The 57671-nt window shown below is 63.6% G+C and carries 51 protein-coding genes, 1 tRNA gene and 1 riboswitch (2 of these 53 cut by a window edge); of the genes, 31 read left to right on the top strand and 21 right to left on the bottom strand.

The features are described from left to right. The 3 genes from ABZ728_RS15250 to folK all read right to left on the bottom strand — a co-directional run. On the bottom strand, positions 1-543 hold the 5' portion of the coding sequence (locus tag ABZ728_RS15250) for a bifunctional riboflavin kinase/FAD synthetase (RefSeq protein WP_366657081.1). Its footprint begins 417 nt before the window's first position; the window shows 543 of its 960 coding nt (coding positions 1-543); its start codon is at positions 541-543; the stop codon falls past the left edge of the window. 64 nt (positions 544-607) lie between these two features. Beyond that, the gene (locus tag ABZ728_RS15245) at positions 608-1066 is read right to left on the bottom strand and encodes a MaoC family dehydratase (RefSeq protein WP_366657080.1); all 459 of its coding nucleotides are present in this window, start codon (positions 1064-1066) and stop codon (positions 608-610) included. A gap of 171 nt (positions 1067-1237) precedes the next feature. Beyond that, on the bottom strand, positions 1238-1747 hold the full coding sequence (folK, locus tag ABZ728_RS15240) for a 2-amino-4-hydroxy-6-hydroxymethyldihydropteridine diphosphokinase (RefSeq protein ID WP_366657079.1): 510 nt from the start codon (positions 1745-1747) through the stop codon (positions 1238-1240). 375 nt (positions 1748-2122) lie between these two features. On the opposite strand from folK, the gene ABZ728_RS15235 reads away from it, so the two are divergent. Beyond that, positions 2123-3001, top strand: coding sequence for a bifunctional 5,10-methylenetetrahydrofolate dehydrogenase/5,10-methenyltetrahydrofolate cyclohydrolase (locus tag ABZ728_RS15235; RefSeq protein ID WP_366657077.1), 879 nt, complete (start codon positions 2123-2125; stop codon positions 2999-3001). 35 nt (positions 3002-3036) lie between these two features. Continuing rightward, positions 3037-3720, top strand: coding sequence for a cyclodeaminase/cyclohydrolase family protein (locus ABZ728_RS15230; RefSeq protein WP_366657076.1), 684 nt, complete (start codon positions 3037-3039; stop codon positions 3718-3720). 18 nt (positions 3721-3738) lie between these two features. On the opposite strand, the gene ABZ728_RS15225 is transcribed toward ABZ728_RS15230, so the two are convergent. Both ABZ728_RS15225 and ABZ728_RS15220 read right to left on the bottom strand, forming a co-directional pair. Further along, positions 3739-6126 (bottom strand): DNA translocase FtsK, encoded by a 2388-nt coding sequence (locus tag ABZ728_RS15225; RefSeq protein ID WP_366657075.1) that lies wholly within the window; start codon positions 6124-6126, stop codon positions 3739-3741. Between the two features lie 51 nt (positions 6127-6177). Beyond that, a complete protein-coding gene (locus ABZ728_RS15220; RefSeq protein WP_366657073.1) occupies positions 6178-6654 on the bottom strand; it encodes a hypothetical protein in 477 nt (158 codons plus the stop codon). A 192-nt stretch (positions 6655-6846) separates the two neighbouring features. On the opposite strand from ABZ728_RS15220, the gene ABZ728_RS15215 reads away from it, so the two are divergent. Continuing rightward, positions 6847-8010, top strand: coding sequence for a cation diffusion facilitator family transporter (locus tag ABZ728_RS15215; RefSeq protein ID WP_366657072.1), 1164 nt, complete (start codon positions 6847-6849; stop codon positions 8008-8010). A 117-nt stretch (positions 8011-8127) separates the two neighbouring features. Then, complete coding sequence (locus ABZ728_RS15210) at positions 8128-10494, top strand: pyridoxal-dependent decarboxylase (RefSeq protein WP_366657071.1); 2367 nt, start codon at positions 8128-8130, stop codon at positions 10492-10494. A 16-nt stretch (positions 10495-10510) separates the two neighbouring features. Here ABZ728_RS15210 and ABZ728_RS15205 read toward each other — a convergent pair whose 3' ends face one another. From ABZ728_RS15205 to ABZ728_RS15180, 6 genes are all read right to left on the bottom strand, one after another. Beyond that, a complete protein-coding gene (locus tag ABZ728_RS15205; protein WP_366657070.1) occupies positions 10511-10735 on the bottom strand; it encodes a hypothetical protein in 225 nt (74 codons plus the stop codon). Positions 10736-10840: 105 nt separating this feature from the next. Beyond that, a complete protein-coding gene (locus ABZ728_RS15200; protein ID WP_366657069.1) occupies positions 10841-12532 on the bottom strand; it encodes a hypothetical protein in 1692 nt (563 codons plus the stop codon). 56 nt (positions 12533-12588) lie between these two features. After that, positions 12589-12948: a hypothetical protein gene (locus ABZ728_RS15195; protein ID WP_366657068.1), complete on the bottom strand. Its 360-nt coding sequence runs from the start codon at positions 12946-12948 to the stop codon at positions 12589-12591. Between the two features lie 198 nt (positions 12949-13146). After that, positions 13147-13467: a GIY-YIG nuclease family protein gene (locus ABZ728_RS15190; protein ID WP_366657067.1), complete on the bottom strand. Its 321-nt coding sequence runs from the start codon at positions 13465-13467 to the stop codon at positions 13147-13149. Between the two features lie 907 nt (positions 13468-14374). Beyond that, positions 14375-14866, bottom strand: a complete 492-nt coding sequence (locus ABZ728_RS15185) for a hypothetical protein (RefSeq protein ID WP_366657066.1) — start codon at positions 14864-14866, stop codon at positions 14375-14377. A gap of 108 nt (positions 14867-14974) precedes the next feature. Continuing rightward, positions 14975-16444, bottom strand: a complete 1470-nt coding sequence (locus ABZ728_RS15180) for a flagellin (protein ID WP_366657065.1) — start codon at positions 16442-16444, stop codon at positions 14975-14977. Positions 16445-16797: 353 nt separating this feature from the next. Here ABZ728_RS15180 and ABZ728_RS15175 point away from each other — a divergent pair, with 353 nt between their 5' ends. The 9 genes from ABZ728_RS15175 (at position 16798) to ABZ728_RS15135 (ending at position 27531) form a co-directional block, all read left to right on the top strand. After that, positions 16798-17145, top strand: coding sequence for a DUF1153 domain-containing protein (locus ABZ728_RS15175; RefSeq protein ID WP_366657064.1), 348 nt, complete (start codon positions 16798-16800; stop codon positions 17143-17145). A 177-nt stretch (positions 17146-17322) separates the two neighbouring features. Further along, entirely contained in the window at positions 17323-19011 is a 1689-nt protein-coding gene (gene fliF / locus ABZ728_RS15170; RefSeq protein ID WP_366657063.1) for a flagellar basal-body MS-ring/collar protein FliF, read from the top strand. Positions 19012-19071: 60 nt separating this feature from the next. Further along, positions 19072-20097: a flagellar motor switch protein FliG gene (gene fliG, locus ABZ728_RS15165; protein WP_366657061.1), complete on the top strand. Its 1026-nt coding sequence runs from the start codon at positions 19072-19074 to the stop codon at positions 20095-20097. Between the two features lie 46 nt (positions 20098-20143). Further along, complete coding sequence (locus tag ABZ728_RS15160; protein ID WP_366657060.1) at positions 20144-20935, top strand: FliH/SctL family protein; 792 nt, start codon at positions 20144-20146, stop codon at positions 20933-20935. Positions 20936-21014: 79 nt separating this feature from the next. Further along, positions 21015-21347: a flagellar motor switch protein FliN gene (gene fliN, locus ABZ728_RS15155; protein ID WP_366657059.1), complete on the top strand. Its 333-nt coding sequence runs from the start codon at positions 21015-21017 to the stop codon at positions 21345-21347. A gap of 41 nt (positions 21348-21388) precedes the next feature. Continuing rightward, a complete protein-coding gene (locus tag ABZ728_RS15150; RefSeq protein ID WP_366657058.1) occupies positions 21389-22858 on the top strand; it encodes a sigma-54 dependent transcriptional regulator in 1470 nt (489 codons plus the stop codon). A 59-nt stretch (positions 22859-22917) separates the two neighbouring features. Next, positions 22918-25041 (top strand): flagellar biosynthesis protein FlhA, encoded by a 2124-nt coding sequence (gene flhA, locus ABZ728_RS15145; protein ID WP_366657057.1) that lies wholly within the window; start codon positions 22918-22920, stop codon positions 25039-25041. Positions 25042-25066: 25 nt separating this feature from the next. Then, entirely contained in the window at positions 25067-25954 is an 888-nt protein-coding gene (locus ABZ728_RS15140) for a MinD/ParA family protein (RefSeq protein ID WP_366657056.1), read from the top strand. Beyond that, on the top strand, positions 25951-27531 hold the full coding sequence (locus ABZ728_RS15135; RefSeq protein WP_366657055.1) for a hypothetical protein: 1581 nt from the start codon (positions 25951-25953) through the stop codon (positions 27529-27531). The genes ABZ728_RS15140 and ABZ728_RS15135 overlap by 4 nt, the downstream gene beginning before the upstream one ends. On the opposite strand, the gene ABZ728_RS15130 is transcribed toward ABZ728_RS15135, so the two are convergent. The 3 genes from ABZ728_RS15130 to ABZ728_RS15120 all read right to left on the bottom strand — a co-directional run bounded on the left by ABZ728_RS15130 (position 27511) and on the right by ABZ728_RS15120 (position 30476). Beyond that, entirely contained in the window at positions 27511-28344 is an 834-nt protein-coding gene (locus ABZ728_RS15130) for an alpha/beta fold hydrolase (protein ID WP_366657054.1), read from the bottom strand. The genes ABZ728_RS15135 and ABZ728_RS15130 overlap by 21 nt on opposite strands. Positions 28345-28419: 75 nt before the next feature. Then, positions 28420-29889, bottom strand: a complete 1470-nt coding sequence (locus tag ABZ728_RS15125) for a 1-acyl-sn-glycerol-3-phosphate acyltransferase (protein WP_366657053.1) — start codon at positions 29887-29889, stop codon at positions 28420-28422. A gap of 137 nt (positions 29890-30026) precedes the next feature. Beyond that, positions 30027-30476, bottom strand: a complete 450-nt coding sequence (locus ABZ728_RS15120) for a hypothetical protein (RefSeq protein WP_366657052.1) — start codon at positions 30474-30476, stop codon at positions 30027-30029. A 129-nt stretch (positions 30477-30605) separates the two neighbouring features. Here ABZ728_RS15120 and ABZ728_RS15115 point away from each other — a divergent pair, with 129 nt between their 5' ends. The 7 genes from ABZ728_RS15115 to ABZ728_RS15085 all read left to right on the top strand — a co-directional run bounded on the left by ABZ728_RS15115 (position 30606) and on the right by ABZ728_RS15085 (position 35562). Further along, complete coding sequence (locus ABZ728_RS15115) at positions 30606-31544, top strand: folate-binding protein (RefSeq protein WP_366657051.1); 939 nt, start codon at positions 30606-30608, stop codon at positions 31542-31544. A gap of 109 nt (positions 31545-31653) precedes the next feature. Continuing rightward, positions 31654-32205 carry a hypothetical protein gene (locus tag ABZ728_RS15110; protein ID WP_366657050.1) on the top strand — a complete coding sequence of 184 codons (552 nt, stop codon included), beginning with the start codon at positions 31654-31656 and terminating at the stop codon, positions 32203-32205. 104 nt (positions 32206-32309) lie between these two features. After that, positions 32310-32651, top strand: coding sequence for a hypothetical protein (locus tag ABZ728_RS15105; protein ID WP_366657049.1), 342 nt, complete (start codon positions 32310-32312; stop codon positions 32649-32651). 28 nt (positions 32652-32679) lie between these two features. Further along, a riboswitch (TPP riboswitch) is annotated at positions 32680-32787 on the top strand. 167 nt (positions 32788-32954) lie between these two features. After that, positions 32955-33968, top strand: coding sequence for a glycine oxidase ThiO (thiO, locus tag ABZ728_RS15100; RefSeq protein WP_366657048.1), 1014 nt, complete (start codon positions 32955-32957; stop codon positions 33966-33968). Then, entirely contained in the window at positions 33965-34162 is a 198-nt protein-coding gene (thiS, locus tag ABZ728_RS15095) for a sulfur carrier protein ThiS (protein WP_366657047.1), read from the top strand. The genes thiO and thiS overlap by 4 nt, the downstream gene beginning before the upstream one ends. A 3-nt stretch (positions 34163-34165) precedes the next feature. After that, entirely contained in the window at positions 34166-34933 is a 768-nt protein-coding gene (locus tag ABZ728_RS15090) for a thiazole synthase (protein WP_366657046.1), read from the top strand. Then, positions 34930-35562, top strand: coding sequence for a thiamine phosphate synthase (locus ABZ728_RS15085; RefSeq protein ID WP_366657045.1), 633 nt, complete (start codon positions 34930-34932; stop codon positions 35560-35562). The genes ABZ728_RS15090 and ABZ728_RS15085 overlap by 4 nt, the downstream gene beginning before the upstream one ends. Positions 35563-35587: 25 nt before the next feature. Here the strand turns inward: ABZ728_RS15085 and ABZ728_RS15080 are convergent, their stop codons facing one another. After that, positions 35588-36724: a lytic murein transglycosylase gene (locus ABZ728_RS15080; RefSeq protein ID WP_366657043.1), complete on the bottom strand. Its 1137-nt coding sequence runs from the start codon at positions 36722-36724 to the stop codon at positions 35588-35590. 288 nt (positions 36725-37012) lie between these two features. After that, positions 37013-37089 (bottom strand) — tRNA-Pro (locus tag ABZ728_RS15075). Positions 37090-37288: 199 nt separating this feature from the next. On the opposite strand from ABZ728_RS15075, the gene ABZ728_RS15070 reads away from it, so the two are divergent. Continuing rightward, the gene (locus tag ABZ728_RS15070; protein ID WP_366657042.1) at positions 37289-37669 is read left to right on the top strand and encodes a TIGR04076 family protein; all 381 of its coding nucleotides are present in this window, start codon (positions 37289-37291) and stop codon (positions 37667-37669) included. Between the two features lie 30 nt (positions 37670-37699). Here the strand turns inward: ABZ728_RS15070 and ABZ728_RS15065 are convergent, their stop codons facing one another. The 4 genes from ABZ728_RS15065 to ABZ728_RS15050 all read right to left on the bottom strand — a co-directional run bounded on the left by ABZ728_RS15065 (position 37700) and on the right by ABZ728_RS15050 (position 42095). Further along, on the bottom strand, positions 37700-37933 hold the full coding sequence (locus tag ABZ728_RS15065; RefSeq protein WP_366657041.1) for a DUF1127 domain-containing protein: 234 nt from the start codon (positions 37931-37933) through the stop codon (positions 37700-37702). Between the two features lie 58 nt (positions 37934-37991). Then, positions 37992-38219 carry a hypothetical protein gene (locus ABZ728_RS15060; protein WP_366657040.1) on the bottom strand — a complete coding sequence of 76 codons (228 nt, stop codon included), beginning with the start codon at positions 38217-38219 and terminating at the stop codon, positions 37992-37994. Positions 38220-38451: 232 nt separating this feature from the next. Next, positions 38452-40014, bottom strand: coding sequence for a hydantoinase B/oxoprolinase family protein (locus tag ABZ728_RS15055; RefSeq protein ID WP_366657039.1), 1563 nt, complete (start codon positions 40012-40014; stop codon positions 38452-38454). After that, positions 40011-42095, bottom strand: coding sequence for a hydantoinase/oxoprolinase family protein (locus ABZ728_RS15050; protein WP_366657038.1), 2085 nt, complete (start codon positions 42093-42095; stop codon positions 40011-40013). The genes ABZ728_RS15055 and ABZ728_RS15050 overlap by 4 nt, the downstream gene beginning before the upstream one ends. A 133-nt stretch (positions 42096-42228) precedes the next feature. Between ABZ728_RS15050 and ABZ728_RS15045 the strand changes: the two genes are divergently transcribed. From ABZ728_RS15045 to ABZ728_RS15035, 3 genes are read left to right on the top strand one after another with little or no spacing between them, the layout of a single operon-like run. Beyond that, a complete protein-coding gene (locus ABZ728_RS15045; protein WP_366657037.1) occupies positions 42229-42711 on the top strand; it encodes a (2Fe-2S)-binding protein in 483 nt (160 codons plus the stop codon). Beyond that, complete coding sequence (locus ABZ728_RS15040; protein WP_366657036.1) at positions 42708-43691, top strand: xanthine dehydrogenase family protein subunit M; 984 nt, start codon at positions 42708-42710, stop codon at positions 43689-43691. The genes ABZ728_RS15045 and ABZ728_RS15040 overlap by 4 nt, the downstream gene beginning before the upstream one ends. Further along, positions 43688-45832, top strand: a complete 2145-nt coding sequence (locus ABZ728_RS15035; RefSeq protein WP_366657035.1) for a xanthine dehydrogenase family protein molybdopterin-binding subunit — start codon at positions 43688-43690, stop codon at positions 45830-45832. Before ABZ728_RS15040 ends, ABZ728_RS15035 begins: the two co-directional genes overlap by 4 nt. An 18-nt stretch (positions 45833-45850) precedes the next feature. Here the strand turns inward: ABZ728_RS15035 and ABZ728_RS15030 are convergent, their stop codons facing one another. Further along, positions 45851-46825: a sugar-binding transcriptional regulator gene (locus ABZ728_RS15030; protein ID WP_366657033.1), complete on the bottom strand. Its 975-nt coding sequence runs from the start codon at positions 46823-46825 to the stop codon at positions 45851-45853. Between the two features lie 556 nt (positions 46826-47381). On the opposite strand from ABZ728_RS15030, the gene ABZ728_RS15025 reads away from it, so the two are divergent. The 7 genes from ABZ728_RS15025 to ABZ728_RS14995 form a co-directional block, all read left to right on the top strand. Then, complete coding sequence (locus ABZ728_RS15025; protein ID WP_366657032.1) at positions 47382-48851, top strand: flagellin; 1470 nt, start codon at positions 47382-47384, stop codon at positions 48849-48851. A 182-nt stretch (positions 48852-49033) separates the two neighbouring features. Beyond that, on the top strand, positions 49034-51181 hold the full coding sequence (locus ABZ728_RS15020; RefSeq protein ID WP_366657031.1) for a tetratricopeptide repeat protein: 2148 nt from the start codon (positions 49034-49036) through the stop codon (positions 51179-51181). Beyond that, on the top strand, positions 51178-52113 hold the full coding sequence (locus ABZ728_RS15015; protein WP_366657030.1) for a UDP-glucuronic acid decarboxylase family protein: 936 nt from the start codon (positions 51178-51180) through the stop codon (positions 52111-52113). Before ABZ728_RS15020 ends, ABZ728_RS15015 begins: the two co-directional genes overlap by 4 nt. Before the next feature lie 34 nt (positions 52114-52147). Continuing rightward, positions 52148-52882, top strand: a complete 735-nt coding sequence (locus ABZ728_RS15010) for an FkbM family methyltransferase (protein WP_366657029.1) — start codon at positions 52148-52150, stop codon at positions 52880-52882. Positions 52883-52947: 65 nt separating this feature from the next. Then, positions 52948-54258 (top strand): adenylosuccinate lyase, encoded by a 1311-nt coding sequence (purB, locus tag ABZ728_RS15005; protein WP_366657028.1) that lies wholly within the window; start codon positions 52948-52950, stop codon positions 54256-54258. A 209-nt stretch (positions 54259-54467) separates the two neighbouring features. Then, positions 54468-55607, top strand: coding sequence for a Fic family protein (locus ABZ728_RS15000; RefSeq protein WP_366657027.1), 1140 nt, complete (start codon positions 54468-54470; stop codon positions 55605-55607). An 89-nt stretch (positions 55608-55696) separates the two neighbouring features. Beyond that, positions 55697-57671 carry the 5' portion of an SIR2 family protein gene (locus ABZ728_RS14995; protein WP_366657026.1) on the top strand. Its footprint extends 1670 nt past the window's final position, so only the first 1975 of its 3645 coding nucleotides appear in the window; it begins with the start codon at positions 55697-55699; the stop codon falls past the right edge of the window.

Here is a 57671-nt window from a genome sequence, read left to right as displayed (position 1 = left end):
AGCCTCTCCGGGCGAACCGTCGCGCAGGAACTGGCGCACCCGGCTGGAGGAATAGGCGCCGCCGCTTTCGTCCGATGCCTGGGTCACGATTGTGACGCCAAAACCGTATCGGCGGCCGAATTCCACCAGCGTTTCCGCGTTACCCTGACGCCGGTGGCCGAAACAGAAATCATAGCCGATGGCGACATGGCTCGCCCCCAGACCGGCAGAGAGGACTTCGGAAACGAACCATTCGGCCGAGTGTTCACTGAAGGCGCGGTCGAAGGTCAGGACGACGTGCAGATCGACACCCAGCGCGGCGATTTCGCGCGCCCGAACCGCGAACGGCGTCAGCCGGAACGGCGGATCGTCGGGACGGAAGAGCGACCGGGGATGCGGCTCGAAGGACAGGACCGCCAAAGGCGCGTTCGAGGCGCGGGCCACGGCGCGGGCCTCGTCGATGACGATGCGGTGACCGCGATGAACACCGTCGAAATTTCCCACGACGACGACGGCGCCGCGCAGCCGATCGGGAATATCAGTGTAGGTGCAGGAAAGATGCATACCAGAACGCGCTTTTTGCCTTTCGAGCCGGCGGGGATCCCGCGGCGGGAATGAAGGGAATGAGTCAGACAGCGACGGTATCGCGGCTCGGCACGAGCAGCACGGCTTCGCCCGTGATGACATTGGTACCCCGGACCCGGCACACGGTGTCCATGGTCACGCGCATCCGCCCGATGTCGATTGCCTTGACGGTGCAGACGGCCTCGACGGTATCGCCGGGCCGGACCGGCGCGCGAAATTTGAGGTTCTGAGACACATAGATCGAGCCCGGCCCCGGCAGTCGGGTGCCCAGCACCGCCGATATGAAGCCGGCGTTCAGCATGCCATGGGTTATGCGCCCCTTGAACCGGGTTCTGGCGGCATATTCCTCGTCCAGATGGACCGGATTGGTATCGCCCGAAACTCCGGAAAAGAGAACGATGTCGGCTTCGGTCACCGTCTTGCCGAAGCGATCCGACATACCGACGGACAGGTCCTCGATGTAGTACCCGGTCGGCGGCTGAAAGGTGGCGACGTCGTCCAATTGACCCTCCTGGTCGGTTACAGAGCGGGCGTCCGCAAGCGGCACGGCAATCCTTTGGCAGCTGACGCCGCCCAGAAGTATTCTACTGCACCGCACACAAACAAGACCAGTGCCCAGATTCTGCGACCGGCGGCCGAATCAAGGGGCGGCCAACACAAGGACTATCACATCTCAGACCGGGACGGTCAGCAGCGACGCCGCATCGCCGACGCACACGACATCGGGGCTCTCGCCCAGATCGGCCGCCAGACCCCGTATCGTGCGGCCGGCAACCGGGTGGATCCAATCGGCCGCAACATCGACGGCGGGCACGAGGACGAAGGCGCGCTCCAGCACGCGCGGGTGCGGGATCTGGAGATCGTCCTCCGCAATCTCGGCGTCGCCGTACATGATGATATCGATATCGATCTGGCGCGGCCCGAAACGGCGTGAAGGCATGCGCCCCAGCGCGCGCTCCAGCGCCTTGACCGCATGCAGCAGTTCACGCGGCGCAAGATCGGTTTCGACAACGGCGCAGATATTGATGAAGGACTCCTGGTCCGTCACATACATGGGGGCGGTTTCGTAGAGCGCCGAAACGGCGGAAATACGGGCAAATGGTGCAAGGCCGTCCAGTGCGGCCCGAATCGTCTGACGGCGGTCGCCGATATTCGCACCAAGTCCCAGGAGAACGGGTGTCATTCGGAAAAGCTCCTTCCGCCGCAGGGCGCTGGGCCATACCATGCGCCATCAGGTTCGCGGCCCCAACTGTTTTGGGCCCATCTTGTCTGGGCCCCTGTCGTGGCGGCTCATCAGCCCGTCGTTGTCCGGCCGGAATGGCGAGCCCGATGCCAACCATGCGGCAGCAGAGCCGGGGCCGCTGTACAATTTGCGCCAGGACATGTCGTTACCAGCAAATCGGGCCGTGTTATGGACTTGTAAGCAAAGAATGTCGAGGCTCTACGATCGGGAATCGGGCACGCTGGACGCCGAGCGACCCCCGGAGGCCCCCGGGAGCGTGAAACTGGCGGATGGCCCGCGCCCACTTTTCAACGAGAACAGGAGAACATGCCGGCCATGACCGACGAACCACAGCGCAAAGACGGCGCCACGGAGTTGAGGGGATCGCCGGTAGCTGCCGGCATCCGCACCGAACTGGCGGCGCGGGTCGCCAGACTGGTCGAGAACGGCACGACGCCGCATCTCGCGGTGGTCGTCGGCAGCGACGATCCGGCCGTGGCCAAATATGCCGGCGCCAAGGGGCGAATGGCCGAAAAACTGGGCATCGGCCTGTCGGTGACAACGATTGAGCCAACACGCGGCCAGCAGGCGCTCAACCAGGCAATCGACGCTCTGTGCGCCGACAGGAATGTTCATGGCGTGATCCTGGAACTGCCGCTCGGCCCCGGGCTGGACGCCGAGGAAGCGATCGCCCGGATCACGCCGGCAAAGGACGTCGACGGCCTGACCACGACCAATCTGGGCCTCGTCGCCGCCGGCTGGGAAGCCAATGCCATCGCGCCCGCGACGCCGGCCGCGTGCATCCGGCTGGCGGAACTGGTCGGCCCCCTTGCCGGAAAACGCGCCGCCGTCGTCGGGCGCGGCCGTTCGGTCGGCCGGGCGCTGGCGCCGATGCTCGTCAACCGCGACGTCACGGTGACGATCTGCCACACGAAGACGCCCGATCTGGCAGCGGCTCTGGCGCCGTGCGATCTGATCTTCGTCGCCGCGGGCCGGGCGGGCCTGATCGGGGCCAATCATGTGCGCCCGGGCCAGGTGGTGGTCGATGCCGGTATCAATGTCGTCGACGGCGTCCTCTGCGGCGATGTCGATCACGCTGCGGTGTCGCCGATCGTCGCCGCGCTGTCGCCCGTTCCCGGCGGGGTCGGGCCACTGACCTCGACACTGATCTTCAGCAATCTGATGCAGGCGATCGCCCTGCAGCAACAATCGTAGCCACCGGAACCGAACGCAAGCAGGAACAGGTCGATATGACAGGCGACAACAAGACGACAACGAACGCTCCCGACACCGGGAACAGGGCCGACAGCGTCTGGACCTGGGGACTGGCCGAATTCCGCGACCGGACAGCCGAGCCGAATCCGGCTCCCGGCGGCGGATCGGCCGCCATGGCATCGGCTGCCATCGGCGTTGCCCTGATCGTGATGGCACTGCGCGTCACACGGGACAAGGCGCGATCCGATGCGGAAATCGCCGATCTCGAAACTCTCATCAGCTCGGCTGAGGACCTGATGGCCCGGGTTTCGGAGTTCGCGGACACCGATATCGAAGCCTTCGAGGGCTTCATGGAGGCGCTGCGCCTGCCGAAGGCAACCGATGACGAAAAAGCGGCCCGCAAAGAGGCGATCGCCGGCGCCACCGTGGTCGCAACCGAAGTGCCGTTGAATGCCGCCGCCGCCTGCCTGGAGGGGCTCGATCTGGCCATCAGGGCGGAGGGCATGGTCGGCGACATGATCGTCTCGGATGTCGGGGCCGGCGCCAACCTGCTGCACGGCGCGCTTCATGCCGTACTGCTCAATGTCGATATCAACACGCGCGGTCTCAAGGACCCCGGCGCCAAGGCCGATTACGAGCGGTCGAGGGCGCATCTGGCGGCCACCGGCACGGCGCGCCAGGCGACGGTCACCGACCGCATGTCGGCACGACTCGCATAGATCCGCCGGCCGCCGCCGCTAGTGATCGGCGCGGTTCAGCAGGATCTCGCGCTTGCCCACATGGTTCGCCGGGCCGATCAGGCCGTCGGCCTCCATCTTCTCGACCAGCGTCGCCGCCCGATTGTAACCGATCTGGAGGTGGCGCTGGATGAAGCTGACCGAGACCTTGTTCTCCCGGCGGACCACCGCCACGGCGCGGTCGAAAAGATCGTCGCCGCTGGAGCCGTCGCCACCGTCGCCCATATCCATACCGGCGGCGGTGGATTCCCACACGTCTTCACCGTCTTCCTCGGTGATCGTGTGCATATAGTCGGGCTCGCCCTGCGCGCGCAGATAGTCGGCGATCCGCTCGACCTCGGCATCGGCCACGAACGCGCCGTGCACGCGGGTGATCCGGCCGCCCGGTGCCAGCGACAGCATATCGCCCTGCCCCAGCAACTGTTCGGCCCCGGCCTCGCCCAAAATTGTCCGGCTGTCGATTTTGGACGTCACCTGGAAACTGATCCGGGTCGGGAAATTCGCCTTGATCGTACCGGTGATCACATCGACGGACGGCCGCTGCGTCGCCATGATCAGATGGATGCCGGCCGCCCGCGCCATCTGCGCCAGCCGCTGGATGACGGCCTCGATATCCTTGCCGGCCATCAGCATCAAATCGGCCATTTCGTCGACGACGATGACGATAAAGGGCAGTTCGACGGGGTCGACCTCGTGATCCTCCATGATCGGCTGGCGACTTTCCTTGTCGAAACCGACCTGGACCTGACGGTGGATCATTTCGCCGCGTGCCTTGAGATCGGCGACCTTGCGGTTATAGGTGTCGATGTTGCGCACGCCCAGGGCCGACATCATCTTGTATCGGCTTTCCATCTCGCGCACGGCCCAGCGCAGCGCGACCACCGCCTTTTTCGGATCGGTGACCACCGGCGTCAGCAGATGCGGAATGCCATCATAGATCGACAGTTCCAGCATCTTGGGGTCGATCATGATCAACCGGCACTGGTCGGGCGTGTGCCGGAACAGCAGTGACAGGATCATGGTGTTGATGCCGACGGATTTGCCGGAACCGGTCGTGCCGGCAATCAGCAGGTGCGGCATCGTCGCCAGATCCATCACGACCGGCTGACCGCCGATATCCTTGCCCAGCGCCAGCGGCAGCCGTGCCTTTGAATGGCGATATGAATCGGATCCGACAATCTCGGCCAGATATACCGTTTCGCGCACCGGGTTGGGAAGTTCCACCCCGATAACGCTGCGCCCCGGAACCACGGCGATGCGTGCTGTGACCGCGCTCATCGAGCGGGCGATATCGTCGGCGAGATTGATGATGGTGCTGGATTTCGTGCCCGGCCGGGGTTCGAATTCATACAGCGTGATCACCGGGCCGGGCCGCACGTCCATGATCTCTCCGCGGACCCGGAAATTGCTCAGCACCGTTTCCAGACTGCGCGCATTGCGGGCCAGCGTGGGTTCATCGACCGCCGGCAGGTCGGACCCGCCGGGCGCCTGCAACAGCGCCGCATCGGGGCGGGCATAGCCCTGTGCCGCACCCGCCTCTACGGCGCGCCATTCGTCGGCCCCACCGTCGGGCGACGGGGCCGGAGTCGGAGACGGAATCGGAGTCGGGGCCGGACGATGAATAACGACGCCATGGCCGCTATCGGCGTCGAATTCGCCGTCGTCATCGACCCCTTCGTCCCGACCGCGTTCATCATCCAACGGATCACCGTCGGCGATTTCATCGTCATCTTCGATCTCGTCGTCCGGCGGCAAACTGCCGCCCCACTCTGACACAATATCGTATGACACTGCTTCGTCTTCGTCGGCATCTGCCGAGAGGGGGGCGCCGGGGTTCGGAACTTCCAGCGGTTCGGGGCTATCCGTATCAGGGGCCGGCTCCGGGGCCGTATTGGTGTCGAGATCGGGCGAAGCGGCGCCAAGTTCCGCGTCGCGATCGCCGGTTTCATCGTCCTGCTCTTCGTCCCGGTGCTGGTCCGGGTGTTCATCTCGGCTTTCGGGCGGCCCATCCCGGAACCCGGCACCGACCCCGGCCTCTGACCCGGACTCAGCTTCGGCTTCGCCCTCGGCGGGATTCTCGTCGGCGGTGGCGCTCTCGTCCAGGAACGCCCACTCGCCACCGGTCCATTCAACACCGGTCCATTCGACACCGGCAATGAACGCCTGGGCCAGCATGATCGCGTCGCTCTCGTCGGTTTGGCCCGTGCCATAGGCGGTCGCCGCCTCCGCGCCGGGCGCGCCGAGAACCTCAACATCCCATTCACGGCCACCGTCGGGCCACTCGTTCAGCGACAGACGGAAGGGCAGGTCGTTCAACGCGCACCAGAAGTTGAATTCCGCGCTGCTGGCCATATCGCCACGGCCTGGCTGTTCGTCTTTCATGGTCATGCTCGAATTCTTCCCGCTTTGCCGCAGAGCCTCAACCGATACGCTGATTTGTCACCGATCCAGCGGATACATCGCCGCGAGAATTTTCACGACCGTCCCGGCATCGTCGAACAGGGGCAGCATCAGCCCTTCCCACGCGCCAGGACCGTTTTGGCCAGCACCACCCTGACCCGTACCATTCTGAAACGTGTCGGTGACGATGCGGGCGATCGGCAGACGGGTGCGGACGACCTGGCGATAATCCTCGGCCAGAAGATCGGTCCGGCCATCGTCCATCGGCGCGATCGTCCGGCCGGTCATATCGACGCCGAAAGCCTCGATCAGACCGTCACCATAAAAACTGTATCGCATATCGGCGCCGTCGGCGTCACCGATATCGATCAGGACGGTGTGATCCAGCCATGGTCTCAGATCCCCCGGCTCGAACGATGCCGCCGTGGGAAGTGTCTCGCCTTCGCATTTTTCGATCCAAACGCCGTACACCGCCTTGAGGTTGCGATGCCGGACCACGAGAACAAGACTGGACATGGGAAGACCCCGATTGCAAAAGAACGCCGCCAACGGTGTTGGTCGCTCCGGACGATGGCCGCTGTCAACCTTCCTTGCGACCGATGGCGGGCGACCGTTATCGATGCGGCGACGCCCAACCGAAAACAGTTGAACAGCTGTTCAATCTTTGGCACTAAATTTCCTGACCAGTCTCAAGGGTTTTGCACGACGATGAGCGGACAGGAACCATTCGCCGAAAAGCGGCGCGTCACACTGGTCGGCATCGCTGTCAACCTGCCGCTCGCCGTGGGCAAGGTCGCTCTGGGGTTTCTGGGCAACTCGCAGGCGCTGGTCGCCGACGGCATTCATTCCCTCAGCGATCTGATCGGCGACGGTGCGATCCTGCTGGCCGTCAGGGCCGGCAGCCAGGACGCGGACGAAAACCATCCCTATGGCCATGCCCGTTTCGAAACACTGGCGACGGTCGGGGTCGGGCTGCTGCTGATCGCGGTCGCCGCCGGCATGGCCTATGGGGCGGCCATACGCATTGCTTCCGACAGCGCCGCCGTCACGCCCAGTGCCCTTACCCTTGCCGCCGCCGCGGTATCGATCGTCGTCAAGGAATGGCTTTATCGATATACCATCGCCGCCGGGCGCCGGCTGCGCTCGGAGTTGCTCAAGGCCAACGCCTGGCATCACCGCAGCGACGCCTTGTCATCCGGCGTGGCGCTGATCGGCATCGCCGGTGCGATGGCGGGGCTGCCACTGCTCGATGCGCTGGCGGCCATTCTGATCGCCAGTATGCTGATCAAGATCGGCTGGGACTGCATATGGCCCAGCATTCAGGAACTGGTCGATACCGGTCTGTCGCGCGCCCGCACCCAGACGATCCGCGACGTCGTGCTGTCGGTGCCCGAGGTCCGTGAAATCGGAATGCTGAGGACGCGCCGGATGGGGGCCGACGCCTATGCCGATCTCGAAGTGCTGGTCGACCCGATGCTCAGCGTTTCCGAAGCGCACCGAATCAGCGAGGCCGTGCGCGAACGGGTAACGCGCGAGGTCCACGAACTGGCCGATGTCTCCATCCACGTTGAACCGGACGAATCGACGCCGCAGGGACGTCTCGACGCGCTGCCGCCCCGGTCGGTCGCCTTGCCGGCACTGCAGCGTGCCTGGGCCGATCTGCCCGGCGCGACGGAGATCGAGTCCATCACCCTGCATTACATAGATGGCCATATCGATACCGACATACTGCTGCCGATCCGGGCGCGCCCTGCGGATCCGCAATCCGCGGAAGCCCTGGCCAACCGGTACCGAAGCCGGGCAGAAGCCAAGGTGCCGCTCGGCACCCTGCGCCTGCACTGGTCTGAAGGCCGGATCCCCCGCTCCGCGTAAGCGCTGACGCAGCCATTATCGCGACAGTTATCGAAAAACACATCCTATACGTGCATTTTGATACGTATACAGTGTAGGCATGGCCGTGAACGGCACCACCGCTCATAGGAATGCCAGATGAACCATCGCGACCGCATCGCCAAAGCGTTCGAATATTCCGATATCGGACTGAACAAGGACGGGGCCCTCACCGTCGGTGGCTTCACTGACGTGCCGGACATAACGCACCAGGACGCACCCAACGGCGTCGTCGGAACGGCGGAAGCCTGGTTCCTGGGGCCCAAGGGCGAGAACGAGGGGATCCTGCGCGAACTGGTCACCACCATCGTCGACGGCATCGTCGGGGCCCGGCGTGGGGCCTATGCCGACGATCCGGTGGCCATCACCGACGAAATGCGCGGCCGGGACGATTTCCGGCAGACGGTCGATACGATGCGCGCCGCCGTCGACGAGCTGATGAAATTCCTGACCGCCTACGAGACGCCCTTTTCCAGCCCGCGCTATAACGGCCATATGCTGTCCGACACCACGCTGCCGGGACTGGCCGGATACATGGCGGGAATGCTGCAGAACGGCAACACCGCCACCATGCAGGCGTCGACGGCGGCCACGCCGCTGGCGATGCTGGTCGGCTGGGATATCTGCAACATGATCGGCTATCGCGGCGATATGGGAATCCTGCCGTGGTCGCATCTGACGTCAAACGGCACCATCGCCAATCTGGAGTCGCTGTGGGCCCACCGCGAGGCACGGTTCCTGCCGTTCTCGGCCCGTCTGGCGCTGTTGCGGGCCGACCGCGACGGCGCGCCGCTGGCAAAGGCGCGTGACCTGACCGTTACCACCTGCGACGGCCAGCCGGTACGCCTGCTGGGCGCGACCGCCTGGGATCTGGCCAATGTCACACTGGACGAGGCGCTGACCCTTCCCCAGCGGATGGCGCAGACCGCCGGACTCGCCTCGCGCTACGACGCCTGGAACGCCATGCTGCCGTTCTGCCTGAACAGCATCGGCTGGCCGGCCTCGATCGCGCGGGTTCAGGAATGCCGGGGCGGCGACGAACTGGGCGGACCACCGGTGATCATGGTGCCGTCGAGCAAGCACTATTCCTGGCCGAAAGCGGCCGCCGCCATGGGCATCGGCGGCGACCGACTGATCGACGTCTTCGTCGACGCCGACGGCCGCATGGATATCGGCCGACTGCGGGAAAAGCTGGACAGGTGCCTGCTGCGCCGGATTCCGGTACAGACTGTCGTCGCGGTCATCGGCAGCACACAGGAAGGCGCGGTCGACCCGCTTTCCGATCTGCTGGCCGTGCGCGAGGAATACCGTCTGAAGGGTCTGGACTTCGCCGTTCATGCCGACGCCGCCTGGGGCGGCTACATGCTGACCCGGGTGCGCCGGGATTTTACCTTTGCCAGCGCCCCGGATCGGGCCGACAAGGACCCCGAGACCCAGCTTCACAAGAATGTCGAGCCGTTCGTCACCGACACCGAAACCGTACCCATCAGCGATTCGGTCATCGAATCCATGACGCGGCTGCGCGATGTCGACAGCATCACCATCGACCCGCACAAATGGGGCTATATCCAGTATCCTGCCGGGTCGATCAGCTATCGCAATGGGGAAATCCGGCGTCTGACCACCTTTACCGGCGCCTATATCGGCGGCGCAGCCTCGGTAAAGCCGGGCGAGCCGACGGTCGGGATATTCGGGCTGGAGGGATCGCGGCCCGGCGCGGCCGCGGCATCGGTGTTTCTGAGCCACCGGTGCATCCGCCCCAGCGTTTCGGGCCATGGCCAGCTAATCGAGCGATCGATGCTGAACGCTCGCGACTTCACCGCCCGCCTGTGGTCGATGAACGGGCGGGGCCTGCCGTTCATTGCGGTGCCGCTGTCCCGGTTGCCGTCAGAGCGCGGGCGGGAGGCCGAGGGTGCCTGCCCGGCTAATGAAGATGAGATCGAGATCCTGCGCCGCCGCGTGATCGGGCAGCCGATTGCGGCCATCCGCCGCGATCCCGAGGCAATGGCCCTGCTCAAGGCCATGGGCCCCGACCAGAACGTGGTCGATTTCGCCTTCAACCTGATCGATGAAGACGGCCGGCCGCAATCGTCGCTCGACCTGTTCAGCCGCTTCAACGGTCGAATCTACGACGCCTTTCATGTCGGTGTCGCGCCGATGGAGCCGGTCGGCAGTCACCGTTTCATGATGACCAAGACCATCTTCCAGCGCGCGACCTATGGCGATGTGTTCATCGACACCTTTGCCCGCCGGCTGGGTTTGATCGGCCCCGACACCACCCCGCCCGACGCGATATTCTGCCTGCGCTGCTCGATCATGAATCCGTTCCTGGGCAGCAGTAGCCCGGAAAACGACAGCGGTGAACCCGACAGCGGCGAGTCGATTCTCGAGTCGGCATTCGTCGAAATGGAATCGACCATCGCCGAGATCGCCGGCATCTATCGCGACCGGGTCGGGACGGGTTAAACTTGGATCGGCGGTGCTATTCCGCGGCCGGCGTGCTCTCGCGCCAGACGATCTCCGCCGTCTCGGGGTCGACAAAGGCCGAGCCGCCGGCGTCTTCCGGCATTTCGGCGGGCGGCCAGGCCGGAATGGCGACACCCTTGGCCCTGGCGTCGGCCGTCAGCGTGTCGGGGCGCAGATTGACGCCGGTCACGGGGGCGTAGCCGTCATCGGCGACCTCGCCGAAGAACAGAATGGCTGTCATGGTCATAACCTCGGAAAATTGAAATAGGTGTGAAGATCGTCGGCGCGCCGGTATCCAGACGCGCCGCCCCAGCCCTTCGATCAGGCCGTCGATCAGGCTGTCAGATCAGGCCCATTCGAACTGCGTCGTGGTCACGACCTTGCGCAGCTTGAGGGGGCGAAGCGCCGGATGCGCACCGGCCCGGCCGCCGCACTGGTCGATCGCCCGCACGGCATCCGGGTGCACTGCCGGTCCGCATGGAACGCAACTGCAGGACCGGCCCGACCCATCGCCATCGGACTGGTCGTCGCCCGACTGGTCGTCACCCGACTGATCATCGCCGGACTGGTCGTCGCCAGACTGGTCGTCGCCAGACTGGTCATCTCCCGACTGGTCATCGCCCGACTGGTCGTCGCCGGACTGGTCGTCACCGGACTGATCACCGCCGGACTGGTCGTCGCCCGACTGATCGTCACCCGACTGGTCGTCACCCGACTGGTCATCGCCGGATTGGTCGTCGCCGGACTGATCATCGCCAGACTGATCGTCCCCCGACTGGTCATCGCCGGACTGGTCGTCGCCGGACTGGTCGTCACCCGACTGGTCGTCACCCGACTGGTCGCCGCCGGACTGGTCATCGCCCGACTGGTCGCCGCCGGACTGATCGTCGCCGGACTGGTCATCGCCCGACTGATCATCGCCGGGTTGGTCGTCGCCTGACTGATCACCGCCTGACTGATCACCGCCTGACTGATCACCGCCTGACTGATCATCGCCGGAAGAATCGCCATCCAATGGATCGCCGGTAACCGTGCCATAGGGCGTGATAACCCCCAGCGCCACGCCGATATCCAGCGTCAGCGGCGGCGAAACCAGGTCCTGTGCTGCTGGCTGGAAGGCGAAGTTCGGTCCAGGGACGGCGATACCGGAACCATTGGATGCACTGTTACCGCGGATCGGCGGGCCGGACCAAATCAATCCGCCGCCAGCATTGAGTTTGAAGACGGTATTGTATTCGTCATCCCAATAGCCGGTGACCCAGATCATACCCGTACTATCGACCGCCACACCTTGCAGGTAACCGGTCGTCACGACCGAGGACCATTGTAGCATCCCGTCGACAGACAGACGGAAGATGTTCGGCCGGCCCGACCTGGGGGGATCCCCGACGGCGACGACTTCGCCGTCCGGCATTGCCGCCAGTCCACGCACTTCATCGCTGACGTCGGCCAGCCAGATCTGCAGCCCGTCATCGCGATAGCGGCGAACCGTCATACCGGCCGTCCGGTCGCCGCCGACAACCCAACCACCATCGGCCGTGGACGCGATTGCGCGGACGTGCCCACCGTGGTCGGCGGACCAGATGCGGTCGCCCGCCGGGCTGTAAAGCTGCAATCTCGGGACCTGGCTGCCCGCACCACCGACGACGATCCGGCCGTCGGTGGTAACGGCAACGGCGAGGACCCTCAGCCCCGTATTGGCGGTCCATACCAAATCGCCATTGGCGCTGAAGCGCCATAGGCTGCCCGATGAGTCGGAATCCGTTCCGACTACGACGCCACCATCGGCGACCAACGCGAGCGCGTTGGCATTGGACCCGGTATTTCGGGCCCAAAGAACGGTACCATCTGACGCGAGCCGCAGGACGGTCGCACCCTGATTTCGGTCTTCATTGACCTGAAAGGCCGATCCATCAGGTGCCAACGCGACTGCGGTGACATGCCGATATTCATCCTGATACCAAATTTCGCTACCATCAGCGCGCAGAGCCTTGGAGCCACCATACCGACCAGCCACGCCGGCCAAATATTCAATCATTCTCGTCATCTCCCATTCATCAGCGGTGAAGGGTTTTCGAAACTTTCATGTCGGCCTCAATGGCACGCATGAACCAGGGCGGTCAGGGCGCTGATGCGGTACTCGCCAGCCTCGGTATAGCTGCGCTCGGGAACCGGCGCGGCGCCCAGGAAGACGCCGTCCGCGGACCAAAGGCCGATATGGGCGACGGTCGCATTCGCGGGCACGGCAAAGATCAGCGTGCCGGCCGCTGCCTCGGTCGCGCCGACCGACCCCGCCAAGGGGTCCGACCACGAAACCGGCAGGCGTTGATAGTCGCCGCCTTCGATTTCGGCCGCGCCCTCGGCGCCGGGGGTGTCGCCGTGCAGGGACACCTCGGCAATGGCGGCGGCAATGGCTGCGGCGGCGATGTTGTAACCTTCGGTGGTCAAAGCCATGGTTTGGCTCTCCCTTTGATGTGTGAGCAAAAGCCAGGACGATATGCCTGCACCGCTGGCACCACCGGAGTTCACCGGCGGCGCCCAGACGCTGAACGCAAAAAAGCGCGCGAACCGGATGGTTCGCGCGCTGTGATCGGATACAGCTATCGCCCTGCTGCGGTTATTCTACTTAAAGTTGCCGCTTCGGGTCAAGGATTATATTCCTGATGATGGGATTGTTTTCTGTGGAGGGCCGGGGAGTTCGGCCGACAGGTCGCACCATTGCGGATTGAACGACTCGATAAGCCGGATCTTCCATGGCCGCTGCCATCGCTTGATCAGTGCTTCGCGACGGCGGGCTTCCAGCAACAGTTCGTAGTATTCCAGATAGACGAGGAGCCGGATCCCGTACCGCTTCGTGAAGCTCGCGACCTCGGCATGCCGATGCTCCCACACCCGGCGGACTATGTCGCTGGTCGATCCGACATAAAGGGTACCGCAGCGACGATTGGTCATGATGTAGACGCAGGGCTGCACGGTAAATTCTCGCGTTAGTAGTGGATCCCGGATGGTGCTGCGCACCTCCGGGGAAGTGATAGAGGGGCTACGCCGCAAAAATTCCCCTGCCCCGGACGCGATGCGGCACAAAGTGACGCTTCGCAGAGCCGGGGCCCACACTGTCAACGTTCTCGCGAAACGTGTGGACCCCGGATGGTGCTGCGCACCTCCGGGGATGAGATAGGGGGCGGAAGCTGAGGCAATAAACACAGTTGCCGGACGGTGCTTCGCACCTCCGGGGATGAGATAGGGGGCGGAAGCTGAGGCAATAAACACAGTTGCCGGACGGTGCTTCGCCCCTCCGGGGACGGGATACAGGGGCGACGCCGCAAAAATTCCCTGCCCCGGACGCGATGCGGCACAAAGTGACGCTTCGCAGAGCCGGGACCCACACTATCAACATTCTCGCGGAACGTGTGGACCCCGGACAGCACTTCGTGCTTCCGGGGATGAGATAGGGGGCGGAAGCTGAGGCAATAAACACAGTTGCCGGACGGTGCTTCGCACCTCCGGGGATGTGATCGAGCGGTGACGCCGCAAAAATTCCCCTGCCCCGGACGCGATGCGGCACAAAGTGACGCTTCGCAGAGCCGGGACCCACACTATCAACATTCTCGCGGAACGTGTAGACCCCGGACAGCACTTCGTGCTTCCGGGGTTGAAATAGAGGGCGGAAGCTGAGGCAATAAACACAGTTGCCGGATGGCGCTTCGCACCTCCGGGGAGGTGATAGAGCGGCGACGCCGCAAAAATTCCCCTGCCCCGGACGCAATGCAGCATGAAATGCTGCTTTGCAGAGCCGGGGCCCACACTATCAACGCTCTCGTGGAACGTGTGAAGCCCGATGGGTGCCAGGCACCGCTAAGATCGGAAAAGGCAGAAATCCCTACTCCTCGTCGAACCAGGCCATGGCACAGAGCACAACCTCTTCATACCCATCGACATCCGTGCTTTCGACGCACCAGACCTGTGATGTCGACAGTTCACCGGTTACCGCATGAGGCACCAGATCGTGCCAGACGATGACCTCGCCGGCGGCAATGGCCTCGCGGATTTCAACGGAAACCGGCGTGTCGCCATCAAGCGAAAAGGTCGACAGATCGTCGCCCGGCGATGTCTGCTCCGACGCATCCAGAACCACGATCGCATCGCCATCCATGGCCCAGACGTGAAGGCCGGAACCACGATCGAAAAAAGGCGGCTCTTCCAGTGTTGGCATGGACGCCGCCACGCCATCCCGCTCGATCAGGTCGATGGCGGCATCGGCCGTTTCGCGCAATGTATCGCGGCCGACATCGGCAAAGGCCGAACCGGCGATCCCGAATACAAGAACAACCCCCAACACTGGCAGATACCGCCCGCCTGAATTCTCGATCATGGTTCCCCTTTCCCGATATCCCTGGTTACAAAAAAGGGGCGCCCCGCTTTCGAGGCGCCCCGGAACCGGCCGGCAATGCCGTGCCGGGTATCGATGAGACCGCGCCGCTTAACCGAAGAGGGACAGAATGCTCTGCGGCTGGCTGTTGGCAATCGACAGCGCCTGAGACGACAACTGCTGCTGAACCTGCAGCGCCTGCAGTCGGGCGGATTCTTCCGCCATATCGGCATCGACCAGCGATCCGATACCTTCATTAAGGGCGTCGGTCAGGTTGCTGACGAAGTCCTCCTGCAGGTCGAGGCGCTGCTGGACGGAGCCGAACTCGGCCGCCGCATTCGTCGAAACCTGGAGAGCCGATTCGACCTTGCCGAGCAGAGTCTGGAAATCTTCGCCGGTGCCGCTTGTCAAATTGACACCACCAAGGCTGGTGTCCGCGTCGGCGACGATTCGCAGCATGCCGCTATTGTCGGCGTCGGCCGCGGTTCCCGACAGTCCGGTGACGGTGTTTATGGCATCGACAATCCCAGTCATATCCTCGGCAACGGCTTCGAACACGCCGGAATCCTGTTGGAAATCCGAATTCGTTCCGCCTCCGTCCACCGTAATCTTGTAATCTTCCCCGTTGGCGGAAAACCGAATGACCGAGCCATCTTCCGGCTGTTCGCCCGTTTTCAGCAGCGCGCCGGATTCGTCCGCGCCCAGCGCCAGATTCTGGTGCTCGAAGCTGGTTGCGCCCGTGAAGGCCGACGGGGTGGTCAGTTCCGAGACGTTGATGGCGCTAGAGTGCTCGGCGATGATCCGGCCGCTCTGCACCGTCGCCGTGTCGACCTCGCCGGCTATAGCAGATGCCATACCTTGTAGGACATCATCGGCCGTATCCCCGGCGGCGACGGTATATGTGACAGTGGTACCATCGATTTCTGCATTGATTTCACCCGTTGTGGAACCGTCGAGCCCGCCGAGATCGAAGACAACCCGCTCGTCCTGCGCTTCGCTCGACGGGGCGCGGTCGACGAGCTCGGCGCCACGGCTGTCGGCCACACGCAGATTGTCCAGCATGCCAAGGCCGCCATTGGTCCGAAGGTCGGCGCGGGTCGCGTCGATGTAGCTGGCGGAAACGTCGTTGCCAGCCCGGTCGACGGACGACAGAAGCTGTTCCGTACCACCGCCATTCAGCAGGTTCACGCCGTTGAACTGCGCGCCGCCGACAATGCTTTCGATCTGGCTGACGCGCTGATCAATATCGGCTTGAACCTTTTCGTTGCTGACCGCCGGGTTCTCGGCATCGGTGATCAGCGTGCGGATCTCCTTGACGACATCCGAAACCTGTTCCGACGACGACCGGGCAACCGATACCGTGCTTTGCGACACGGACAGCCCTTCGCCGATCGATTTGAAACTGGCGACGTCGGCACGCATGGTCTGGGCGACCGAATAGGCCGAAGCGTTGTCCTTGGCGTTGCCGACCTTGAGACCGGTGGAGATGCGTTCCTGCACCTGACCGAGATTGTTGCCGACCGAGCGCAGGTTCTGGAGAGCAGCCTGGGCGCCGACATTGGTAAGGATGGAGTTGCTCATGATATTCTTCCCGTTCTGGTGTTAGAAATCGCTGCCGTTTTCGGCATCAGCGGCTGTTTTTCCGAAAGAGCGTTTTTTCCGGCCTCTCGACAACCGTAAGTCGATGATGGCCGAAAAATTGTGACTCAATCGTTAAAAAACATCTTTTGGTAGCGATGGGTGGGGTCGCATCCGGAAGGGGAAATCGTGGACGGCTGTCGGCGGGCGAAACGGCGGCAGGAACGATCAGGGAGCGGGAGTGCGTGGCGATCTCCCGCGATCCGGTTCATTTAGGAATTTTTAAAATGCGATGGGCAATCTTGTTGCCAACGAACGACGATGAACAAGGCCCTGAGCTTAAGGACTTCATGAGAATGTCATCGCCCCGAGGCGAGCGGCGGCCGCCGGATCAGGCCCCGATCGAACAGCCGATTACGCTGGAGGACCTGCCTCCGCCCGACACCAAGCGCTGGGTCAGCCGTCGCAAGGCCAAGGTCGTTGCCGCCGTCCGCCAGGGTCTGTTGACCCTGGAGGACGCCTGCCGGCGCTATAATCTGTCGATGGAAGAATTTCTTTCCTGGCAGCGGCTGATCGATCGCCACGGCGTGCCCGGCTTGCGGGCGACGCGGCTGCAGGATTACCGCGCGCCGGCCGAAGACGAACTCGGCCTGGAGGACGGCCTGATGCCCAACGATGTCCTGACGCCCGTCAGCGAGGACTGACACCCCTTCCGTGCGCCAGGTGGCACCGGCATCTTTCCCGGAAGCCGGGAAGTCGCCCCGGAAAATTCCTAAAATGCGGCCTACTGGGCAATTTTTGCCGCATCGTTAAGAGTCTTTTCATACGGCGGGCGCCATGTTGCCACGCAGCATCGGATCAACGCGTGGGGACGGTAAATCGTGAATGCGCTGACGGCAACATTGCGCAACCTGGGACCGGCGAGGCTCGCCGCGATCGCAGGCGTGGCGATCATCGTCTTCGGGTTCTTCATCTTTCTGATGACCCGTTTTTCGACCCACGACATGGCGCTGCTCTATTCCGACCTCGATACTCAGGACGCCGGCCAGATCACCGAGCGGCTGGCGGCGCAGGACGTCCCGTTCGAGATCGGCAACGGCGGTTCCTCGATCTATGTTCCCGGCGACCGGATCGACGCCATGCGCATGGCCATGGCCGCTGACGGGTTGCCGCGCGGCGGATCGATCGGCTACGAGATCTTCGACGAAAGCAGCGGTCTCGGCACGACCAATTTCGTCCAGAACATCAACCGCCTGCGCGCGATGGAAGGGGAACTCGCCCGCACCATTGCGTCGATGTCCGGAATCAGTCAGGCGCGCGTCCATCTGGTGCTGCCTGAGCGCGAGCTGTTCTCCCGCGATCGCCAGGACCCCAGCGCCAGCGTCTTTCTGCGACTTTCCGGCGGACGGCCCAGCGATCAGCAGGTTTCGGCCATTCAGCATATGGTCGGCGCCGGGGTTCCTGGACTGGAACCGTCGAACATTTCGGTCGTCGATGAGCGCGGCACCCTGCTCGCCCGCGGGCCCGGCGGATCGCCGGAAGAACTGCGTCTGGAAACGACCGCGCAAATCCGCCAGACGCTGGAACGCCAGCTGACGACCGAGCTGGAAGAACTGCTGTCGCGAACGCTGGGCTATGGCCGGGTTCGGGCACGCGTTTCCGCCGAGATGGATTTCGACCGTGTCAACACCACCGAGGAACGGTTCGATCCCGACAGCCAGGTCGCGCGGTCGCAGCAGTTCACCGAAGAAGAGCGCGAGTCGAGCGCGGATGACGGCGTCGATCCCGTTACCATCGCCGAAAACCTGCCCGAAGCCGACGTGCCCGGCCTGGATGCCGGTGGTTCCTCGACCGATACCGAGTCGCGGAGCGACGAGACGATCAACTACGAGATCAACCGCATCGTGCAGAACACCGTGCGCGATACCGGAACGGTCGACCGGCTGTCGGTCGCGGTGCTGGTCGACGGCACCTATGAAACCGGCGCCGACGGTACCCGCGAATACGTGGCGCGGGGCGACGCGGAACTGGAGCAGATACAGGCACTGGTTCGGTCGGCCGTCGGTTATGACGCCGAGCGCGGCGACTCGGTCGAGGTTGTGAACATGCCCTTCGTCTCTGCCGAGGAGGCGATGTTCACCGACGACACCGGCACGCTGATGGGCATGACGCGCGACGACTGGTTCCGCATTGCCGAGATCGCCGTGCTGGGTATCGTCGCCGTGCTGGTCATTCTGCTGGTCGTGCGTCCCCTGCTGATGCGGGTGCTGGAAGGCACGCAGGAAGCCGCCGCCGGCGATGCCTTCGACGGGTTTCTTCCCGACGGCACGATGCAGCGCACGGCACTGGCCGGACCGCAGAGCGGCATGGGCGCGCTGACGCCCGCCGATCTGCATGGCGGCGAATCCGGCGACGACGAGGAAAACGACGACCTCGACGCCATGATCGACATCAATCAGGTGTCGGGCCGCGTCAGGGCGTCATCGCTGAAGAAGGTCGGCGATATTGTGGAAAAACACCCCGAAGAGGCCGTTTCGATCATTCGGAACTGGCTCTATCAGGAAACCTGATCATGCGGCAGGTGGTCGGCGTGACCCGGCCCGCGGCAAGCCGCAACGAAGGATGATGTCATGAGCCAGTTGAGGGTTCGCGAAGATTACCGGGGACTGACGGGCCCGGAAAAGGCGGCGATCCTGATGCTTGCCCTCGGGGAGGAGCATGCATCGCGCCTGTTCGTCTTCATGGACGAGGAGGAGATCAAGGAACTCAGCCAGACCATGGCGAATCTGGGCACGATTTCGGCCAATCTGGTCGAACGCCTGTGCGTGGAATTCGCCGAGCAGCTTTCGTCGACCGGGTCGCTGGTCGGCAGTTACGAAAGCACCGAGCGGCTGCTGCTCAAGGTCATGGACCGCGACAAGGTCGACTCGATCATGGAGGAAATCCGTGGTCCCGCCGGCCGGACGATGTGGGAGAAGCTGGCCAACGTCAACGAGATGGTCCTGGCCAACTATCTCAAGAACGAATACCCGCAGACGGTCGCGGTCGTGCTGTCCAAGATCAAGCCGGATCACGCCGCGCGGGTTCTTGGTCTGCTGCCCGAGAGCTTCGCCATGGAAGTCGTCATGCGGATGCTGCGCATGGAGGCGGTGCAGAAGGACGTTCTCGACGACGTGGAGCGCACGCTGCGGACCGAATTCATGTCGAATCTGGCGCGCACCAACCGCCGAGACGCCCACGAGATGATGGCCGACATCTTCAACAATCTGGACCGGCAGACGGAGAACAAGTTCCTCGCCGCTCTTGAAGAACGCAACCGTGAATCGGCGGAGCGCATCAAGGCGCTGATGTTCACCTTCGAGGATCTGGGCCGCCTGGACCCGACCGCCATTCAAACGCTGCTGCGGTCGGTGGAAAAGGACAAGCTCGCCGTCGCGCTGAAAGGCGCGTCGGAAAGCCTGCGGGATCTGTTCTTCTCCAACATGTCGGAGCGCGCCGGCAAGATCATGCGCGAGGAAATGTCGGCCATGGGCCCCGTTCGGCTCAAGGATGTCGACGAATCGCAAATGCATATGGTCCAGATCGCCAAGGATCTGGCGGCCAAGGGCGAAATCATCATTTCGGAAGGCAAAGGCGAAGATGAACTCGTCTACTGATTTCCGGCACCGCATCTTTTCCGGCACGACCTGAATGACAGCCCGGATGCAGAAGTACCTCTTCGAACGATCGTTCGATCCCGAAGTGCTAGAGGCGGAACGCCTTGAGCGCCTGGAGGAAGAGCGTCGGCAGCGCGAGGCGGACGAAGCGGCCCTTGGCGGACACGAACCGGAGCCAGAGCCGGAGCCGGAACCGCCGGCGCCGACCTTCACCGAGGAAGAGTTGGCAGAGGCCCGTCGCCAATCGTTCGAGGAAGGGCGGCAGGCCGGCGAAACGGCGGCGCTGGAAAGCCGCGAGGAAGCGATCCTGGCGTTGCTGAAAGACCTGGGCGCGGAAACGGCCGAAATCGCGCAGCGACAGCAAAAGGCCAACGCAGAGCTGGCGGATACGGCCGTTCAGGTGGCGTTGGCCGTGAGCGCGCGGATGCTGCCGCAGTTGATCGCCCGGCACGGCGGCGACGAGATCGAGGACCTGGTCCGGCACTGCCTGGCCGACCTGATGGAAGAACCGCGCATCGTCGTGCGCGTCGCCGACGGCATGCTGGACGACATCCGCGACCGGACGAGCCGCATCAAGACCGAGACCGGCTATCCGGGAACCTTCGTGCTGCTTGCCGACGGGGATCTGGCGCCTGGCGACAGCCGCGTCGAATGGGCCGATGGCGGGGCCGAACGGCTCGGCAGCCATGTGTGGCGGGACGTTGAACAGGCCATCGCCCGGGTGCAGGCCGGCAACCTGACGACATCGGCGGCGGCCGACACCGCCGTCGAGGCGGAACCGGCGGCGACTGAAGACCTGGCGGGCGGAGACGGGAACGAACAGAGCGACACCGCCTGAGTGCAGCGATTTTGAGTGCAACCACCGCCATGGCCGGCCGGTGCCGGCAGGCGGAATGCCGAACCAGGAGCAAGTAGAGATGAGCAGCGAGAATTTCGATCTGGACGACCTGGACCCCGATGCCAAGCAACCGAGCCGCGACGATTCGGCGACGACAACCATCGCGACCAAGGACCTGGAAGCGATCTACGACATCCCGGTGCAGATTTCCGCGGTGCTCGGAAAATCGACGATGCAGGTCAACCAGTTGCTGAAACTGGGACGCGGCGCGGTCGTGGAACTCGACCGCAAGGTGGGCGAGGCCATCGACATCTATGTGAACAACCGGCTGGTGGCGCGCGGCGAAGTCGTCGTGGTCGAGGACCGCCTCGGCGTCACCATGACGGAAATCATCAAATCCGACCGTAGCTGAACCGGCAGTTCAACCGGCTGGGAGGGGACGAGGAGACCATCATGCGCCTTTTGATCGTCGGCACACTTTCAGGACACATCTCGACGGCGGGCAAGATCGCCAAGGCCCGCGGCGCACGCGTTGCCTTCACCGATACGGTGAGTCAGGCAATGACGGCGCTGCGAAACGGCGACGGCGCGGATCTGCTGATGGTGGACGTCGCGCTCGACGTCGCAAGTCTGATCGACCAGCTCAAGGCCGAACGGTTTCATGTGCCCGTCGTCGCCTGCGGCATCGGATCGGACGCCCGATCGGCCGTCAAATCGATCCAGGCCGGCGCAAAGGAATATATCCCGCTGCCGCCCGATGCCGATCTGATCGCCGCCGTGCTCGAAGCCGTCGCGGCGGAAAGTCATTCGATCGTCACCGGCGATCCGGCCATGGCCGCCGTCCTGAGGCTGGCCGATCAGGTCGCCGGCAGCGACGCGTCGGTGCTGATCAACGGTGAAAGCGGTACCGGCAAGGAACTGATCGCCCGCTATCTGCACCGCAAGAGCCGACGGTCCGACAAGAAATTCATCTCGGTCAACTGCGCCGCGATACCGGAACATCTGCTGGAAAGCGAACTGTTCGGCCATGAAAAGGGCGCCTTCACCGGCGCCGTCAGCCGGCGCGTCGGCAAGTTCGAGGAAGCCCATGGCGGGACATTGCTGCTCGACGAGATCAGCGAGATGGATCCCCGGCTGCAGGCCAAGCTGCTGCGGGCAATACAGGAGCGCGAGATCGACCGCGTCGGCGGCACCGCCCCGGTAAAAATCGACATCCGCGTGCTGGCGACGACGAACCGGACCCTGGAGGACGAAGTCCGCAAGGGCACGTTCCGTGAGGATCTGTACTATCGGTTGAACGTCGTCTCGTTGCCGATCCCGCCGCTGCGAGACCGGCCGGGCGACATCCTGCCTCTGGCCGATCATTTCGTCGCCAAATATGCCGAGGCCAACGCGACAGGGCCGAAAGCCCTTTCCGACGCCGCGCGCGACATGCTGACCCGGCATAGCTGGCCCGGCAATGTGCGCGATCTGGAAAACACCATGCACCGGGCCGTTCTGTTGTCCAGCGGCGCGACGATCGAGCCGGAGGCCATCAGCCCGACCAGTGCGATCGCCACCGGCCCGCGCCGCACACCCGATGCCGATGCCGATGCCGCCAACGACAGGCCCGCCGCCAATGCGCGATCGCAATCAGGGGCGGAATCAGGGGCGCAGGCAGGGGGCCAATCAGGGCGTCATGGGGAAACTGCGGTAGCGGATCAAACGCCCGCCACGCGGGGCAGCGGCATGGTCGGGCGCACCGTGGCCGAGGTCGAGCGCGACCTGATCATCGAAACGCTGGAACACACATTGGGCAACCGCACCCATGCCGCAACGATTCTGGGCATCTCGATCCGGACGCTGCGCAACAAGCTGAAGCTCTACAGCCGCGAGGGAGTCGCCATTCCGCCGGCCCACGATACCGAGCGCGCGGCCGTCTGATCGGCCTCCCGTTCTTTTTCTCATGACCGCCGCCACAGGCGCATCACCGACAAGTGACAATGTCAGACAGCAGCAAACTTCCCGGCACCGGCAACAGCTTCGATCCGTCCGCCCGGCTGGCCAGCCTCGGCGACGCGATCGCCAAACGCGGCGACATGGCCCTGGCGCTGGGCGTTGTCGGCATTCTGGTCGTGCTTATCCTGCCGATGCCGGCCTGGCTGCTCGATCTGGCGCTCGCCCTGTCGATCACCTTTTCCGTCGTCATCCTGATGACCGTGCTGGCTATCTCGCGGCCGCTGGAGTTTTCAAGTTTTCCGACCATCCTGCTGATCGCGACGATGATGCGGTTATCGCTGAATCTGGCGTCGACCCGGCTGATTCTGTCCGAGGGGCATACGGGGCCGGACGCTGCCGGCAGCGTCATCGAGGCGTTCGGCTCGTTCGTCATGGGCGGCAATTTTGTCATCGGCATCATCGTTTTCGGCATTCTGGTGATCGTCAATTTCGTCGTCATCACCAAGGGTTCCGGCCGAATTGCCGAGGTGTCGGCGCGCTTCTCGCTCGATTCGATGCCCGGCAAGCAGATGGCGATCGATGCCGACCTGTCGGCCGGCCTGATCGAAGAGCAGGAAGCCAAGCACCGCCGCAAGGAGCTGGAGGACGAAAGCAACTTTTTCGGCGCCATGGACGGCGCGGCCAAGTTCGTTCGGGGCGACGCCATTGCCGGCCTGCTGATCACATTCATCAATGTGATCGGGGGCATCATCATCGGTACAGCCCAGATGGGGCTGACCATGGGGCAAGCGGCAGAGACCTATACCCTGCTGACCGTCGGTGACGGCCTCGTCAGCCAGATCCCGGCGCTCGTGGTGTCCGTCGGTGCGGGCATGCTGGTGTCTAAAGCCGGCGTGCATCAGACCGCAGACAAGGCCGTGTTCGGTCAACTCGGTGGATATCCCAAGGCGATCGGGATGTCGGCCTTCCTGATGATCGTGCTGGCGCTGCTCCCCGGCATTCCAATGGTGCCGTTCCTGGCACTCGGCACCGTGATGGGCGTCGTGGCGTGGCAGCTGACCCGGCAGCGTCAGCAGGTGGTTGACGACAAGGCCGCCGCCGAGGTGGCCGAACAGGAAGCCGCCCCGGTCGCAGAGGAGCCGATTTCGTCGGCACTGTCGATCGATCAGGTCCGCCTCGAACTGGGCTATGGCCTGCTGTCGCTGATCAACAACGGTGAAGGCGCCCGGCTGACCGACCAGATCAGGGGACTGCGCCGGCAGTTGGCGTCGGAAATGGGCTTCGTCATGCCCTCGGTCCGCATCCAGGATAACCTGCAACTGCCGCCGAATACGTATGTCCTCCGCATCAAGGAAGTCGAGGCCGGCCGTGGCGATATTCGCGCCAACATGCTGCTGGCCATGGATCCGGGCGGTGATTCAATCGGCATCGCCGGCGAGGACACGCGCGAGCCGACCTTCGGCCTGCCGGCGAAATGGATTCCGATGGCCAGCCGCGAAGAGGCGATGTTCAAGGGCCTGACGGTGGTCGATGCGCAGACGGTGATCACGACCCACCTGACCGAAACGGTCAAGGACCATATGCCGGAACTGCTGTCCTATGCCGAAACGCAGAAGCTTCTGGACGAACTGGGCCGCGACCACCAGAAACTGATCGGCGACATCATCCCGCAATACATAACCGTCGGCGGGACCGAGCGCGTACTGCAAAATCTGCTGGCCGAACGGGTCTCGATTCGTGATCTGCCGACCATCCTGGAAGGCATCGGCGAAGCGTGCGGCTATACCCGCAACATCAATGCCATCACCGAACATGTCCGGTCCCGTCTGGCCCGGCAGATATCCGATGCCCATACCAATCCCGACGGCTTCATCCCGCTGGTAACGCTGTCGCCGGAATGGGAACAGGCCTTTGCCGAAAGCCTCGTCGGCGAAGGCGACGAGCGTCAGCTCGCCATGGCGCCCTCGAAGCTTCACGAATTCGTCAACGCCGTCCGCCAGAATTTCGACCGGCACGCGCAATCGGGCGAGGCCCCCGTTCTTTTGACCAGCCCGGCCATACGCGCCTATGTCCGGTCGATCGTCGAACGCTTCCGACCCGCGACGACCGTCATGTCGCAGAACGAGATCCATCCGAAGGCGCGTATCAGAACGCTCGGCCAGATATGACCGCGCATCAGAACGGGAACGGCCAATGAACGCGACGACTGAATCACCGGAGTCCCGGAATCAAACCCACAACGCCGCCCGGTTCGACAACGCGATCGCCATCGCCAGCGGCAAGGGCGGCGTCGGCAAGACCTGCGTGGCTGTAACTCTGGCTCACGCCCTCGCCCGCCGGGGACGCCGCGTACTGCTGTTCGACGGCGATCTGGGACTGGCGAATGTCGATATCCAGCTTGGACTTGTGCCGCGGTTCAGCCTGTCGGACGTCATCCAGGGGACCGTCGATCTGGCCGGTGCCGTTCAAACCTATCCCAAGGGCGGATTCGACCTCGTCGCCGGCCAGTCCGGTTCCGGCGGGCTGACCGGCTTGACTTCGGCACAGTCGGGCCGGCTGTTTGCTTCGCTCGCAGCGGTCGCCAAGGGCTATGATCATGTCGTGATCGACCTGGCGAGCAGCATTGAGCCCCCCGTGCTGGACCTCGCGCAGCGTTGCCCGTCCGTCGTCGTGCTGACCACCGAAGAGCCGACCGCGCTCACCGATGCCTATGCCTTCATCAAGATGATGGATCGCCTCGCCCGCCACAACGGCATGGCCATCGCCATCAATCAGGCTCATTCGCAAAAGGAAGGGGAACGGACCTATGAGACGCTGCTCCGCGCCTGTCAGAATTTCCTGAAGCTGACGCCGGATCTGGCGGCCATCATCCGCACCGACCGGGCTGTGCGCGATGCCGTCCGCAACCAGATTCCCCTTCTGATCCGGGCGCCGCAAAGCGATGCGGCCTTTGCGATCGAGGAGTTCGCGGCCCGCATCGCCGCCGATCCGGCGCCCGATCAGTCGCCGGGATCAACGCCGGACCAGAAGCCGGGCCAGACCTCCTCCGAGACGCTCGCCCGGACCACCGCCGGAACATGAGCGCGCCCGGTGGCCCGGTTGCCGGCGTGGCTGCCATCGCAGGCGCCGACGGTGCACTGGCAAACCCGGGCCGCGCTCTTTCCGTCGCCGTTCGCCTGGACAACCTGCCACCGGGATTCCCTCGGGCGCCGACGCAAACGCTGACGATCCCGGGAACCATCGTCCAGGTGGCGGCGGGGACCGGAACGGGTCAACCGGGAACGGGCCAGAGCGGTACGGGCCAAACGGCAACTATCCGCACGCCGCTGGGGGCAATCACGCTGATGCTGCCGGATGGCGGCGCCCCGAAAGCAGGAACGAAGGTAACGCTCATGCTGCCGGCAGCGTCCGGTGCCGGAACGGGCGCCGGGACCGGGACCGGGACCGGGACCGGGACGGGGACGGGGACGGGGACGGGGACTGGCCCCCGGCTGCTGATCCCCGCCGACGGCGCGACTGTCCGTCCCACACCGATTTCCCCTATACCGGCCTTGCCCACACCGGCCACTGCTGGATCGGCCGCGGCCGCTTCGGGCTCGGCTGCGGGCCAATCGGCCGGGAGCCCTGCCCCACAGATCGCCGGTCGGTCCACTCCCGCGGCTTCGCCCGGCGGTTCGGCGGCGCCACAGGCGGTGCCCGGAACCATGTCCGGGCGAGCAGCCGCCGGACTGCACGGGGCCGGACCGCTACCCGCCCCGCCCGGTTCAACAGCGTCGGGCCCGTCTGCTTCCAGTCCATCGGCCCCTCCTGCATCGATTGTGGGCGGATCGGGCGCCGGTCTCTCGTCGGCACGCGCCGCTGTCGGATCCGGTCTCGGGTCATCCAGTCTCGGGTCATCCAGTCTGGGGGCCTCCAGTCTGGGGCCCGGCCTCGTCAGTCTGCTGGCGGCGGCGTCCACAGGCCGACCGGCGGTCCTGCCGCCATCCGGCGCCGCGCCCGGCAACCCCGCGAGCGCGATGGCCGATCTCCTGAGCAGTTTGACCATGGCTTCGCCCGGCAGCGCCCAGGGCCTGACGGCGTCATTGCCCTCACCGGGCTCGGGCCTCGCCGGAGCCCTGGCCGCCGTGCTGGGACTTTTCCGGTCGCCGGGCATACGATCGGCAATCGGTGAAGACGGCATGGCGGCGCTTCGACGGACCGGCGCCGACGGCCAGATCGATCGCGCGCTCAACAGCGCGCGGCCGCGCCTGTCCGATGGCCCCCCCGGCACCATCAGCGGTACGGCGCCTGCCGGCGCTGAGCGTCCGGGCGGCGAATGGCGGCACTGGGCGCTGCCGATCGCAACGGGAACGGACATCGCAGCCATCAATCTATACTGGCGGCGGGAATCCAATGGCGACGACGATCCTTCCGGCGGCGGCGACGGCCCGACGGACCGGTTCGTCGTCGATCTGACTCTGTCGGCATTCGGCGCAACACGGGTCGACAGTCGCATCGATCGGGCCCGGCGGCGGCTGGCCATCGTCCTGGCGACGGAAGTACCGCTCGCCGCCCCGATGAAGCGCGACCTCAACCGGCTGATCGCCGCGACGGCCGATGGTTTCGGGCTGGCCGGACGGTTGGCGATCCGCAGCGCGTCAGGTCTCACCGCCGGGTGATCGGCTTTTCCGCGCAGCGGCGCTGTCGGAAAGGCCGTCCTTGAGCGTATCCAGCAATTCGCCCCACGCTGCGAGGAAGCGTTCGGATTGGGAGCGGCTGTCCGCGTCGTGATCGAACTGCCCGGTGCGCAGGAACGCCACGACCTGATCGATCACCCGCAGATCCATCGGCATGAAGGTATGGCTTATCGGCAATTCAAGATAATCGGCCATGACCGGCAGTCGCGTCGACGCGACCTCGACGGTCCCGTCATGCAGGATCTCCGCCTGCAGCACGCTGTTGAGCCACGATGCCGGGTTCAGCAGATGAAACGGCTGGGTGCCGGCGATGATGCCGATCTCGGCCTGCGGCACGGCCAGACTGCGGAATGTCGATGCCGTGGTACCCAGGTCCTTGACCGACGGGCCGAACAGCAATTCGGGCACGCCGGTGCGCGCCAGCCGATCGATGATTCCGACCCCCTGATTGGGGGTCGCCATCATGACGATGCGGCCGACCTCAAATTCCTGCGGCTGGGCAAGAACGCCGCGGATCAGCAGGCCGCCCAGCGAATGACCGACGAAATCGATCCGTGTGCCGCCGATCGGCAGCGATTCCAGATAGCTCTGGAAATCGGCCACCAGATCGGTAAAGGCCCGGCTTCGGGCGGAATAATCGAAATTGTGAGTCGCAAAGCCTTCGCGGTTCAGCCGCCGTTCAAGGCGTTGCATGCTTCTGAAGGTGCGGCCCAACCCATGAACGAGCACCACGCCACTGTGGCGCGGCATGTCGCGCCCGTCCGACTCCGCCGGAGACGATCGTTCCGACATCATCCGTTGCCTTCCGTATCCTGCGCCGCGAAAATTTCGTGCCCACACCGGATCACGATAGCTGATTGCCAGCCCGCATCACAATGCGCCGACGGCCGGCGCGGCGTTCCCGGAGAAGGCGCCACCCGGCGCATAGCCTTCGCATCGCTCAACCAGATGGGCGATGGCATTGGCATAATACAGCACCAGCGAGCGATCCGCGCCATTGACCCGGATCAGCCCGTCGGACTCGTCGAAAATCCCGCGATAGCGCAGCTGCCGCAATCCCACCGTCACAGCATAGTCCCTGGTTCGGCGCGGAATATAGACACGCGCGCCCCCTGCTTCGAGCTGCTGCAGCAATTCGCGCACGCGCCGGCGAAGCTCGGCCTCGGTCAGGCCGTCTTCGCGGACCAGCACCGACGCCACCACCGATACCGGTAGCACCGGAATCAGGTCGCCGATATCCTTCATCAGGGCATCGGTCAGTTCCTGGACGATCCGGAACCGTTCGTGCTGCGATACCGGTGTCAGATTATGCCCCTGCCGGGTCATCCACTGGCGGAACGAAACCGGAGTTCCGAAATTCACGCAAGCATAGCCGAAACGGTACCACTGCCGTCGAAAGGCGAGGCCGACATTGTGAATGAAGAAACCGACAACCGTCCGGATTACCGACCAGCGGCCGGGCGCCCGGGCCTCCGGGTCATGCGGCTTCAGGAGCGCCCGGTCTTCAAGAACGCGGTCGTAGTTCACGCCGACGGGCACGAAATAGATATCACGGTCGTTCGTCTGGTCAATGCCGCGCACCATATAGTCGATCAGCCCCATCTTGGGCTTGCGCAAGCGCCCGTCCCGGCTCAGCCCGCCCTCGGGGAACACCGCCTGACTGACGCCATTGGCCGTCGCCATTTCGACATAGCGCGCGAGCACACGGCGGTACAGGTGGCTGTTGGAGTTGCGCCGGATAAAGAACGCTCCCGACGCCCGGACGAGACTTTGAAGCGGCCAGATCCGGGCCCACTCGCCCACGGCATAGGAAAGCGCGGTCCGGTCGGCGGCCAGAAAGGCAACCAGAACATAGTCCATGTTGCTGCGGTGATTCATGACGAAGATCACCGTCGCGTTGGCCGGAATGTTCGACAGACCCGCCTCGTCTGAGTAGCCGAGCCTGACGCGATAGAATGTCCGGGCAACCCTGCGCGCGATCCAGTACCCAATCCGAAAATAGAAATACGCATTGAAGCTGGGCACGATCTCCCGCGCATAGCGTTCTACCTGGGCCATGACGATCGACCGCGGCGTGCCGGTCGCCCTGGCGTGCTCTTCCGCCGCCTGAACGACCTTGTGGTCATAGGTCAGCAGATCGATCAATGTCTGTCGTCGGGTCAGTTTGAATTGCTGGATCTTGATGTTGAGGCGGGCATTCACCTCGTCGATCGCGCGGTTCACCTTGCGCCGCAGGAACCACCGCACACTCGGCACCAGAATTCGGTCGAGCGTCGCCAGCAGGGCGAGCACGACGACCAGAATAATCAGCCAGACCGGTATTTCGACCGTTCCCGTCACGCCGCACCGCCTCGGATTGCTGCAACCCTCGATCCGTTTTTCGGACACTAGGCGAGCGAACCGTCCGGGGGAAGCACCGATTGCACGACCGCGATGTGACTCAGGGTGAGACGGGTGCGCCCGTCAGTCGCGTTGCGTCACCGGGTCAAGCTGAGCGGCTCGCCGTCACGGCGGACCGGAATATCAGCGCCCGGCAGCCTGCCGGTTCCAGACTGCACTTCACTCTCGGCACCGGTAAAGTTGGCCGATGTCGCGGTCGGAACGACCGGCCGGGGCTGCTGTTGCGGCGGGGACTGGACACGCGGTTCACCGCGCGACGGGGCCTGCCCGTCGGCATTTTCGTTCTCATCCTCGACCGGAGCGGTATAGGCTTCGCGAACCCCGATCAGTCGGTCTTCCCAGCCTTCGATCTCGGTTTCATAGCAGTCGGCCCGCGCCAGCGTGCGATAGCAATAAAGCGCCGTTGTCTCGGCCCGCGGCAGTTCCTGTTCGAACACCTGAGCATTGAAATCCTGACAACCGGCGACGATTGTCGCGGCAAGGAGCAGGGGCGCCGACCGGGCGGCAAGAAGGATGGCCTTTGTCATGGCCGGATCATTACCGGTAAATGGCTGATAAATGCTTAACCATGCCGCGGGCCGATGCCGATCCGGGCGCTTGCGCCATACCGCTTCACGCCCTACCTGAACATGGTATTGCCAGGGAAGAGAAAGCAGATGACCGATATGACGACGCCGAAACTGGTTTCGCTGCCCGATCGCGGCCTGTTCGAGCTTGGCGGCGAAGAGCGGATCGCATTCCTGAACGGCCTGGTCTCGAACGACATGGCCAAGCTGTCGCCGACAACGTCGCTCTATGGCACCTTTCTGACGCCGCAGGGCAAGTTCCTGTACGAATTTTTCGCCCTGACCGATGGCGCGTCGGTCATTCTCGATACCGAGCGCGAGCGTATCGACGAATTCCGCAAGAAACTGCGGCTGTACAAGCTGCGGAGCAAGGTCACGGTCAGCGAAAGCGATCCGGCGGCCCATGTCTTTGCGCTGGTGGGCGACAGCGCGCCGGCCGCGCTTGGTTTCGACGCCGATGCCGCGCCGGGGGCGACCCGACACCTTGGCACCCTGGCCGCCATCGGCGATACTTTCGCCGTGCTCGACCCGCGTCATGCCGGTCTGGGCGCACGCATCGTCGTTCGTGCCGCCAATGAACAGTCAGGCACGGCCGATATCGCAGCTGCCCTGGCCGATCATCTCGCCGTGGCCGTCGGCAGCCGCGGCGACTATGACCGCCGCCGCATCGCGCTGGCGGTCCCCGACGCCAGCCGCGACATGATCGTGGAGAAATCGGCGCTGCTGGAGAGCAATATCGACCGGCTGAACGGCATTTCCTGGGACAAAGGCTGCTATCTGGGCCAGGAACTGACCGCCCGCACGCATTATCGCGGTCTCGTCAAACGCCGGCTGGTACCACTACGGTTCGCCGACGGCACGCCGCCGGAGATAGGCGCCGAGATCACAAAAGACGGCAGCGTCGTCGGCGACATCCGCAGCGCGGCCGGCGATCTGGTGCTGGCCAGTGTCAAACTGGCCGCACTCGACGGCGATGGTCCGCCGCTGAGGGTGGGCGACACAGTCCTGGAACCGCTGCCTACACCATAGTGGGTACCACGACTTGGGCGTCTTTGCAGCGCCGACCGGATGCTATAATCCATCACAGACGAGCAGCTCGGCACCATTAATCTTTCGCGGTTGATCGGGGCTCAGTTCGATGGAGTTCTACACATTTCTGGTCATCGCCGGCGTATTGGCGATTGCGGCGATCGCCGTCATCGGCGGTGTGATAGAGTTGCTGCGACAGCGCGTGTTGGTCGACTCCGAGACCAGGGCGGTGATCGGTATTTCAATTCCCGGCCTCGGCGATTTCAGCACCAATTATCCCTCTCTGGGCGCCATTGCGCTCGGCTTGCTGATGTGCTTTGGAACGATCGTCTGGATCAGCAACGAGCCGGCGCAAATCCCCGTTACGGCGACGGTCACCGTGACCAATCCCGCCCTTCACGCCGACAGCGAGTCCGACCTGTTTCTCAGTGTCGTGCCGCAGCGGTACCGCCGATCGGTCATCGGCAACCAACTCGACACGCCGGTGCGCATCGACCTCTCTGTCGATGACGGCGAGGATTATGTCGCGATCGTACGCAGTTCGGTGAAAGATGCCGAAGACGGTGTCGCGTACCAGGGGCTTGCATCAGGCCCTATCAATATCAGCAATAGCGATGGCACTGTTTCCGGCGAATACGAATCAGTGTTGAGGGTGAGATGAGGCCGGCAGCATCCACACCGAGACTGCTTTTCGCATGCCTTTGCGCCATAACGCTCCTCACAGGACCGGCCCACAGTGACAATGCGGGCGTTTCGGGCAAATGGTTGACCATCGACGGCGAGCCATTCTCGAACGTGCCGATCACGATCGTCGGGACGACCAGTCGGGGTGACGAGATTTCGACATTTTCAGTGACGGACGAGGATGGCGAATTCCGGATCCACAACTTGCCGGCCGGTCAGTATCAGGCGATCCCTGCCTGGGATCATGACGCGGCCGTACCCTTCTCGGTCGCCGACCAGCCCTGGTACCGACCTTGGGCGAAGGCAGAAGCCGTCGACCTTGGCGAGGTCACCGTGAATATCGAATCGACCGAACTCCCGGATGCGCCCGCCGATCCCCCCGGCGCAGCCACCGGAGACGATGGATCGCGCAACGACCCTTGACAGAACCCTTAGACTTGTTAGCGTCTGATCTCGTACCCAGGGGAGTTCCGGCAGGGAACTGAGAGGCTACCGGCGTAGCGACCCTTTGAACCTGATCCAGTTCATGCTGGCGTAGGGATGGATGGGGCCGCCTCGACGGCCGGGCAGGCATCTCCCGGCCCCCCAAGGCACCGAAATTGCGGCCTGTTCGATCACCCGCTTTGAAACTGGATCTCCAACGCAACGTCGTTCAGGAGACCCATGACAGATGGCGCAGAAGTCCAGGCTACGCGGCGGCCCTTATGTGCTCGCCGACCCACCGCAATGAGCAGGCCTGACGCCGAAGTGGTGGGTGCCGGCGTCGCCGGCCTTACCGCCGCGCTCACGCTGGCCGAGCGCGGTGCCCGGGTGACCGTCTACGACCGGTCGACTACTCTGGGCGCCGAGGCGGCATCGTGGCTGGCGGGCGGCATGCTGGCCCCCTGGTGCGAGATGGAGTCCGCCGACGCCTCGATCGTTGCGCCGGGACTGGCAGCGATCGACTGGTGGGCCGAGCGGGTGCCGGAGCTGCGCCGGACCGGTACGCTCGTCGTCGCGCCGGCTCGCGATGCAGCCGACCTTAAACGCTTCTTGCGGATGACGCGTACAGGCGTCGAACTGGATGCCGAGGGGGTGGCAGCGCTGGAACCCGAACTGGCCGACCGGTTCCGCCGCGGCATCCATTATGCCGGCGAGGCGTGGCTCGACCCGCGCCGCGCGCTCGCCGCACTGGCCGACCGGGTCGTGAACCTGGGCGGCGAGATCCGACTGGGCACGGCCGCCGATCCGAGCGACCTCGCCGCCGATACCATCGTCGACTGCCGCGGCATTGCCGCCGCCGACGGCACCACGCCAGCCGGTCGCGGCCTCCGCAGCGTCCGGGGCGAGATGTTTCTCTTGCATGCGCCCGAGGTCACCCTGCATCGGGCGGTGCGGCTGCTTCATCCCCGCATCCCCTTGTATATCGTGCCGAGGGGAGACCATGTTTTCATGATCGGGGCAACCATGATCGAGAGCGATTCAAGCCGGCCCATGACGCTGAGATCCGCGGTCGACCTGCTGAACGCCGCCTATGCCGTCCATCCCGGATTCGCCGAGGCCTCGATCCTGGAACAGGGCGCAGGACGGCGGCCGGCCTATGCCGACAATCTGCCGCGCGTCGAGCGCCATGGGCGCCTCGTGTCGATCAACGGCTTCTACCGTCACGGCTTCCTGCTGGCACCATCTTTGGCCGAGAAAGCCGCCGACATGATCATGGATACCGCCGACACAACACACAGCATTGGACCGTCAACATGAGAGTGATCGTCAACGGCGAACCCGCCGAGGTTAGTGCCGAAACCCTTGAGGCGGCACTGGTGGAACTGAAATACGGTGATATGACCGTGGCCACAGCCCTCAATCAGGGTTTCGTACCGGCACCCCAGCGGTCGGCAACGCCGCTGAAAGACGGCGACCGGATCGAAGTGATTGCCCCAATGAGCGGAGGCTGATCGATGGATGTTTACGGCCGCACCCTCGGCTCGCGCTTTCTGCTCGGGACGGCGCAGTACCCCTCGCCCACTGTGCTGCAATCCGCAGTCAGGGCGTCGCGCACGGAAATGGTCACGGTCTCGTTGCGGCGCGAAGCGGCGGGGCAGCGGGCGGGGCAGGAGTTCTGGTCGCTGATCCGCTCGTTGGGCGTACAGGTGCTGCCCAACACCGCCGGGTGCCATTCGGTGAAGGAGGCCGTGACGACCGCCCAGATGGCGCGCGAGGTGTTCGACACGCCGCTGATCAAGCTGGAAGTGATCGGCGAGACCGATACCCTGCAGCCCGATCTCTTCGGGCTGGTCGAGGCCGCGCGCATCCTGACCGACGAAGGTTTCGAGGTTCTGCCATATACGACGGAGGATCTGGTCGCAGCGGAACGGCTGATGGATGCCGGCTGCCGCGTTCTGATGCCGTGGGGGGCGCCGATCGGCTCGGCACAGGGCCTGAACAACGTCCACGGCCTGCGGTCGATGCGCGCGCACTTCCCGGACACGACATTGATCATCGACGCCGGTATCGGCCGGCCGTCCCACGCCGTCGCCGCCATGGAACTGGGCTATGACGGCGTGCTGCTGAATACTGCCGTCGCCAAGGCCGAGGATCCGGTGCGCATGGCTGAAGCGTTCGCCCTTGCGATCGAAGCCGGGCGCACGGGTTTCGAGGCCGGCGCGATGGAACCGCGCGACATGGCCGCTGCCTCCACCCCTGTATTCGGAAGGGCCATCCTGTGAAGTCGAAACGTCCCCTCGATCCGTTCTACCTGATCGTCGACACCGCCGCCTGGGTTGAACGGCTGGTACCGTTGGGCGTCAGGATGATCCAGTTGCGGACCAAGAGCGACAATGAGGATTTCCTGCGGCGCGAGATCCGCCGCGCGCGCGATATCTGCGCCAGCCACGGCTGCCAGTTGATCGTCAACGACCACTGGCGACTGGCGATCGAGGAAGGCTGCGATTACGTTCATCTGGGGCAGGAAGATCTGGCCGAGGCCGATCTGGGTGCCATCCAGGACGCCGGGCTGTCGCTGGGCATCAGCACCCATGATGACGACGAGTTGGAGACCGCGCTGAAGGCCGAGCCGGACTACATCGCCCTTGGCCCGGTCTGGCCGACGATCCTGAAATCGATGAAATGGGCGCCCCAGACCCCGGCCCGGCTGACCGAATGGAAATCGCGCATCGGGGATATCCCGCTGGTTGCGATCGGCGGCCTGTCGGTGGAGCGCCTGGATCAGGTATTCGACGCCGGCGCCGACATCGCCGCCGTCGTCACCGACATCACGCGCAACGACGACCCCACCGCCCGCACCCTGGCCTGGATCAGAGCCACGCGTGGACGGGGGATCGCGGCCCGGTCGTAAGGCAGTATCATCGGCACCGAAACAGTCAGCGCAACCGGTCGAGCAGCTCAAGCGACGGCTCGCCGGTCACTGGCAGGCCTTGAGACCGTTGATAAGCGCGGATCGCCGCTTCGCTGTTGGGGCCGATCGCGCCGTCAACGCCCTGAGTATCGAAGCCCGCTTCCGTCAAAAGTCGTTGGAGGTCTCGACGATCGCCGCGCATCATCCCGTATTCGTCGGGTGGGAACGCGGCCTGGATCGGGGGTCCACCGTTGAGCCGGTCGGATAGATGGCCGACGCCCACGGCGTAGAATTCGGAATTGTTATAGCGCAGAAATGCCCCGAAATTATCGAACACCATAAAGGCGGGACCGTTCGAGCCGGCCAGCGTCAGGATCGACGCCGACCCATAGCCCGGCGGCGGATTGCCGTTCATATCGCGAACGCCCATCGAGGCCCATTGCCCGGCGCTACGGGTCGTATCGCGCCCGGTCAGATTGTGATTAAAACCCGCCGGAAGTTGCACTTCCAGACCCCAGGGTTCGCCGGACGTCCAGCCTGAGCGGGACAGATAGGCCGCCGCCGAGGCCAATGCGTCGGTCGGATCCGCCGCCGACCAGATGTCGCGCCGGCCGTCGCCGGTGAAGTCGACGGCATAGGCCTCGTATGTGGTCGGGATGAACTGCGTATGCCCCATGGCCCCCGCCCAACTGCCGGTCATCCGGTCGGGCGTCGTGTCGCCGTTCTGTAGAATGCGTAGCGCGGCAATCAGCTGCTGCTCGAAGAACGCGCCGCGCCTTCCGTCATAGGCCAGCGTGGCCAGCGCGGAAATTACCGGTACGGTGCCGAGATTGCTGCCGTAATTGCTTTCCATCCCCCAGACGGCAACGACGACATGGGGCGGAACGCCGTATCGGGCCTCGATCGAGTCGAGCACCGGGCGATAGCGCGCCAGCATCGCGCGGCCGTTCTCGACGCGACTATCCGACGCCGCACTGCCCAGATAGCCTTCGAGCGTCAAAGTGAATTCAGCCTGATTTCGGTCGCGTTGCACGACGTCGGGCAGAAAACCGGCCTGATCGAAAGCAGCGTTCAGCGTGGTCTCTGAAATACCCTCGGCCCGGGCGCGGGGCCGAAAATTGTCCAGCCATGTGTCAAAGGCCGGATTGGGGGCGGTCTGCATAACCGGCGGCTGCGGCGGCGATGTCGGAGTCCCAGCGGCAGGGGTTTCGATTGCCGTCGATTGCTGGCCAGACTGTTGAGACCCTGCCCCACCGGCGCACGCCGCCACGACCATTGTCGTCACGACCAAAGACACTGTTCTGCTCAATATCATTATTATTAACGCTCACCAGTTTCCACTGACCGAAGGCTACCCTAATCGATCAGGGTGCGGATATAATCATCTCGGGACAAGACAATCAGATTGCATATATCGGTGGGCAACTGGAAAGGAGCGGGAAAAGAGAAGTGGTCGGAGTGAGTGGATTCGAACCACCGGCCCCTGCCTCCCGAAGACAGTGCTCTACCAAGCTGAGCTACACTCCGACGCATGGTGGCTTTGGGGCCACCGACGTCCTGATGGCGCGCTTATATCGCGCCCGGCCCTTCCGATCAATGGTTTTCGTGCCTTCGGTCGCCCGCTGTCGCCCGGATAATTTTCCGCTTCACCCGGGCGACAAAGCGCGGTACCGACAACAAGGTGCAGCGTCACGATCGACGCGGTTTCGAATGGGCGAGAGTGTCGATGAACGACGACAGCTTCACGCTTTATGATCTGAAGGTCGAATGGGAAGCCGGGTCGCCGCCGGCCTGCTATTGCGAAGCCAGGTCCGGCGATCACTTCATGCTGGAGGGAGAGCAGTTACGCTTTCCGCCCGGGCAGAGCTGGTCGATCTATACGCTGGCAGCCCTGTTGCCGCTATTGCCCGCCAAACAGCGCGAAACCGACCCCAATGACTGGATGAGCACCGACGCTGTGGTGGCCTGCCCCGATCCGAACTGCACGTCGCGATTCCGCATCAAGCGGATCGGCAAGCGGCGTTTTCGCCATAGTGAGACCACGGGCGAAACCGGGGGCGAAACCGGGGGCGAGACCACGGCAACGCCGATGCCGGAAGCGGAATAGCACCGAGCCGAAGCGTCGCCGGCCGGCGCGTTAGCGCGTCGAAGGCTGGCCGTATCGTCCTGCCGCGATGTCGCGGAAATCGGCGCGGCTGATGCCCAGATCCGCCAGATCGCGATCTTCCAGGCGGTTCAGTTCGGCCATAATGCGCTGATAGTCGTGTCGACGCTGCGCCGACCGGTCGAACCGAACACGGAGGTCAGCCACAAGCCGGCCAAGCATGGACAGCGGGCCGGCATTGGCATGCGTAACACTGTCGTAAGCCATATCGAAAATTCCTTAAGTGTCATTAGCGTCCGTCGGGGTCTTGCCGCCGGTTGGCGTATTACCGTACGGAACGCTTGAAGTTGCCCGACGCGATGTCGTGGAAGTCGGCGCGGCTGATGCCCAGACCGTGCATTTCCTTGTCGTCGAGACGCTGCAATTCGCTCATCACGGCATCGTAGGCGCGGCGCTGTTCATTGGCCTCGCGAATGCTGTCGACCATCCGGCCGAAGAAACTGCGAACCGAAGCGCTGCCGCGGGTCATGGTGTTGATAGCGATGCTGGTCATGTCGTTCTCCATAAGTGCGAATAGAAATCATCGTTCGCACACCAAAGATGACACCTCGACCCGCCATCGTGAAGGGCTAACTTCGGCTTTACGCTGCACCGCGGCAATGCGCTCAGCGCATGGCAACAGGCCCGCCGAATGCTAAATAGGCGATCCTCGACTAATTTTTATGCATGATGATGAAACGCCGGGCGAACGGCCGCCCTTTCGGAGTGGGCAGGCAACGATATTACTACTCGGACTTACGGCCGAGCCCTCCGCCGCCGGGCGTTTCAATGGCCAGGCTGTCCCCGGCCGGAATCGTCTGCGTTCCCTTGCCGCGCAAGCGGGCACCTGACCCCAGAGCGACACTGCCCGGCAGGCCATCGGCGCCGCCGTCAGCACCGCGCGCTGGATAATCGATTCGATCGAACGCTGCCAGCAAGGTCATGGCCCGGCCGTGCCGATGTGCGATTTCAATCGACTGGCCGTCGCCGCCGCGCGTCAACCCGGTACCGCCGGAACCGGGGCGCAGTTCCTTGCGCCGGATGACAATTGGCGCCACCGTTTCCATGATCTCCACCGAACTGCCCTTGACGCCCGACGGAAACGCCGTCGCGGAAAGCCCATCCAGGCCCGGTCGGGCGCCGGTGCCGCCGTTGGAGGTGACCGTCAGAGCGAAGTTTTCGCCGTCGGCTGACGCCATATCGCCGGAAACTCCGCGCAGCGTGATGTTCCACAGGCACGATGTGCCCTCCGCCGGCAGACGACCGGGTATGGCCTGGCGCAAGCAGCCGAAAACCATATCGGGCAGCATCTGGCCAATGACGTGCCGCAGGGCAACCGGCGCCGGCGGTCGGGCGTTGAGAATCGAGCCCTCCGGCGCCCGGGTCTCATAAACCGCCAGCGATCCGGCGTTGTTGGGAACATGGGGTGCCAGGGCGCAGGCCAGCCCGAAACTGGTATAAGCGGCGGTGTAGGTCAGCGGCACATTGATGCCCCGGCCGACCTCCGGCGACGTGCCGGCAAAGTCGACACAGACCCGATCATTCTCGATCGTCGTCGTTGCTGCCAGATCGATCGGATGATCATAGCCGTCAACGCGCATCCTGTACGACCACGATCCGCGCGGCAGGTCTGCCATGGCGCTCAGCACGCCGTTCCGGGACGTCGTCAGGATATAGTCGCCCAGCGCATCCAGATCAGCGATCGCGAATTCGTCCATCATGGCGTTGAGGCGCCGGGCGCCGATCTCGTTGCAGGCGACCAGCGAATGCACGTCGCCGACACTGTCTTCGGGAAGACGCGAGTTGGCGGCGACGATATCCAGGATCGCCTCGTTGATCTCGCCGCCAGTCGCCAGCTTCATGATCGGCAGTCCCAGCCCCTCGGCATAGACGTCCGTGGCGTCCGGCCCGAAGCCCAGCCCGCCGAGATCGGTCAGGTGACTGGTGCAACTGAACAGCGCCACCAGCTTACCGCCACGAAAGACCGGCGTCGTGACCACGAGATCGTTCTTGTGGCCGGTGCCGTCCCACGGATCGTTGGTGATGAAGATATCGCCGTCGCGCATGGTCTCCGGCGGGAAGCGGGTGAAATGCCGGCCGACCGACGCCGCCATGGAATTGACATGCCCCGGCGTGCCGGTCACCGCCTGTGCCAGCATGCGGCCTTTGGGATCGAAAACGCCGGCCGACAGGTCGCCCGCCTCGCGCACGATCGGGCTGAAGGCCGTGCGCAACAGCGTGCGCGCCTGTTCCTCGACCACCGCCAGCAGCCGGTTCCACGAAGTCTGAAGCGTGAGAATATCGGTCATTGTGCTGCCCCCTGGTTGGCGGTCAGAAGCAGAGCGCCCGACGGCAGGAGCTCGGCCCGGACGCCCGCCGGCACGAAAGTGGTCGTCGTTTCCTCGGTGATGACGGCTGGCCCTTCTACCGATTGCCCGGCGGCCAGATCGGCACGGGCGATGACGCCGTCGGCGAGTGCAGCCGGTGATGCCCCGGTCCGGTCGGATTGCTCTGCCCGCCGCTTGCCCGTCTCCTGCAGGAGATCGGCGCCCTCGGCCTCGACGCGCAGCCCCCAGCTCGTCACCTCGACAGAGGCATGCGGCAATGCGCGGCCGAACAATGCGGTATAGGCATCGCGGAACCGCTCGGCCAGCAAGGCCGCGTCGTCGTCGATTAACGCGCGGTCGGGAACATCGACCGGGATCTCGTGCCCCTGGCCGCGATAGCGCATGAAAGCGATGCGGTTGGCCCGTGTCGGTCGGTCGGGGGCGCCGCGCGCCACCACCGCCCCGGCCCGCTCGGCCATGTCGTCATAGAGCGCGGTGACCGCCGCCCCGTCCAGCCGGTCCAGCAGCATCTGCCGTGACACCACGATGTCGAAGGCAACCGGGGCATCGAGAAAGCCCACCGCCGACCCGACCCCGGCATCGCGCGGCACGATCACCCGCGCGATACCCAGCTTGGCCGCCAGCGACGCGGCATGCAGCGGCGCCGCCCCGCCAAAGGCGACCATGGTGAATCGGCCCAGCGACTCGCCATGTTCGGCGGCGTGCGCGCGGGCGGCATTGACCATCGACTCGTCGACCATGGTCTCGATACCGCGCGCCGCGGCGTCGGCATCCAGCCCCAGCGCGGCGCCGATGCCGGTTTCGACCGCCTGGCGCGCGGCCGCTGTATCCAGGGTCAGCGAACCGCCCGCCAGAAGACCCGGGCCCAGTTTACCGAGAACGCTGTCGGCATCGGTCACCGTCGGGCGTGTACCGCCCTGGCCATAGCAGGCCGGACCGGGATCGGCCCCGGCGCTTTCGGGACCGACCGCCAGCCGGCCCAGACTGTCGATGGCCGCGATCGATCCGCCACCGGCGCCGATTTCCACCAGTTCCACCACCGGAATCCGCACCGGCAGTCCGCTGCCCTTGAGGAAGCGGGCGGCGCGATCGACCTCGAAAGTGCGGCCGAGCAGCGGCTGGCCGTCGCGGATCAGGCACAGCTTGGCCGTTGTCCCGCCCATGTCGAAGCTCATGACCGCAGGCTCGCCCTCGTCCCGCGCCAGCCCGGCCGCCAGCACCGCGCCGCCTGCCGGGCCGCTTTCGATCAGCCGGACGGGAAAGTGCCGCGCGTCCTCGACGCCGGTCAGCGCGCCGCTGGAGGTCACCAGCAACAGCGATCCGCTCATCCCGCGTGCGGTCAACGTGTCGTCCAGGCGCCGCAGATAGCCGTCCATCATCGGCCTTACATAGGCATTGACCACCGTCGTCGACAGCCGTTCGTATTCGCGCGCCTCGGGGCTGACCTCGTGCGACAGGCTGACGGGAATGTCCGGCAGCGCGGCCGCCAGTGCGTCGGCCAGGGCCCGTTCGTGGCGGCCGTCGCGATAGGCATGCAGAAAGCCGATGGCGATCGACTCCGGCGCCATTTCCCGCACCCGGGCAACAACGCGCTCGATCTCGGCCTCGGTCAGCCCAACCAGCGCCTCACCGTCGGCCGCCATACGCTCGCGCACAGGCACGATGGCATCATCGGCCACCAGATGCGGCGTGCGCTGGATCATCAGGTCGTACTGATCGAAGCGGCTCTCCATGCCGATCGACAGCACGTCGCGCATACCCTCGGTCACCAGCAGCGCGACCCGCGCGCCCCGGCGTTCCAGAACCGCATTGGTCGCCAGCGTGGTACCGTGGATGATGGCGCCGATTTCCGATGCCATCCGGCCACCGGCCGCCAGAACGCGGTCGAGCGCCTGCAAAAAGCCGTCCTCAGGCGCGGCCGGCGTCGTCAACACCTTGGCAACAATGTCGCTGTTCGCGGCACTGGCGTCAGTTCCGGCATCCCGAAGTACGGCATCGGTGAACGTGCCGCCGATATCGATCGCAACCTTGACCCTGCTCATCCGGCGCCTTTCCGTTTGGTCTCGAAGAATCGCCAGCGACGGTAGCGGGTGGCGCGCCCGGGGTCCATGCCTCGCTGTGGAACAGATGCGCCCCGCGACGGTTCCGGCAGGAACGAAGCGGAGCAAGCCGGCGATGACGAACGACGACAAAGAGATCGAGATCACGCTGTCAGTGAATGGTCAGCAGCGCCGCGTCCGGGTCGACCCGCGCACGACGCTGCTGGACGCGTTGCGCGACAGGCTGAAGCTGACCGGCACGAAGAAGGGCTGCGGCCTGGGCCAATGCGGCGCCTGCACGGTGCTGGTCGACGGGCGGCGAATCGTCTCGTGCCTGACGCTGGGCGCCATGAACGACGGCCGCGCGGTCACGACGATAGAGGGGCAGGCCGAGGGTCGTCTCGACCGTATCCAGGCCGCGTTCGTCGAGCACGACGCCTTTCAGTGCGGCTATTGCACACCCGGGCAGATCATGTCGGCGGCGGGCCTGATCGCCGAGGGACGCGCAAGCTCGGACAGCGAAATCCGCGAAGGCATGAGCGGCAATCTCTGCCGCTGCGGCGCCTATACCAACATCGTGGCAGCGGTGCGCGCAGCCGCCGGGGAGAGTGGCACATGAACCCGTTCAGCTATTCCCGCGTCACAGATGCCGCCGATGCGATCAGCCGCGTTCGCGACGGACGCGGGGCGCGATGCATCGCCGGCGGCACCGATTTGCTGCAGTTGCTGCAGGAACGCGTCGAGGATGCCGATGAACTGCTGGACCTGAACGATCTGCCGATACGCGGCATTTCCAGCAGCATCGACGGCATCCATATCGGCGCGCTGACGACGCTGGCTGATGTCGCCGATGATCCGACCGTTCGTGACCAGCTTCCCGTCGTTGCCGAGGCGCTGGGCGAGACCGCCTCGCCCCAGGTCAGGAATATGGCGACCATGGGCGGCAATCTGCTGCAACGGACCCGCTGCCCGTATTTTCGCGACCGGGCGGTTCCCTGCAACAAGCGCGACCCCGGAACCGGCTGCCCGGCGATCGACGGGCAGAACCGCATGCACGCCATTTTCGGTGGCAGCGAACACTGCATCGCCGTTCAGCCGTCCGATCTGGCGGTCGCCCTGGTCGCGCTGGACGCCGAGATACTGGTTTCGAGCGGAACCGAACGCAGCATCAAGGTCGAGGACCTTTACCGGCTGCCGGGCGAGACACCCCATGTCGATACCGTCCTCGACCCGGGCGAGATCATCACCGCGATCGTCATCCCGGCCTCCGCCACAAAGCTGCGCTCTCGCTATTTCAAGGTGCGCGACCGGGCGAGCTTCGAGTGGGCGCTGGCTTCGGCGGCGGTCGCCATCGATGTCGATCCCGACGGGCGGGTGCAGGACCTGCGCATCGCGGTCGGCGGCGTGGCGACGAAACCGTGGCGGCTGCGTAACGTCGAAGCGGCACTGGCCAACCGCGTCCTCGACGCCGAGGCGATTTTCGAAGCCCGCGGGCTGGCAGCGGGCGGCGCAGAATCGCACGGGCGCAATGCCTATAAGGTGCCAATGCTGCAGGGTATCGTGGCGCGCGCGCTGTCAGTGGTCGGAGAGCGGACATGAGCACGATCGTCGGAACCCCCGTCAGCAGGGTCGACGGCCCGGCGAAAGTCACCGGCACCGCGCGCTATGCCGCGGAATTCGACCTGCCCAATCTCGCCTATGGCGCGATCGTGTCCAGCACGGTCGCTGCCGGGCGGATAGCAGAGATCGACGCGGCAGAAGCGGAACAGGCGCCCGGTGTCATCACCGTGCTTCACCACGGAAATGCGCCGCGCCTGCCCTATCGCGCGCGCGACCCGCGACCGCCGGTAGACCCCGCCACCGGTCGAGAATTGCGGGTTTTCCAGGACGACGGCATCGTCTTCTCCGGCCAGCCGGTGGCCGTGGTCGTCGCCGATACACCCGAGCGGGCGACCCATGCGGCTGATCTCGTGCGGGTGCGCTATGAAGCCGCCGAGGCGCGAAACCAATTCGATGTCGAGCGCGGCCGCCAGCCGAACAAGCCGAACGCCGAGCGCGGGCAGGCGGACGACGCCATCGCGGCGGCGGCGGCATCGGTCGATGCCCGTTACGTTCAGGCGCGCGAACATCACAACGCGATCGAACCCCATGCGACCATCGCCGCCTGGGAGGGCGAGAACCTGACGCTCTACGACAAGACGCAGTGGGTGATGAATGCCCGCGCGGCGATCGCCCATGTCTTCGGCATCGACGAGGCGAAGATCCACGTCGTGTCGCCCTATGTCGGAGGGGCCTTCGGATCGGCATTGCGAGTCTGGCCGCATGTCACCGTTGCCGCTCTGGCCGCTCGCGCCGCCGGCCGGCCCGTCCGGGTCGAGTTGAGCCGGCGCGAGCTCTACACCTCGACTGGCTTTCGGCCGCACACGGAACAGCGGGTCGCCCTCGGCGCCGACCGTGACGGGCGCCTGACCGGCATCGTCCACGAGGCATGGGGCCAGACTTCGACCTACGAGGATTACACCGAGCCGACATTGGAACCGCCGCAGAACACCTATGCCTGCGCCAATGTCCGCACCGGCTATGAGCTGGTGGAGATGAACACCAACACGCCCTGCCCGATGCGGGCGCCGGGCGTCATCACCGGCTTGCTCGCGCTGGAATCGGCAATGGACGAACTCGCCGTCACACTGGGCATGGACCCGTTGGCGCTGCGCCTGCGCAATATGGCCGAGTTTGATCAGAAAAAGGACCTGCCCTGGTCGAGCAACGAATTGCGCGCCTGCTATGAAACCGCCGCCGCGCGTTTCGGCTGGGCAAAGCGCAGGTCCGACCCGGGGTCGATGCGCCAGGGCCGTCTCAGGGTCGGCTGGGGCATGGCAACGGCGATTTATCATGCCCAGCGGTCACCAGCCTCGGCCTCGGCGACCATCTATGCCAATGGCACGGCCGTCATCCGCAGCGCCGCGTCGGATATGGGACCGGGTACCTATACGTCGATGACGCAGATCGCAGCAGAGTCGCTCGACCTCCCGATCGAGCAGGTTCGCTTCGAACTCGGCGACACCGATTTTCCGAACGCCCCGGTGCATGGCGGCTCGATCACCATGGCCAGCGTCGGCAACGGCGTCGCCGCCGCCTGCCGGGCGCTGAAGAATCGCCTGGCCGATCTGGGCCGCAAGACCGAACCCGGCCCTGATGGAGACGGGGCTACGCTCACCTATGCCGAGATACTGCGCCGCAACAATATGGAATCTCTGGACGCGACCGAACAGGCCAGCCCCGGAAAAGAAGCCGAGACCCATGCCAGTTCAGCGTTCGGCGCCGTTTTTGCCGAAGTTCTGGTCGATCCCGACCTCGGCACTATCCGCGTGCCACGGATGGTCGGTGCCTATGACGTCGGGCGCGTCATCAATCCGAAGATCGCGCACAGCCAATGCATCGGTGGACTGGTCGGCGGCTTGGGAATGGCTCTGCTGGAAGAAGCGGAGTGGGACCCGCGCTTTGGCCGGGTCATGAACGCCAATCTGGCGGAGTATCTGGTGCCGGTCTCGGCCGATATTCGGGAACTGGACGTGACTTTCGTGCCCAGCGACGACCGGACCTTCAACCCCCTTGGCGCCAAGGGATTGGCCGAAGTCGCGATCTGCGGCGTGGCGCCGGCGATCGCAAACGCGGTCTACCACGCAACGGGCAAGCGCATCCGCGAGTTCCCGATCACGCCGGAGCGGATACTGGCCTGAGCGTTGAAATTCGGCTGATCACTCTGACTGCAGAATGGCGCGGGCCGTCGCCTCGTCCGTGATCAGGCCGTTGGCGAGCCGCCCGCCCAATGCGGCCCGGATCGGCGCGACCTTGGGCTGCCCGGCCCCGACGACGACGGACGCATTGCGCGGTTTCACCATCAGCGGCACGGATGTCAGCCGGTCGTGATAGCCGCCATCGAGCACCCGGCCGTCAGCGTCGAAGGTCCAGCCCCGCATTTCTCCGACACCGCCGAGGGCGACCATTTCGTTGAGTTCCGCCTCGCCTATGAAGCCGTCGACAACCAGCGGCGAGTCGACCGCCAGATGGCTGATCCCCATGATGTGGATCTCGGCTTCCTCCAGCAAACTGCTGATCATCGAGAAACTGCGCTGCTTTTGAAGCATCTCGCGTTCCGCCGCCGTGTCGGTGACCACGGGCATGGGCAGCAGAAAGCACGGCGCCTCGATACGGTCGGCCAGCCGCATCAGCACCTCGTACGGGCTCGCCCGGCCATCGCGGGCGATATTTCCGACCAGCGAGACGATCTTGTGTTGCGGCCGCGACACCGTCTGCACCTGGCGGACCGCCTCGCGCAGCGTCCGCCCGGTGCCGATCCCGACGGTGATGCCGTCCTTCTGCGACAGCAACCCTTCCAGCAGCTGCGCGGCGGCGATGCCGACGCCCAGCCTGTTGCCGTCGCTGGCGCTGTCGGTCGGCACGACCTCACTGATCTTCAGGTCGAACCGCTCGCGCAGCCGCTCGGCAAGCTCGAAGCACGGGCCCAGTTCGTGATCCAGGCGGAACTTGATCAGCCGCTCGGACAGGGCCAGCGCGATAAGCCGCTGAACATTCTGGCGCGAGACGCCCAGTTCCGAGGCGATGTCGTCCTGCGTCCGGCTGCCGATATAATAAAGCCACGCCGCCCGCGCCGCCGTGTCGAGGCGCCGGCGCAACTGCGGATCGACTGACTTGTGGGCGCGCGTGGTCATGATGCCGAATCCCCGATCGAACTGCTTGCTTTGGTGGCGGCCGAGACATAGCGCATGCGGGCGGATCAGCAAAGCGTGAGCATTTGCTCTCGTGCGCCCACGCCCGGGAATTGGTGACGGTGGAAACGCGGCCCACACCCCTACTGATATCCAATCCCCGTGTGCGCTGCAGCATATAATGCTGCTGCGCAGACCCGGGGTCGCGATCCGCAGAAGCCCGGCTCGCGCTTCGCCCGTTAGAAGTTGCTGTGCGAGATCCCGGGTCGCTACGCGCCCGGGAATTGGTCAGGGTGGCAACGCGTGCCCACGCCCTTATCAACATCCAATCCCCGTGCGCGCTGCAGCATAAAATGCTGCTGCGCAGACCCGGGGTCTGGCCCCGCATGAGCCCGACCAGTGTCGCAGCCCCAAACCTACCCTTCGATTTCTATACCTTCGTTTACGAATTGTTAGGTTCCTAGGGAATATTTTCGTGCGGTCACCCGGTCGCCGAGCGGCCGCGGGACGGGGTTCAGAATGAACCCCCCTTCATCGCGAAAACATGCGAGGCCAAAAAATGTCGAATTCCATTCTCACCAATGTCGGCGCACAGGCAGCCCTTCAGAATCTGCGCTCCGTCGGCAAGAATATTGGTCAGGTCCAGGAACGTATCTCCACCGGCCTCAAGGTCGGCAACGCCAAAGACAACGCCTCGGCGTTCTCGGTTGCTCAGACCATGCGCGCTGACATCGCCAGCTTCAAATCAATTGGCGAAGGCCTTTCGGTTTCCCAGAGCACGGTTTCGGTCGCCCGTTCGTCCGCCGAACAGGTTTCCGACGTGATCAAGGAAATCCGCACCCTGATCACCGACGCCGAGAACCCCGCCGTCAGCAACGACAAGGTTCAGGCGGACATCGACCAGCGCATCAGCCAGATCGAGAGCATCGTCGGCGGCGCCCAGTTCAACGGCGTCAATCTGTTGACGGATTCCGGCACCGAGCGTCTGCTGTCCTCGATCGACCGGGCCGGGGAAAATGTGTCGGCCAGCTACATCAACGCCAATCGCTCCGACCTTCGCATTAATGGCGGTCTGGGCATGCTCGACAATATGCGTGTCGCCGACAGCCGCGGTGCGGAAATCGTCGACCGCGCCCCGTCAAGCGAAGCTCAGGACGAACGGGTCGTCATCGATCTCGGCGGGCTCGACGGATCATCTGCCGGCGATCTGGAAATCAGTATCGGCGGTACGGCCACGACGTATACAGTGGCAGCCGGCGACACTGCAGAAGATGTGCTTCAGGGTCTGGCATCCGCGCTTGGTGGTTCGGTCGACTCCGCGTCGGTCCAGAACGGCCGCATCGTGGTTGAAGACGCGGCGGCGCTGGAAGTATCCAACCTTTCGACGCCGGCGTCGTTCACAGGCGGTGCAAGCTTCGACTACCAGAACCTTGCCCTCGCCGCTGATGAAACCGGCGCCCTGCTGCGGACCGGTGAAGCCCCCGACGACGGCTCCGTCGTCCGGTTCTCGGCAAACGGCAACGATTACCGGATTTCCATAGATAGCGCCGGCACCGCCAGCACCTTCCAGGAAGACTCCGGCGTATTCGAAGCCGCTGCGTCGAATATGACCGATGTCATTGACGCCATCGACTCCGTAACCGGCCTCACCGGCACCGCGGCTTCGGCGGACAGCAGCGGCCTGCTGAGAATCGTAGCTGACCAGGACACGACGTTGTCGAACGTCACGTTCAAGACTGGCACGGGCGACGACTTCCAGACGCTTCTGGGTCGGGTCGAAAGCGCGTTGCAAACCGCTACCGGCGCTGCTGCCGAATTCGGTTCGGTCCAACAGCGTTTGGAACTCCAGCAGGACTTCGTTACCAACCTGACCGATGCCCTCGACGCCGGCGTCGGCGCTCTGGTCGATGCCGACATGGCGGAAGAATCCGCCCGGCTTCAGGCTCTGCAGGTGCAGCAGCAGCTCTCCACGCAGGCCCTGTCGATCGCTAACAGCCAGCCTCAGAACATCCTGTCGCTGTTCCGTTAATCTCCGCATCCAGCTTCCACTTCGGCTGGTCGCTATCCGGGCCGTCCCGATATACTCGGGGCGGCCTTTTTTTAACCAACGCGCCCACCCGGACCTGAGTCCAGCCCTCTCCTAAACTCATTGTTTACGTTCGGCGTTTAACATCATCGAGTTGATTGGTTGGCCATTCCTGGGACGGTTCCATGCTTCGCAGCTCAGTTCACGATCATACGGTCTCAACCGTGCCGACGCGCGAACCCAGATACGAAAAAAAGGGTCTGAAGGCCCATCGGCAACTGGCCGAAGTCCAGGCATTGCAGGAGGCCGGGCAACTCGATGAAGCCCTGAAAAAGGCCCGGTCATTCGTCGCAAAGAACAAGAAGGAGCCCGCCGGCTGGCGAAATCTCGGCCGTGTCCTGATCGACACCAGGCAATGGGCTGAGGCGAAACGGGCGCTCGACAGGGCGAACGCCCTCGCCCCGGACAATCCGTCGACACTGATCAATCTCAGCCTTGCCAGCTATCACCTCGACCAATTCGAAGCCGCCAGATCGTTTGGCCAGCAGGCCACCGCGATCGAGCCGGAAAATCCCCTGGCGCTCAACAATCTCGGCATGGCGCTGATCAAGCTTGACGATTTCGACAATGCCGCGCTCGTCCTCAGGCGGGCGCTATCGGTCCGGCCCGATCTGGCGCCGGCGCTGTCCAACTATGGCGCGGCCCTCAACCGTCTCGGGCAGTTTTCCGAGGCGCTGGATGTGCTGATGGCCGCCCTGAAATTGAACAAGAGCGATCCGTATACATTCGTGAATATCGGCAACAGCCTGCGCTTTCTGGGCCGCGACTCCAACGCGATCGACATGTACAATCAGGCACTGGCGTTGGATCCGGGCATGAAAGAAGGCTCGGTCAATATCTGTAATGTCTATAACAAGAACAATCTCTTCGACGCATCCTTCACCATTTCCTCCGAACTGATCGAACGTGAGCCGAAATACGTCAAGGCCCACTCCGTCATGGCCGATTCGCTTATCGGTCTTGGACGGATAGACGACGCGAAGGCTGCCGCCGAATCGGTCATCGCGATCGAGCCGGCATCCATAACAGCACAAGCCCTGCTGGTTTCGCTCGCGGCGCGCGCCGACGACTATGACGCCGCCGACTATCTGCGGGCGGCGCGGCGTTTTAGCGATCTCCACGACATTTACCGCCCGGACGTATTGGCGAATCCTGCGGATGACGCGGCCAAACTGCGGATCGGCTTTATCGGCGGCGACTTCCGGCGTCATCCGGTCGGTTACTTCCTCAAGCAACTGTTCACGGAATATGACCGAGAGCGGTTCGCGTTCTTCATCTATCACAATGCCGTCGAATACGACGACCTGTCGGACTTCTTCGTCGAGAATTCAGCCGCCTTCCGCAACATCAACAACAAGCTGGACCGCAAGGTTGCGCAGGAAATCGCCGACGACAGGCTCCACATTCTGATCGATCTCGCGGGTTATACGAAATATACGCGCCTCAGTGCCCTCGTCCACAAGCCGGCACCGGTCCAGATGACATGGCTCGGCTACTATGCCTCGACCGGCGTAAGCGAAGTCGACTACATTCTGGCCGATCCGTATGTCGTCCCGGACGACTGTGAAGCCGAATTCTCCGAAGCTGTCCTGCGTTTTCCAGACTCCTACCTCTGCTTCTCCGAACCCGACTGCGACGTTCCGGTCAGGCCAGCGCCGGTGAGCGAGAACGGCATGGTCACCTTTGGGTCGTTCAACAATCTGAACAAGGTGACTGATAACGTCCTTGCCCTTTGGGCCAGGGTCCTGAAGGCGACGCCCGGCTCGCGCCTGATGCTCAAGACGATGCTGCTGAACCGGCAGGATCACCGAGAACGCATCACTCAGCGCTTTGCAGCCGAAGGCATCGACCTCGACCGCCTGATCCTGGAAGGCCCCAGCCCCCGGGAGGCACTGCTTGACGCCTATAACAAGGTCGATATCGCGCTGGACCCGTTTCCCTATGGCGGCGGCACCACCAGCGCCGAGGCGCTATGGATGGGCGTACCCGTGCTGACCAAGCGCGGCGACCGGTTCCTGGCCCGGATGGGCGGTTCGATCGTCAGCAATGTCGGCCTCGGCGATTGGGTCGCCGAAGACGACGACGACTATGTCGCCAAGGCGGCGGCATTCGCGACGGACGCGGCCGGGCTGATCGACCTTAAACGCGGCTTGCGGCAGCGCGTTCTGGCCTCGCCGCTGTTCGACGGGCGCAACTTCGCCCGCAAGTTCGAGACACTCATGACATCGGCCTGGGACGCCTATCGGGCGCGCAACGACGGGGAAGGCCGATGAACGGAAGCATTCTCGTCACCGGCGGTGCGGGGTTTCTCGGCTCGCACCTCTGCGACGCGCTGATTGCACGTGGCAACGATGTGGTCGCCGTCGACAACTTCTATACGGGCAGCAAGGACAACCTGAGCGGCGCCATCGACAGCAGGCGTTTCGAGTTGATGCGTCACGATATCTGGCTACCGCTGTTCATCGAAGTCGATCGGATATTCAATCTCGCCTGCCCGGCCAGCCCGATCCATTACCAGAACGATCCCGTGGCAACGGTCAAGACTTCCGTGCTCGGGGCGATCAACATGCTCGGCCTCGCCAAGCGCCGAAAGGCCCGCATTCTGCAAGCCTCCACCAGCGAGGTGTACGGCGATCCGCAGATTCATCCGCAACCGGAAACCTATTGGGGCCATGTCAATCCGATTGGCCCCAGGGCCTGCTACGACGAGGGGAAGCGCTGCGCCGAAACCCTGTTTTTCGACTACCACCGCCAGCACAACGTCGACATTCGCGTGATGCGGATATTCAACACTTATGGGCCGCGCATGCATCCCCGCGACGGGCGGGTTGTCAGCAATTTCATCATCCAGGCGCTCAACAACGAAGACATCACCATTTACGGCGACGGATCCCAGACCCGGTCCTTCTGCTATGTCGACGACATGATCAAGGGCATGCTCGCCTTCATGGATCAGGACGCCCATGTCGGTCCGTTGAACGTCGGCAATCCGCATGAAATCACGGTGCGCGATCTGGCCGAAACGATCATCGAGCTGACGGATTCGCGCAGCCGCATCGACTTCCGCGACCTTCCGGCCGACGATCCGCTGCAGCGCAAGCCCGACATAGCGCAAGCGACCGAGACGATGAACTGGCAACCGACGGTCGGCCTGCACGACGGATTGCAGGAGACGATCCGATACTTCCGGTGGCTTCTCGGCTGATTGCAGACAGGTAAGGTCAAGGGCAGGATGGGCGATGAAGGGCATAACGAAATACAATTCCAAGATCATATCCGAGGTGCTGGGCGGAAAGTCCTATGCGCTGTCGGCACTGGATCACCTTGCCGACAGTCCGGTCTGTGTCGATCTCGGCGCGAATATCGGCGCGTTCAGCCTTGCCTGCAAAGTCTGGCGCCCCGACGCGCGGCTGATCTCCGTTGAACCGGATCCGGCGTGTTTCGGGTTCTTGCAGAGCAACCTGTCGGACTTTGCCGACGCGGACCTGCGCAACATCGCGATTTCGGACACCACTGGATCGGTGCGCCTGAATGTCGGCCGCAACGACAGCGTCATGAATTCCATCTTTGCCGGCGCCATGGCCGACGACGCCAGAAGCGTCGAGGTTCGGTCGTTCGGGGCGCGCGAGTTTCTTGATGATGTCCTCTCGACCTATGGCCGGATCGACCTTTTGAAAGCGGACATAGAGGGTGCGGAATGGCATCTCGCCAATCTGCCCGGTGGTATTCTTGCCTCTATTCCGCTCATCTTCATGGAATACCATTCGGCCCGGTTCGTCGCCGAATTCCTGCCGTCGATGCTGACTTCGCATTGCCTGATCAGCGGTTCCATCCGGTTTCCGCACCGGGGCGAACTGGCACTGCTGCGACAAGACCTGATACCGGCCGACCAGGCAGCGTTTGAAATCATGCCCGATCTCGGGTCGGCTGCGCGACGCGATCGCCCCGACCGGCCGCGGATCACGCGAAAATAAGTTAATCCGGCGCGGCGGATCGTGTATCAGCGAGGCACAGGCCCGGTACCGACAGGAGTTGATCGATGATCCCCCGCTATAGCCGCCCCGAAATGACCCGCATCTGGGAGCCGGAAAACAAGTTCCGCATCTGGTTCGAGATCGAGGCCCATGCCTGCGACGCCCAGGCTGAGTTGGGCGTCATTCCGAAATCGGCAGCCCAGACTGTCTGGAAATACGGCAAGTGGGAGATCGATCGCATCGACGAGATCGAGCGCGAGACCAAGCACGACGTCATCGCCTTCCTGACCAATCTGGCCGAACATGTCGGCGACGACGCCCGTTTCGTCCATCAGGGCATGACATCGTCCGACGTGCTCGACACGACGCTCGCCGTCCAGATGACGCAGGCCGCCGACCTGCTGCTGGCCGATCTCGACCAGTTGCTGGCGGCCCTCAAGGATCGGGCGGTCGAGCACCGGTACACGGCCACCATCGGCCGCAGCCACGGCATCCATGCCGAGCCGACGACATTCGGCCTGAAGCTGGCCGGCCACTATGCCGCGTTCGCCCGCAACCGCGAGCGGCTGGCGGCGGCGCGAGCCGACATCGCCACCTGCGCCATTTCGGGCGCCGTGGGCACCTTCGCCAACATCGACCCCCATGTCGAAGCCCATGTGGCGGAGAAAATGGGGCTGAGCGTCGAGCCGATTTCCACCCAGGTCATTCCCCGCGACCGGCATGCGGCCTTTTTCGCCGTGCTGGGCGTCATCGCTTCGTCGATCGAGAACCTGTCGACCGAGATCCGCCACCTTCAGCGTTCCGAAGTGCTGGAGGTCGAGGAGTATTTCTCGGCGGGACAAAAGGGCTCGTCGGCCATGCCGCACAAGCGCAACCCCGTGCTGACCGAGAACCTGACCGGAATCGCGCGGGTCGTGCGGGCCGCCGTGGTCCCGGCGATGGAAAACGTCACGCTGTGGCACGAGCGCGATATCAGCCATTCGTCGGTCGAACGGGTGTTCGGGCCGGATGCGACCATCGCGCTGGATTTCGCGCTCGCGCGGCTTACCGGCGTCATCCGCAATCTGGTCGTCTATCCCGAGACCATGAAGGCCAATCTCGACCGGCTGGGTGGTCTGGTGTTCTCGCAGCGGGTATTGCTGGCGCTGACCCAGGCAGGCATGAGCCGCGAGGACGCCTATATGGCCGTGCAGCGCAACGCCATGCCGGTCTGGCGGGGCGAAGGCAAGTTCCTGGATCTGCTGCTGAAGGACGAGGCGATCTCCGCCATCATCGAGCCGGAAGCGATCGAAAAGCTGTTCAATCTCGACTTCCACATGAAACATGTGGACACGATCATGAAGCGCGTCTTCGGAGAACCGACACCAGCGGCATAGTGCCATCCTGTTTGCATACCGTATCGGCCGGGGTTTCAGACGATCCCGGCCGTGGGCCGCCGCACAGGCCCAGCAATAGCCGCACCGAGATCCTGCTCCCGATTTTCCGGTGGCCATTTCTCCACCATACAGTCGGTGATGCATAGAGCTTCTTGCTATAACTCATGATATGCGGAATTATTGAGTTATAGGAGGAGAGGCTATAGCTCATGGTTTGGAACTGGCAACAAACTGATTGGCCGGAATTCCGCTACGATAGCGCGGCACTGGCATCGCTGGAGGAGACATTCCTGCTCCGGGCCGGCGAGTTGTTCGGTGCCTTTCATCATGTGAATCCAAACGATCGTGACACGCTCCGCATCGAACTCATCAGCGACGAGGCGCTGAAAACCTCCGAGATAGAAGGCGAAATTCTCAATCGCGACAGTGTTCAATCGTCGCTGCGTCAGCAAATGGGACTTGATTCCGAAACACGGCGCATACTCCCGGAAGAGCGCGGCATCGCGGAGATGATGGTCACACTTTACCGAACCTACGGCGACAGTCTCACGCACTACGGTCTGTTTTCCTGGCACAAAATGGTGATGGCCGGCCACCGCGATATTCAGATCGTCGGCGGGTACCGCGAACACGACGACCCGATGCAAGTTGTGTCAGGCCCGATCGGCCGCGAGAAGGTCCATTTCGAGGCGCCACCATCGAACCAGATCCGCGCCGAAATGGATGCCTTCATCGAATGGTTCAACGGCAGCGCGCCGGATGGAAAAAGTCCGCGCCCCGCCCTGTTACGCAGTGGCATTGCGCACCTGTACTTTGAAAGCATCCATCCTTTCGAGGACGGCAATGGTCGTATCGGCCGTGCCTTGTCGGAAAAGGCCCTGGCGCAAAATCTTGGCCAGCCGACCCTGATCGCCCTAGCCTACACGATCGAGCGCAACCGCAAAACCTACTACGAGATTCTGGAACGCTCAAACAAGAGCAATGAAATCACGAATTGGCTGGTTTACTTCGCCGAGACGATTCTGGAAGCACAAGCCAACACGCTCACGCGCATCGAGTTCTACATTGCCAAGGCCCGCCTCTATGACCGGCTGCGCGGCAAGCTGAATCCGCGCCAGAAAAAAGCGCTCGCCCGCATGTTCCGCGAAGGCGTCGAAGGTTTCAAGGGCGGCTTGAGCGCGGAGAATTACATTCGCATTACTGGTGCGTCGCGCGCTACCACCACCCGCGATCTACAGGACCTGGTGGACAAGGGCGCACTTACACGCACCGGCGAGCGGCGACATACGCGGTATTGGCTGGCAAACACGCAAACGGACCAATCGCCCATCGAACGACGCGGGGTTTAGGGACACAAGTCTGAAGGCATTGAGATGCGCTGAATGAAGGTTGATGGTTGCAATTGTCTAATTCACCTGTTCCCGAAAAGGTTTTTTGAATGCCCGAGCTGATACAGGATGGACCGGATATCCCGGTCGAACTGATGAACCGTCGAGACGACGGCAACGTCGTCTTTTTCTGTGGGTCCGGTATTTCCGCTCCAACCGGTTTGCCAATGTTTTCTGGTCTTGTATCTGAAATTTACGATCGCACCTCGGAGACTCCAACCGATCTGGAGAAGACACTATGCGGAAACGGTCAATACGACAAAGTTCTCGGACTTCTCGAAGATCGCCTCAATCCGGGCAGGCTTCGCCGAGAGGCGATCGAAATCCTTTCAACGGAGCCTCCAGAGAACTCGCTGGTTACCCATGAGGCCCTTCTCAGCCTGTCACGTAGTGATGACCATGGCATTCGGCTTGTTACAACCAATTTTGACAACCGTTTTGAACTCGCCAGTTCAAATCTCACGATCGACAGCGCTCCGCGACTGCCCCTGCCCAAGCCACACGGCTGGGGCTCACTTGTGCATCTCCATGGTCGCATCAAGGCGGATGACCCTAAAAGCCAAGATCTTGTGATGACTGCGGCGGATTTCGGGCGTGCCTACCTGACGGAACGGTGGGCTTCCCGGTTCATCACCGAGTTGTTCCGCGAATTCACCATCGTGTTTGTGGGTTACAGTCTTAACGACCCTGTTATGTCATATATGGTCGATGCACTCGCGGCGGAACGCAGCCGGGGTGCGCGCTTCCAAGAAGCTTATGCTTTCGCGGATTTCAGAGATGGTGCCAGTGGTCGCAAGCAAGCGGAACTTTCCTGGCAAGGCAAGAACGTCAGGCCAATCCTTTTCAGTGCGGAAGACGGCTTTGGAAAACTTAGCGACACGCTCACCAAATGGGCCGACATCGGCCGGGACCCGATCAAATCCCGTCGTCAGATTGTTTTCGACGAGCTAGGCAAGCTACCGGCCAACGCTGATGACCCAATCGCAAAGCGAGTAACCTGGGCTCTCGCGGATAAGCCCACATCGAAAGCACTCGCCGAAGCCCCAGCGATTACTGACGAAGACGCCTACCCTATTTTGGCTGGATGGCTCAACGTTTTCGATGAAGCCGGACTCATGTCACGTCCGGGAGATACACCTGCCAATGGAACTGCGCATCGTACACCGATCGTCGGTCACGCCTTCACGCAGCACGCCACCAACCACTTGGACGATATCTCGACACGACTGGTCGTTTGGCTTGCTAAGCACCTTCACGTCCCTCAGGTCCTTGGCTGGGCAGCACGCAAAGGTGGATACCTCCACCCCGACTTCCGAGACGAGGTTCGTCGCCGCCTTTCTGTAAAGGACCGCAATGAAAATGGGGTTCCTGAAATTCCGGAGCGACTACGCCTCTTTTGGACCATCCTAATACAAAACAGTCCCGTCGATCACGGCGAGGACCTCTGGTGGGCAGATCTGGTCAGAAACGCCGCATCCGATACCGAGCGCGCGATCGTGGGGCGTGCATTTATCGAGAGCCTACGACCGCACCCCGCTGTAATCCCGGGACCGTCGGAAAATGTGCAATTCAGAAATTTATTTGAAGACACTTCCGCACCGATAACCGCACTGGAAGAATGCGCGCATTTCAAGATGCTTGCAGGGGATGGTAAGCTATATCGTCGTCTGGAGCAACTACCATTTAGAGAAGATTTGCTAGCAGGAAACGCCTTTGTACTTAGCGAACATTTACTTGTTTCTGATAAGTTATTGGTGGATAATGACTCTGGTCTACGACTTCCGCAGTTTTACCGACCCGCCATTGAATCACATGACCAGAACCGGGAAAGGAATGATTGGACTTTCCTAATCGACTTGGCTCGGGACGCATATTTCGCGCTCGCGACGCAAAACGCCACGTACGCCGATCTCTTGATCCGTATGTGGGTCGGGAGCGATATTCCATTGCTGCACCGACTCGCCCTTCATGTCCTTGCGGAAGACCCCAAAGCGGATATCCAGACGGCAACCAAGCTCTTACTGG

The organism is Fodinicurvata sp. EGI_FJ10296 (genome assembly GCF_040712075.1).
Classification (GTDB): domain Bacteria; phylum Pseudomonadota; class Alphaproteobacteria; order DSM-16000; family Inquilinaceae; genus JBFCVL01.
Note: the sequence above shows the minus strand (reverse complement) of the source record. Positions and strands in the feature narration are given on the sequence as shown.

Excerpts from the sequence above, each read along its gene's own strand:
- folK (WP_366657079.1), bottom strand. The coding sequence starts at position 1,747 with ATGACACCCGTTCTCCTGGGACTTGGTGCGAATATCGGCGACCGCCGT.
- ABZ728_RS15235 (WP_366657077.1), top strand. The coding sequence starts at position 2,123 with ATGACCGACGAACCACAGCGCAAAGACGGCGCCACGGAGTTGAGGGGA.
- ABZ728_RS15230 (WP_366657076.1), top strand. The coding sequence starts at position 3,037 with ATGACAGGCGACAACAAGACGACAACGAACGCTCCCGACACCGGGAAC.
- ABZ728_RS15225 (WP_366657075.1), bottom strand. The coding sequence starts at position 6,126 with ATGACCATGAAAGACGAACAGCCAGGCCGTGGCGATATGGCCAGCAGC.
- ABZ728_RS15220 (WP_366657073.1), bottom strand. The coding sequence starts at position 6,654 with ATGTCCAGTCTTGTTCTCGTGGTCCGGCATCGCAACCTCAAGGCGGTG.
- ABZ728_RS15215 (WP_366657072.1), top strand. The coding sequence starts at position 6,847 with ATGAGCGGACAGGAACCATTCGCCGAAAAGCGGCGCGTCACACTGGTC.
- ABZ728_RS15210 (WP_366657071.1), top strand. The coding sequence starts at position 8,128 with ATGAACCATCGCGACCGCATCGCCAAAGCGTTCGAATATTCCGATATC.
- ABZ728_RS15205 (WP_366657070.1), bottom strand. The coding sequence starts at position 10,735 with ATGACAGCCATTCTGTTCTTCGGCGAGGTCGCCGATGACGGCTACGCC.
- ABZ728_RS15200 (WP_366657069.1), bottom strand. The coding sequence starts at position 12,532 with ATGATTGAATATTTGGCCGGCGTGGCTGGTCGGTATGGTGGCTCCAAG.
- ABZ728_RS15195 (WP_366657068.1), bottom strand. The coding sequence starts at position 12,948 with ATGGCTTTGACCACCGAAGGTTACAACATCGCCGCCGCAGCCATTGCC.
- ABZ728_RS15185 (WP_366657066.1), bottom strand. The coding sequence starts at position 14,866 with ATGATCGAGAATTCAGGCGGGCGGTATCTGCCAGTGTTGGGGGTTGTT.
- ABZ728_RS15180 (WP_366657065.1), bottom strand. The coding sequence starts at position 16,444 with ATGAGCAACTCCATCCTTACCAATGTCGGCGCCCAGGCTGCTCTCCAG.
- ABZ728_RS15175 (WP_366657064.1), top strand. The coding sequence starts at position 16,798 with ATGTCATCGCCCCGAGGCGAGCGGCGGCCGCCGGATCAGGCCCCGATC.
- fliG (WP_366657061.1), top strand. The coding sequence starts at position 19,072 with ATGAGCCAGTTGAGGGTTCGCGAAGATTACCGGGGACTGACGGGCCCG.
- ABZ728_RS15160 (WP_366657060.1), top strand. The coding sequence starts at position 20,144 with ATGCAGAAGTACCTCTTCGAACGATCGTTCGATCCCGAAGTGCTAGAG.
- fliN (WP_366657059.1), top strand. The coding sequence starts at position 21,015 with ATGAGCAGCGAGAATTTCGATCTGGACGACCTGGACCCCGATGCCAAG.
- ABZ728_RS15150 (WP_366657058.1), top strand. The coding sequence starts at position 21,389 with ATGCGCCTTTTGATCGTCGGCACACTTTCAGGACACATCTCGACGGCG.
- flhA (WP_366657057.1), top strand. The coding sequence starts at position 22,918 with ATGTCAGACAGCAGCAAACTTCCCGGCACCGGCAACAGCTTCGATCCG.
- ABZ728_RS15140 (WP_366657056.1), top strand. The coding sequence starts at position 25,067 with ATGAACGCGACGACTGAATCACCGGAGTCCCGGAATCAAACCCACAAC.
- ABZ728_RS15135 (WP_366657055.1), top strand. The coding sequence starts at position 25,951 with ATGAGCGCGCCCGGTGGCCCGGTTGCCGGCGTGGCTGCCATCGCAGGC.
- ABZ728_RS15130 (WP_366657054.1), bottom strand. The coding sequence starts at position 28,344 with ATGATGTCGGAACGATCGTCTCCGGCGGAGTCGGACGGGCGCGACATG.
- ABZ728_RS15120 (WP_366657052.1), bottom strand. The coding sequence starts at position 30,476 with ATGACAAAGGCCATCCTTCTTGCCGCCCGGTCGGCGCCCCTGCTCCTT.
- ABZ728_RS15115 (WP_366657051.1), top strand. The coding sequence starts at position 30,606 with ATGACCGATATGACGACGCCGAAACTGGTTTCGCTGCCCGATCGCGGC.
- ABZ728_RS15110 (WP_366657050.1), top strand. The coding sequence starts at position 31,654 with ATGGAGTTCTACACATTTCTGGTCATCGCCGGCGTATTGGCGATTGCG.
- thiO (WP_366657048.1), top strand. The coding sequence starts at position 32,955 with ATGAGCAGGCCTGACGCCGAAGTGGTGGGTGCCGGCGTCGCCGGCCTT.
- thiS (WP_366657047.1), top strand. The coding sequence starts at position 33,965 with ATGAGAGTGATCGTCAACGGCGAACCCGCCGAGGTTAGTGCCGAAACC.
- ABZ728_RS15090 (WP_366657046.1), top strand. The coding sequence starts at position 34,166 with ATGGATGTTTACGGCCGCACCCTCGGCTCGCGCTTTCTGCTCGGGACG.
- ABZ728_RS15080 (WP_366657043.1), bottom strand. The coding sequence starts at position 36,724 with ATGCAGACCGCCCCCAATCCGGCCTTTGACACATGGCTGGACAATTTT.
- ABZ728_RS15070 (WP_366657042.1), top strand. The coding sequence starts at position 37,289 with ATGAACGACGACAGCTTCACGCTTTATGATCTGAAGGTCGAATGGGAA.
- ABZ728_RS15065 (WP_366657041.1), bottom strand. The coding sequence starts at position 37,933 with ATGGCTTACGACAGTGTTACGCATGCCAATGCCGGCCCGCTGTCCATG.
- ABZ728_RS15060 (WP_366657040.1), bottom strand. The coding sequence starts at position 38,219 with ATGACCAGCATCGCTATCAACACCATGACCCGCGGCAGCGCTTCGGTT.
- ABZ728_RS15055 (WP_366657039.1), bottom strand. The coding sequence starts at position 40,014 with ATGACCGATATTCTCACGCTTCAGACTTCGTGGAACCGGCTGCTGGCG.
- ABZ728_RS15050 (WP_366657038.1), bottom strand. The coding sequence starts at position 42,095 with ATGAGCAGGGTCAAGGTTGCGATCGATATCGGCGGCACGTTCACCGAT.
- ABZ728_RS15045 (WP_366657037.1), top strand. The coding sequence starts at position 42,229 with ATGACGAACGACGACAAAGAGATCGAGATCACGCTGTCAGTGAATGGT.
- ABZ728_RS15040 (WP_366657036.1), top strand. The coding sequence starts at position 42,708 with ATGAACCCGTTCAGCTATTCCCGCGTCACAGATGCCGCCGATGCGATC.
- ABZ728_RS15035 (WP_366657035.1), top strand. The coding sequence starts at position 43,688 with ATGAGCACGATCGTCGGAACCCCCGTCAGCAGGGTCGACGGCCCGGCG.
- ABZ728_RS15030 (WP_366657033.1), bottom strand. The coding sequence starts at position 46,825 with ATGACCACGCGCGCCCACAAGTCAGTCGATCCGCAGTTGCGCCGGCGC.
- ABZ728_RS15025 (WP_366657032.1), top strand. The coding sequence starts at position 47,382 with ATGTCGAATTCCATTCTCACCAATGTCGGCGCACAGGCAGCCCTTCAG.
- ABZ728_RS15020 (WP_366657031.1), top strand. The coding sequence starts at position 49,034 with ATGCTTCGCAGCTCAGTTCACGATCATACGGTCTCAACCGTGCCGACG.
- ABZ728_RS15015 (WP_366657030.1), top strand. The coding sequence starts at position 51,178 with ATGAACGGAAGCATTCTCGTCACCGGCGGTGCGGGGTTTCTCGGCTCG.
- ABZ728_RS15010 (WP_366657029.1), top strand. The coding sequence starts at position 52,148 with ATGAAGGGCATAACGAAATACAATTCCAAGATCATATCCGAGGTGCTG.
- purB (WP_366657028.1), top strand. The coding sequence starts at position 52,948 with ATGATCCCCCGCTATAGCCGCCCCGAAATGACCCGCATCTGGGAGCCG.
- ABZ728_RS15000 (WP_366657027.1), top strand. The coding sequence starts at position 54,468 with ATGGTTTGGAACTGGCAACAAACTGATTGGCCGGAATTCCGCTACGAT.